Source organism: Pseudomonadota bacterium (assembly GCA_039815145.1).
Lineage (GTDB): Bacteria > Pseudomonadota > Gammaproteobacteria > Steroidobacterales > JBCBZW01 > JBCBZW01.
This window is the reverse complement of record JBCBZW010000016.1, coordinates 1-57,671: the sequence shown is the minus strand read 5'-3', so window position 1 is coordinate 57,671 and position 57,671 is coordinate 1. Positions and strand designations below refer to the sequence as shown.

Annotated in this window: 41 protein-coding genes (1 of these 41 running past the window's edge); 31 read left to right on the top strand and 10 right to left on the bottom strand. The window is 66.6% G+C overall.

The annotated features are described in order from the left end of the window. A protein-coding gene (locus tag AAF184_06875; protein MEO0422040.1) for an efflux RND transporter permease subunit crosses the window boundary here: on the top strand, positions 1-1,951 show its 3' portion. The gene continues 1,133 nt to the left of window position 1, outside the view; only the last 1,951 of its 3,084 coding nucleotides appear in the window; its start codon lies off the left edge, out of view; its stop codon occupies positions 1,949-1,951. A 6-nt stretch (positions 1,952-1,957) separates the two neighbouring features. Here AAF184_06875 and AAF184_06870 read toward each other — a convergent pair whose 3' ends face one another. After that, entirely contained in the window at positions 1,958-2,614 is a 657-nt protein-coding gene (locus AAF184_06870) for a hypothetical protein (GenBank protein ID MEO0422039.1), read from the bottom strand. A 218-nt stretch (positions 2,615-2,832) separates the two neighbouring features. On the opposite strand from AAF184_06870, the gene AAF184_06865 reads away from it, so the two are divergent. After that, positions 2,833-4,863, top strand: coding sequence for an EAL domain-containing protein (locus AAF184_06865; protein ID MEO0422038.1), 2,031 nt, complete (start codon positions 2,833-2,835; stop codon positions 4,861-4,863). A 27-nt stretch (positions 4,864-4,890) separates the two neighbouring features. Here the strand turns inward: AAF184_06865 and AAF184_06860 are convergent, their stop codons facing one another. Beyond that, positions 4,891-6,636 (bottom strand): diguanylate cyclase, encoded by a 1,746-nt coding sequence (locus AAF184_06860; protein MEO0422037.1) that lies wholly within the window; start codon positions 6,634-6,636, stop codon positions 4,891-4,893. Between the two features lie 223 nt (positions 6,637-6,859). On the opposite strand from AAF184_06860, the gene AAF184_06855 reads away from it, so the two are divergent. Both AAF184_06855 and AAF184_06850 read left to right on the top strand, forming a co-directional pair. After that, entirely contained in the window at positions 6,860-7,141 is a 282-nt protein-coding gene (locus AAF184_06855) for a helix-turn-helix transcriptional regulator (protein ID MEO0422036.1), read from the top strand. Next, entirely contained in the window at positions 7,134-7,652 is a 519-nt protein-coding gene (locus tag AAF184_06850) for a hypothetical protein (protein MEO0422035.1), read from the top strand. The genes AAF184_06855 and AAF184_06850 overlap by 8 nt, the downstream gene beginning before the upstream one ends. 23 nt (positions 7,653-7,675) lie before the next feature. Here AAF184_06850 and AAF184_06845 read toward each other — a convergent pair whose 3' ends face one another. Then, complete coding sequence (locus AAF184_06845) at positions 7,676-8,491, bottom strand: AraC family transcriptional regulator (protein MEO0422034.1); 816 nt, start codon at positions 8,489-8,491, stop codon at positions 7,676-7,678. 215 nt (positions 8,492-8,706) lie between these two features. Here AAF184_06845 and AAF184_06840 point away from each other — a divergent pair, with 215 nt between their 5' ends. The 8 genes from AAF184_06840 (at position 8,707) to AAF184_06805 (ending at position 21,879) form a co-directional block, all read left to right on the top strand. Then, a complete protein-coding gene (locus AAF184_06840; protein MEO0422033.1) occupies positions 8,707-10,890 on the top strand; it encodes an alpha-galactosidase in 2,184 nt (727 codons plus the stop codon). A gap of 125 nt (positions 10,891-11,015) precedes the next feature. Beyond that, entirely contained in the window at positions 11,016-12,512 is a 1,497-nt protein-coding gene (gene glpD / locus AAF184_06835; protein ID MEO0422032.1) for a glycerol-3-phosphate dehydrogenase, read from the top strand. A gap of 18 nt (positions 12,513-12,530) precedes the next feature. Next, a complete protein-coding gene (locus AAF184_06830) occupies positions 12,531-13,622 on the top strand; it encodes a galactose-1-phosphate uridylyltransferase (GenBank protein MEO0422031.1) in 1,092 nt (363 codons plus the stop codon). Further along, entirely contained in the window at positions 13,619-14,701 is a 1,083-nt protein-coding gene (gene galK / locus AAF184_06825; GenBank protein MEO0422030.1) for a galactokinase, read from the top strand. The genes AAF184_06830 and galK overlap by 4 nt, the downstream gene beginning before the upstream one ends. 193 nt (positions 14,702-14,894) lie before the next feature. Continuing rightward, the gene (gene glpK, locus AAF184_06820; GenBank protein ID MEO0422029.1) at positions 14,895-16,382 is read left to right on the top strand and encodes a glycerol kinase GlpK; all 1,488 of its coding nucleotides are present in this window, start codon (positions 14,895-14,897) and stop codon (positions 16,380-16,382) included. Positions 16,383-16,558: 176 nt separating this feature from the next. Next, the gene (locus AAF184_06815; protein ID MEO0422028.1) at positions 16,559-19,369 is read left to right on the top strand and encodes a TonB-dependent receptor; all 2,811 of its coding nucleotides are present in this window, start codon (positions 16,559-16,561) and stop codon (positions 19,367-19,369) included. An 84-nt stretch (positions 19,370-19,453) separates the two neighbouring features. Continuing rightward, positions 19,454-21,067 carry a solute:sodium symporter family transporter gene (locus AAF184_06810; protein ID MEO0422027.1) on the top strand — a complete coding sequence of 538 codons (1,614 nt, stop codon included), beginning with the start codon at positions 19,454-19,456 and terminating at the stop codon, positions 21,065-21,067. Beyond that, entirely contained in the window at positions 21,049-21,879 is an 831-nt protein-coding gene (locus AAF184_06805) for a phytanoyl-CoA dioxygenase family protein (GenBank protein MEO0422026.1), read from the top strand. Before AAF184_06810 ends, AAF184_06805 begins: the two co-directional genes overlap by 19 nt. 5 nt (positions 21,880-21,884) lie before the next feature. Here the strand turns inward: AAF184_06805 and AAF184_06800 are convergent, their stop codons facing one another. The 3 genes from AAF184_06800 to AAF184_06790 all read right to left on the bottom strand — a co-directional run bounded on the left by AAF184_06800 (position 21,885) and on the right by AAF184_06790 (position 24,676). Then, the gene (locus AAF184_06800; GenBank protein MEO0422025.1) at positions 21,885-22,385 is read right to left on the bottom strand and encodes a response regulator; all 501 of its coding nucleotides are present in this window, start codon (positions 22,383-22,385) and stop codon (positions 21,885-21,887) included. A gap of 141 nt (positions 22,386-22,526) precedes the next feature. Next, entirely contained in the window at positions 22,527-23,405 is an 879-nt protein-coding gene (locus AAF184_06795; protein MEO0422024.1) for a sulfurtransferase, read from the bottom strand. Beyond that, entirely contained in the window at positions 23,402-24,676 is a 1,275-nt protein-coding gene (locus tag AAF184_06790; protein ID MEO0422023.1) for an OmpA family protein, read from the bottom strand. The genes AAF184_06795 and AAF184_06790 overlap by 4 nt, the downstream gene beginning before the upstream one ends. 253 nt (positions 24,677-24,929) lie before the next feature. On the opposite strand from AAF184_06790, the gene dacB reads away from it, so the two are divergent. The 8 genes from dacB to AAF184_06750 all read left to right on the top strand — a co-directional run bounded on the left by dacB (position 24,930) and on the right by AAF184_06750 (position 32,549). Continuing rightward, positions 24,930-26,498 carry a D-alanyl-D-alanine carboxypeptidase/D-alanyl-D-alanine-endopeptidase gene (gene dacB / locus AAF184_06785; GenBank protein MEO0422022.1) on the top strand — a complete coding sequence of 523 codons (1,569 nt, stop codon included), beginning with the start codon at positions 24,930-24,932 and terminating at the stop codon, positions 26,496-26,498. A gap of 375 nt (positions 26,499-26,873) precedes the next feature. Beyond that, positions 26,874-27,659 carry a DUF3450 domain-containing protein gene (locus tag AAF184_06780; protein MEO0422021.1) on the top strand — a complete coding sequence of 262 codons (786 nt, stop codon included), beginning with the start codon at positions 26,874-26,876 and terminating at the stop codon, positions 27,657-27,659. Next, complete coding sequence (locus AAF184_06775) at positions 27,656-29,020, top strand: MotA/TolQ/ExbB proton channel family protein (protein ID MEO0422020.1); 1,365 nt, start codon at positions 27,656-27,658, stop codon at positions 29,018-29,020. The genes AAF184_06780 and AAF184_06775 overlap by 4 nt, the downstream gene beginning before the upstream one ends. 33 nt (positions 29,021-29,053) lie before the next feature. Next, positions 29,054-29,584 carry a MotA/TolQ/ExbB proton channel family protein gene (locus AAF184_06770; GenBank protein ID MEO0422019.1) on the top strand — a complete coding sequence of 177 codons (531 nt, stop codon included), beginning with the start codon at positions 29,054-29,056 and terminating at the stop codon, positions 29,582-29,584. Positions 29,585-29,597: 13 nt separating this feature from the next. Further along, positions 29,598-30,002, top strand: coding sequence for a biopolymer transporter ExbD (locus AAF184_06765; protein ID MEO0422018.1), 405 nt, complete (start codon positions 29,598-29,600; stop codon positions 30,000-30,002). A 3-nt stretch (positions 30,003-30,005) separates the two neighbouring features. Further along, entirely contained in the window at positions 30,006-30,410 is a 405-nt protein-coding gene (locus AAF184_06760) for a biopolymer transporter ExbD (protein MEO0422017.1), read from the top strand. Positions 30,411-30,557: 147 nt separating this feature from the next. After that, positions 30,558-31,157 carry an energy transducer TonB gene (locus AAF184_06755; GenBank protein MEO0422016.1) on the top strand — a complete coding sequence of 200 codons (600 nt, stop codon included), beginning with the start codon at positions 30,558-30,560 and terminating at the stop codon, positions 31,155-31,157. A 93-nt stretch (positions 31,158-31,250) separates the two neighbouring features. After that, positions 31,251-32,549 carry a tetratricopeptide repeat protein gene (locus AAF184_06750; GenBank protein ID MEO0422015.1) on the top strand — a complete coding sequence of 433 codons (1,299 nt, stop codon included), beginning with the start codon at positions 31,251-31,253 and terminating at the stop codon, positions 32,547-32,549. Between the two features lie 67 nt (positions 32,550-32,616). Here the strand turns inward: AAF184_06750 and AAF184_06745 are convergent, their stop codons facing one another. Next, complete coding sequence (locus AAF184_06745) at positions 32,617-33,096, bottom strand: FHA domain-containing protein (GenBank protein ID MEO0422014.1); 480 nt, start codon at positions 33,094-33,096, stop codon at positions 32,617-32,619. A 278-nt stretch (positions 33,097-33,374) separates the two neighbouring features. Between AAF184_06745 and AAF184_06740 the strand changes: the two genes are divergently transcribed. After that, the gene (locus AAF184_06740) at positions 33,375-33,749 is read left to right on the top strand and encodes a VOC family protein (GenBank protein MEO0422013.1); all 375 of its coding nucleotides are present in this window, start codon (positions 33,375-33,377) and stop codon (positions 33,747-33,749) included. A 12-nt stretch (positions 33,750-33,761) separates the two neighbouring features. Here AAF184_06740 and AAF184_06735 read toward each other — a convergent pair whose 3' ends face one another. The 3 genes from AAF184_06735 to AAF184_06725 all read right to left on the bottom strand — a co-directional run bounded on the left by AAF184_06735 (position 33,762) and on the right by AAF184_06725 (position 37,495). After that, positions 33,762-34,478: a histidine phosphatase family protein gene (locus AAF184_06735; GenBank protein MEO0422012.1), complete on the bottom strand. Its 717-nt coding sequence runs from the start codon at positions 34,476-34,478 to the stop codon at positions 33,762-33,764. A gap of 105 nt (positions 34,479-34,583) precedes the next feature. Next, entirely contained in the window at positions 34,584-35,264 is a 681-nt protein-coding gene (locus tag AAF184_06730) for a glutathione S-transferase N-terminal domain-containing protein (protein MEO0422011.1), read from the bottom strand. 80 nt (positions 35,265-35,344) lie between these two features. Further along, a complete protein-coding gene (locus AAF184_06725) occupies positions 35,345-37,495 on the bottom strand; it encodes a 3-hydroxyacyl-CoA dehydrogenase NAD-binding domain-containing protein (protein MEO0422010.1) in 2,151 nt (716 codons plus the stop codon). A 148-nt stretch (positions 37,496-37,643) separates the two neighbouring features. Between AAF184_06725 and uvrA the strand changes: the two genes are divergently transcribed. From uvrA to AAF184_06675, 10 genes are all read left to right on the top strand, one after another. Then, a complete protein-coding gene (gene uvrA, locus AAF184_06720) occupies positions 37,644-43,298 on the top strand; it encodes an excinuclease ABC subunit UvrA (GenBank protein ID MEO0422009.1) in 5,655 nt (1,884 codons plus the stop codon). Then, the gene (locus tag AAF184_06715; protein ID MEO0422008.1) at positions 43,295-44,200 is read left to right on the top strand and encodes an EamA family transporter; all 906 of its coding nucleotides are present in this window, start codon (positions 43,295-43,297) and stop codon (positions 44,198-44,200) included. The genes uvrA and AAF184_06715 overlap by 4 nt, the downstream gene beginning before the upstream one ends. Continuing rightward, on the top strand, positions 44,197-45,384 hold the full coding sequence (locus tag AAF184_06710; GenBank protein ID MEO0422007.1) for an aminotransferase class V-fold PLP-dependent enzyme: 1,188 nt from the start codon (positions 44,197-44,199) through the stop codon (positions 45,382-45,384). The genes AAF184_06715 and AAF184_06710 overlap by 4 nt, the downstream gene beginning before the upstream one ends. A gap of 303 nt (positions 45,385-45,687) precedes the next feature. Beyond that, positions 45,688-47,739, top strand: coding sequence for a TonB-dependent receptor (locus AAF184_06705; GenBank protein ID MEO0422006.1), 2,052 nt, complete (start codon positions 45,688-45,690; stop codon positions 47,737-47,739). Positions 47,740-47,759: 20 nt separating this feature from the next. Continuing rightward, the gene (locus AAF184_06700) at positions 47,760-48,833 is read left to right on the top strand and encodes an ornithine cyclodeaminase family protein (protein ID MEO0422005.1); all 1,074 of its coding nucleotides are present in this window, start codon (positions 47,760-47,762) and stop codon (positions 48,831-48,833) included. Positions 48,834-48,872: 39 nt separating this feature from the next. Continuing rightward, positions 48,873-50,030, top strand: coding sequence for an acyl-CoA dehydrogenase family protein (locus AAF184_06695; protein ID MEO0422004.1), 1,158 nt, complete (start codon positions 48,873-48,875; stop codon positions 50,028-50,030). 16 nt (positions 50,031-50,046) lie between these two features. Beyond that, positions 50,047-51,642 (top strand): amino acid adenylation domain-containing protein, encoded by a 1,596-nt coding sequence (locus tag AAF184_06690; protein MEO0422003.1) that lies wholly within the window; start codon positions 50,047-50,049, stop codon positions 51,640-51,642. Positions 51,643-51,669: 27 nt separating this feature from the next. Next, a complete protein-coding gene (locus tag AAF184_06685; protein ID MEO0422002.1) occupies positions 51,670-51,921 on the top strand; it encodes an acyl carrier protein in 252 nt (83 codons plus the stop codon). Beyond that, complete coding sequence (locus tag AAF184_06680; protein MEO0422001.1) at positions 51,918-56,141, top strand: amino acid adenylation domain-containing protein; 4,224 nt, start codon at positions 51,918-51,920, stop codon at positions 56,139-56,141. The genes AAF184_06685 and AAF184_06680 overlap by 4 nt, the downstream gene beginning before the upstream one ends. Before the next feature lie 14 nt (positions 56,142-56,155). After that, positions 56,156-57,671: condensation domain-containing protein (locus AAF184_06675; GenBank protein ID MEO0422000.1), on the top strand; the 1,516-nt coding region annotated here is incomplete at its 3' end.

The following is a 57,671-nucleotide window of genomic DNA, read 5'->3' as shown; positions in this document are numbered from 1 at the left end:
GATCGGCGTGGGACTCGATCAGATGTCCCTGGCGGCCTTGATCATCGCCCTCGGCATGTTGGTCGACAATGCCATCGTCATGACCGAGTCGGTGATGGTGCGCATGGGGGCCGGGGAGTCGGCCTGGGACGCCAGCCTGAATGCGGCGGCCGAGTTGCGCCTGCCCTTGCTGATCTCCTCGCTGACCACATCGGCCGCCTTTCTGCCCATCTACCTCGCCGAGTCGTCCACGGGTGAGTACACCGCGCCTCTGTTCATCGTGGTGACCATCACCTTGCTCTGCTCTTGGGTGCTCGCGCTCACGATGGTGCCGCTGCTGTGTTCCCGCTTCCTGCGCATCGAGGCCCGCGAAGAGGGCAGCGATCCGTACGGCGGACGCTTCTACGGCATCTACCGCACCTTGCTCCTGCTCGCCCTGCGCCACCGTTTGATCGCCCTCGGGTTGGTGGCGGCCGTGTGGTGGGGGGCGATGCAGGGCTTTGCCTACGTACCCAACATTTTCTTCCCGGATAACGATCGACCCCAGTTCACGGCGGAGGTGGAGCTGCCGAACAGCGCGCCCATCGAGCGCATGGACGCCCTCATGCACGCCCTCGATGACTTCGTTCGCGACCGCTTGAGCGCTCGCGACGAGGAACCCGGTGTGACCCAATGGGGCACCTTCGTCGGCGCCGGTGCGCCGAAGTTCCTGCTGCCCTACAACCCGGAGCCTGCATCGCCGAACTACGCGATGGTGCTCGGCGAGGCGAGCAGCGTGGAGGAGATCTCGGCGCGCATCGTGCCGCAGATGCAGGCGTACCTGGAGAACGAATTCCCGGATGCGAACCCGACCATACGCCCGCTGCCCCTCGGTGCTCCGGCCTGGCCGCCGATCTCCGTGCGCCTCTCGGGGCGGGACACGGAGGAGCTGTTCCGAATCGCCGATGCCCTGAAGGTCCAGCTGGAGCAGGTGCCCGGCGCCCGCCAGGTAACGGACGACTGGGGCATGCGATCGAAGAAGCTGCAGGTGGTGGTGGACGAGACGCGGGCCCGCCTCGCCGGCGTGACCAACCAGGACGTGGCGCTCTCCCTGCAAACGGCCCTCGATGGCCTCGAGACCACCGAGTACCGCGAGGCCGATGAGCTGATCCCCGTGATCCTCCGCTCGCGCGGCGCCGTGGGCAGCCTGCCCAAGCGCGGCAGCGCGGTGCCGTCGGTGAACGTGTATGCCCAGTCCAGCGGCCTCAACGTGCCCTTGGACGATGTGGCGACGGTGCGCCTGGTGTGGGAGCCCGCGATCGTGCGCCATCGCGATCGTTTGCGCACGGTGGCGGTGGAGGCGCTGCTGGCGCCCGGGTACACGGCCACCGAAGTGAATGCAGCCATCAGGCCCTGGCTGGAGGAGCAGGCGAAGACCTGGCCCTTCGGCTACGCCTGGGAGTTCGGCGGTGAGGCGGAAACCTCGGGCACGGCCAACGCGTCTATCGCCGCTAAGCTGCCGATCGCAGGGCTGATCATCCTGCTTTTGCTGGTAGCGCAGTTCAACAGCTTGCGCCGGCCCCTGATCGTCCTGATCACGATTCCCTTAGGGCTCATCGGCGTGGTGGCGGGATTGCTTATCGCCCGCTCCTACGTGGGCTTTATGACCTTGCTAGGTATCATCTCCCTGGCGGGGATCGTGATCAACAACGCCATCGTGCTGCTCGATCGCATTCGCATCGAAATCGATGAGCAGGGCTTATCGCCGGCGGACGCGGTGCTGCGCTCGGCGCAGACGCGCCTGCGGCCCATCCTGTTGACCACGGTCACCACCGTGGGCGGGTTGCTGCCCCTGTGGCTGAGCGGCGGCCCTATGTGGGAGCCGATGGCGATCAGCATCATCTTCGGCCTGCTCTTCGCGACCGTGCTCACCTTGGGCGTGGTGCCCTTGCTCTACTCGCTGTTCTTTGGCGTGAGCTTCAAGGGCACCTGAGCCCGATCAAGGCGTTTCTTGTCTGTCCTGGCGCTCGGTCGATACCAGGACGCGTTCGATGCTCTCGTGCGGCACCACGTCGACGCGGCTGTGCTCCGCGTCGTAGAGAAACAGGAAGGCGTTGCTGGCGCCGAGCATGACGCGCTCGCGCGGCTCACCGCCCATCTCGATCTGGATCACCTTGCCCTCTCCGGCCCGAATCGCATCGGCTTTCCAGCCGCCGTACCAGGTCACGAACACCCAGGCGTAGAGCAGCAATAACACACCGTCCGTCCACGGATTGGCCCACGAGCGCTCGGCGATGCGCTTGTAAGCGCGCAGGGGCCAGCTGCGCGGCTCGTGCTTGGCGAACCAGCGCCATTCCCAATGCTGGGCGGCCCTTGCCAGCCAGGTCACCAGCGCCCCGCCCAAGGCCATGGCCAGGGTGATAGGTTCGCGCAGCACGGCCATCAAGAAATCTGTGAGCTGGTAGTAGTTGACGACGTTGACGTTGAACTCGCGGTAGAACTCGAGGCTGAACATCAGACCGATCACCGACGCGGCGAGGTAGGCGACGGTGACGACCAGCGCTGGATGGTCGGCGAAGATCCGTCGCGCCGGATGGGGGCGTAGGAACGGGTTCTCAGGTGGCGTGGCGTGTTGGTCGTCGCGGGCACGGGTCACAGGTGGATTCCTGGGGGCGAGGTTCGCGTGCAGCTTGCCAGCGGGCGCCGTAGGGATCCAGGAACGGGTGGTGCACCGGATGGGCACGTTATGCGCAACGTGACCATGTGTGCTCGATTCGCGAGATTGTGAGGCGCTTCTTAGTGCGGGGGCTTTGCTCTCAAGGGGGCTCTATCGTCGCCGATGGGGTCTCTATAGCACGCGTCTGGGAACACCCTATGCAGTTGCCTCGCTGGTTCCGCCTGCCGGAACGGTTTCGGGCTTTCGGGGTCGGCTTCGGTCGATTGTCGCCCCTCTATCTCCTATGGATCCCGCTCGCCGCGTTGTTGGTCGCCAGCGTGCTGGTGGGGTTGCTGAAGACCCACCACGGCGTCAGCCTGCTGCAGGTGAACGCCCGCCAGCTAGACGCAGCCCTCGAACTGGAAGCGATCCTGCGCGCTCCGAGCGAGGCCGCCCTGCCTGCCTCGGAGCTGCGCGAGCGACTGATCGAACTGCGCCGAGCGCCCGTGGAGTGCGTGCGCAGCGTCGACGCCTCCAGCCGCTTCATCCTGCGCCTGGCCGGTAGCAAGGCGCTCACCGCCCACTGCCAGGACAACGCCCTGCGCGTCGAGCAGGCCCTGGCGACCCTGGATGCGCTGAGCGCTGAACGCCTCACCGAGGCCCAGGCGCGCGCCGCCCTGGTCGACACCACCGGTGAACTGGTGCCCACCGCCATGGCCTTCGACGCCATGATGACGCGTACGCTCTCGCTGCTGACCCGCACCACCAGCCTGGTGTTGCTGCTAGGCGCCGGCATCGTCGGTGCGTGCCTGGCGCTGCTCAGCACCTCGATCACCCGCTCCATGCGCGACATGGAGGAGACGGCCCAGGCCCTTGCGCGCAGCGAACAGCTGAGCAAGCAGCTGGCCCACATCGATTCGGTGACGGCCCTTCCCAACCGTACGCTCTATACGGAACGGCTCGATGCCGTCATCAAGCAGGCGACGTCGAGCGAGGGCGTGGGCTTTGCGGTGATGTTCTTCGATCTCGACGGGTTCAAGAACGTCAACGATGACCTGGGTCACGCGGCGGGTGATATCGTCCTCATGACCACGGCGATGCGCCTGGCGGCGCGCGTGCGCGGTGAGGACACGGTGGCACGCTTCGGCGGCGATGAGTTCGCCGCGGTGCTGACCGGGCTCGATGACCCCGAGCGCATCGACGCCGTCTGCCAGGACATGATCGAGCGGGTGGCCGAGTCCATCACCATCGACGGCCATCAGGTGGGCGTCACCACGAGCATCGGCGTCGCCGTGTACCCCGAGCATGGTACGGACGCCAGCACGCTCATGAAGAACGCCGACATCGCCATGTACGACGCGAAGGGGGCGGGCAAGAACCGCGTGCGGGTGTTCGATTCCACCCTCCAGGACCGCCTCACCGATCGCGTGCGCATCCAGCGTGACCTGCGCCAGGCGATCGAACAGGAGCAGCTCCAGGTCTACTTCCAGCCGGTGGTGAAGCTGCGCACGCAGCGGATCGAGAGCGCCGAGGCCCTCCTGCGTTGGACCCATCCCGAGCGCGGGCCGATTTCGCCGGTCGAGTTCATCCCCATCGCCGAGGAGACCGGGATGATCCTCGAGCTGGGCGAATGGGTGCTGCGCCAGGCCTGCCTGCAGTGCTTGGAATGGCAGCGCCGCGCCCGCAACGACAAGCTGCGCATCGCGGTGAACGTCTCCCCGCGTCAACTCGCCGAGCCCGACTTCTCGCAGCGAGTCGCGCGGGTGCTGGAGGAGACGGGCATGGCGGCGAGCGAGCTCGACCTCGAGATGACCGAAACCACCTTCATCGGCGAAGACGAGGCGTGCATCACCAACTTGAACGCCCTGGCGGAGCTCGGCGTGCGCCTACTGCTCGATGACTTCGGCACCGGCTACTCGTCCTTCAGCTACCTCTACGCCCTGCCCTTCAAGGTGCTGAAGATCGACCGATCGTTGATCCGCAACATCGAAGAAGAAGCGCGGCCCCTGGCGATCATCGCCTCCATCCTGTCCATGTCGCGGGCCCTTGGCATGAGCGTCATCGCCGAAGGGGTGGAGACCGAGGGTGCGCTCAACACCTTGCGCGGGCTCGGCTGCCAGGCGGCCCAGGGCTACCTGTTCCAGGCGCCGGTGAGTGCTGAGGCCTTCGACCCGCAGGCCAAGTTCGAGCGCGACGCCGACGGTGGGGCGGAACCTGACGCCGGCATCACCGCGACCGCGGCAGGCTGACGTAGTCCCTCTGAGCGAGCGATTCCCTTAGCTCGCACCCCCGACGGAGCGTAGGTGCTTCACGCTCGGTGCACCCGTGGCGCGGTCACGGCCTTGGCGCTTGGCGAGGTACAGGGCGTTGTCCGCCGATTCGAGCAGTCGTTCGCCGGAGTTGGGGGTGCACTGATCTGCCGTGGCGTAGCCGATGCTCACGGTGACGGTCCCCAGCGGTGACTCCTCGTGAGGCATGCGTTGGCGCGCGAGGGCGGCGCGGATTCGTTCGGCCACCTGGGCCGCCCCGTCGTAGGGCGTCTGCGGCAGGATCACCGCGAACTCCTCACCCCCGTAGCGGGCGACGATGTCCAGAGGCCGGGCGCAGCTTTCCTTGAGGATGGCGGCGATGCGGCGCAGGGCATCATCTCCGTCCAGGTGACCGTAGTGATCGTTGTAGCGCTTGAAGTAGTCCACATCGATCAGCAGCACGGAGAGAGGCGTCCGCTCCCGGCTGGCGACGGCCGTGGCTTGTGCGAGTCCCTCATCCATCGCCCGTCGATTGAGCACGCCGGTCAGACCGTCCTGGCGGCTCAGGGCCTCCAGGCGCGTGTTGGCCGCGACGAGGTCCGCCGTGCGCTCAGCGATCTGTGTCTCGCGCTCGCGAACCGTGTCCGCGAGTTGCAGCTGCAGCGTCTCGCCCCGTTCCACGGCTTCTCGCAGGGCCGTGTAGGAGCCGCGCAGGCGGGTGGTGACTTCCTTCAGGTGCAGGGCGATGCGCCGGATTTCGGGTGGGGCGACGCGTGGGGGATCGGGCACGTCGTCTCCGCGCTGCGGATCCAGACCCGATACCTCGTCGTCTAGCCAGGCCAGGGGGTGGGAGATGAACGCCGCAAGACCGATCGCGACGGCGATGGTCAGCAACAACGCTAGCCCCGCCCATAGCAGGGCGTAGCGGAACTCACCCCAGCGCTGGCTGGCGATGCGATCGCGCGGCAGGCGCATGAGCACGCGCCAGCCGTTGCCGGCCGGTGCGGCGGCGGTGATGTAGCCGCCGGGCCTCTCCAGGCCGTGCACATCGTTCACGGCCCAGCTGCCGTCGGAGATCTCCGTGAGCGGGCCGAAGCGCAGTCCCGACGATTGGTGAATCATCCGGTTGCGCTGATCGACCAGCATCGCTTCCAGGCCCGGGGGAAGCTCTTCGGCGGCGAAGAGGCCTTCGAACTCATCGAGGATGAGTGATCCCTCGACGATGCCGCCGAATCGCCCATCGCTGAGCAGGATCGGCGCACTCACCGCCACGATCAATGCTTGCACGTCGGTGCCACGGCCCAGAAACACCTCGGACACGAAGGACTGCCCCGTCGCCCTGGCCACTTGGAAGTAGTTCCGGTCGCTGACGTTGTCTGCTGCCGTGATCTTCCATTCCACGGGCGTGCCAGCGTCGCGGATCGTAGAGGCCAGGATGTTGGCCTGCGGGTCCGTCGTGAGCGTGGTGTTGAAGTCCGCGTAGGTGCGGTGGAAAACGAGCAGGTCCCGCAGGCGGTCGTCGTCACCGGTTTCGACGGCGCGGGCCACGCTGTGCGCCAGCTGCGTGATCGCCAGTCGATGCTCCGCGATGAAGGTATCCACGGAGCGGCCGAGGAACGACCCGAGCCTCACCATTCGCTCCGATGATCGTTCGGCTCGTTGTTCCGCCCCGCGGTCGGCGAGGAGGTAGGAGAGGGTGATCGCTGGGATCACCGCCACCATACACATGGCGGTGATCAGCCACGTGCGTAAGGAAGTCTTCGATAGCAGCATCGTTCGATGACAAATCCACCCCGGTCAGCTCTAGGCTAAACACCGTGGGGGGGGCCTTACCGAGGTCGGGTTCACCCGTTCCAGTCTCCGTCCCCAGTGCTAGGTCTCAGTGCGGCAATCGCCTGACGCTCGCCGCCACGCTCTTCAACTTCCGTCCGCAGGTAATTCAGATTAAGTTCAAAATTAATTGACAAGAAAATAGCACTAATAGTACAAATAATGCATGGCAAGAACACGAAAGAGTGATGAACCGCCGGTGTACAACCGCCTCCCTGCGTTGCGCGCCGAGCGTGGACTCAGCCGGCAGCAGGTGGCGGATGCGGTGGGCGTCCACTACCAGACGATCGGTTACCTCGAGCGTGGCGAGTACAAGCCCAGCCTGGTGCTGGCCCTGCGCATTGCGGCGCTGTTCTCCCTGCCGGTGGAGGCGATCTTCTCCTTAGAGCCCCTCGCCCCGATGAGCGAGCAGCTCTATTCGTCGAACAGGAAGGCAACTCATGACTAAACAACAACCCACGGCGCAGGAACTGCGCCGAGAGATGCTGCAGCGGGTGGAACAGATGGCCGAGCGCGAGTTCGCCGACACGCGTTTCGACTGGTTGCGCAGCCTGCCTCGCCGCCGCGCCCTGGTGGTGGTCTGCTACACGACGCTCGTGCTCTACGGTATCGGCGTGTTCGGCGGGTTTGCGGTGCTGACCCTGGTCTCGCTGATCGCCTATATGGCGACCCTCTGGCTGCTGCGCTTGGCGGTCCGCTCCGCGGTCGACCTGCCGGAGGAGGTGGTGGACGAACGCATGCGCGCGGTGCGCGGCGTGACCTATCGTGAGGCCTTTATCGGCACCATGGTACTGATGAGTGCGTACCTAATGGTCTATATCGGTAATGCGCTGCTTGCAAAGCAGGGCGTCTTCGCGCCGATCACCGCCGATCAACTCCACGAGCTGGCCTTCGTGATGTTCTTCGCCGCGTTGGCTCTGCCGGGCGCCCTGTACGCCTGGCGGGAGCGCCATGTCTGATCGGCACCGTCGGTGGTCGGGGCTCAGTTGCGCAGGGAGATGCGGGCCCGGTACTCCCGTGGGGACCAGCCGATCGTTTTGCTGAATTGCTTGCTGAAGTGGTACTCGTCGCAGAAGCCGAGTTCCGCCGCGATATGGCTCAAGGTCTTGCTGCGATCGGACAGCATGCGACACGCGGACTCCATCAGCATGGCCGTGCGATAGCGCCCGGGGGAGAGGCCTGAGAGCTTCTTGAACTTTTTGCGGAACACCTCGTAGTGCACGTTCATCGCGGCCGCGGCCACCTTGGGGTCCGAGTACTCCTCGATGTTGCGCTTCGCTTCGGCCAGCCACATGAGCCGACCCTCGGCATCCTCACGGGTGGCGCGCTGGATCTCCGCCAGTAACTCCTGCAGGCGAATGGCCTCGCGCATCATCTCATCGGCATCGTCGCCATGGGCCTCGCCGATCGCTTGCTTGATGCGTCCCAGCCAGTAGTCGGTCGGCGCGAGGTGGATCACCGGTCGGGAGCGATCGAAGCAGCCCTGCTCGAGCCATAGATCGAAGGCGGGGCCCTCGAAGACGAGGTAGAGCTCATCCCAGGTCTCCCCGCGCGGCGGGCCGTACCAGTGTTCGAGGCCCGGCAGCACCACGATCGCGTTGCCCGCCTCCACCTCGGCGCGGTTGCCGAGGGCGTCGCGGTAGGCGCCGCGACCGCGCACCACGTACACCAAGGTGAAGTGGGGCAGGGTGCGTTTGGGCGTGAGCACGCCGGCCCCCTGCTTGACGAAGCAGGCGATGCGGATGCCGCCGAGGGGCGACACGGCGATGCTGCGTTTGAAAAAAGTGCTCTCTTCCAAGGGTGAGGCCCTCCCATCCTCACGAAGCACACCAAAAAACACATCTTCCGTCCAAATCCAACCTTCCCCTCGCCGATCCCAGCGATGATGCTGGTGGATAAGACATTGGATTACTGCGTCTGGGCCGGCCAAGCTCGCGGCGGTAACCTGGCGCTGGTCAAGAATAGAAACGCATGGCGGAAGAATGCTCGACACCGAGCCCTGGTGAGGCCGATATGACCTTGCATCGGGCAGCGCCCGCGCCCGTGGAAGATGCTGCGGGCGATCGCTTCACGCGCTTGCGCAGTGACGCCGTGGAGCTGATCCTGGACACCAGCCCCGGCGGGCGGCCCTACATCGTCTACTGGGGCCAGGCCCTTCAGCACAGCACGCCCGAGGAGCTGGCGCTCCTGTCCGTGCGCCAATGGACCGTGGGCGGACCTGCCGTCGATGTGCAGTCCTCCCTGTCCAACGAGCTCGGCACCGGCCTCTCCGGACCGGCCGGTTTCGTGGCCCATCGGGCCAGCGAGGACTGGGCAGCGATCCTGCGCATCGTGCGCGTGATTCAGCCCACGCCCCATGAAGCGCAGATCTACTGCGAAGACGCCAACACGCAGCTCGGCGCCGTCTACTCCTTGAGTCTCGATCCCGAGAGCCACGTACTGAGCGCAAGCACGCGCATCATCAACCGCGGCGAGAAGCCGCTCACGATCGATTGGTGCGCCTCCATCTGCATGCCCCTCGATCGGCGACTCATCCGCCTGCTCGCCTTCACCGGGCGCTGGGCGCAGGAGTTTCAGAGCCAGGAGGTGGCGGCCTTCCGCGGCAGCTACGTACGCGAGAATCGCAGCGGGCGCACCAGCCACGACAACTTCCCGGGCCTGATTGCCATGGCTGAGTTCACCAGCGAGAAGGCGGGTCCCGCGGCGGGGTTCCACCTGGGCTGGAGCGGCAACAACCGGGTGCGCGTCGATCGCCACGGCGACGGTCGGGCCTTCGCGCAGATGGGGGAGCTGTTCTACCCCGGTGAGATGGAGTTGCGTCAGGGCGAGGAGTACGAGACGCCGCCGGTCTACGCCGCCTGGAGCCACGATGGCCTGAACGCCCTGTCCCAACGCTTCCACCGTCACCTGGTGCACCAGGTGATGGACGGTCGCGCGCGTCGCAAGCCCCGGCCGGTGCACTTCAATACCTGGGAGGCGATCTACTTCGATCACTCGCCGGCGCGCCTGCTGAGCCTGGCGGCGCGGGCCGCGAGTCTCGGCGCGGAACGCTTCGTGCTGGACGACGGCTGGTTCGGCGGCCGTCGCGACGAGCGCTCGGGCCTCGGTGACTGGTGGGTCTCGCGCGAGGTGTATCCGGATGGCCTAGGACCGCTGGTCAAGCGCGTGCGCGAGCTCGGCATGGAGTTCGGCATCTGGTTCGAGCCCGAGATGGTCAATCCGGACAGCGATCTTTACCGTGCCCATCCGGACTGGATCCTGGAGGCCAACGGGGTGGAGCAAGTGCCGTTCCGCGACCAGTACACCCTGGACCTCACCAAACCGGCGGTCTTCGACTACCTCTTCGGCTGCATCTCCCGCGTGGTGCAGGAGTACGGCGTGTCCTACGTGAAGTGGGACATGAACCGGGACATCCATCACCCGGGCAGCGCCGGGCGCGGGGCGATCCACCGCCAGACCCACGCGGTGTATTCGCTCATCGCCAAGTTGCGCGCCGCGCATCCGTCGCTGGAGATCGAGAGTTGCTCCTCGGGCGGTGGGCGAGCCGACTACGGGGTACTGCGTTGCGCCGATCGCCTCTGGCCGTCGGACAGCAACGACGCTGGCGATCGCCAGCAGATCCAGCGCGGCGCCAGCTACTTCTTCCCGACCAGCGTGATCGGCACCCACGTGGGGCCCCGTACCTGTCACATCACCCGCCGCGTCTACAGCATGGAGTACCGCGCAGGCACGGCGCTCTTCGGCCACATGGGCATCGAGCTCGATCCGGACCAGGAGAGCGAGGAAGACCTCGAGACCCTGCGCAAGGCCGTGGCCCTCTACAAGCAGCACCGTCAGTTGATCCACGAGGGGGATTTCGCCCGCCTGGATTCATCCGACTACCTCAACGTGATCGGCGTGGTCGCCCGCGACAAATCGGCGGCCCTGTTCTCTTGCGCCAAGACCGACGGGCACAGCACCACGCTGCCCGGGCGCTTCCGCTTCGCCGGCCTCGATCCCGCCCGTCGCTACCGCATGCGCGTGGTCTGGCCGACGGCTAACGTGTCGGTGACGTCCCCCTCCATCGTGGATGCGGCCAGGCTGCTCGAGGAGGGCGCCGTGTTCTCCGGCGAGTCGCTGCTGGTGCACGGCGTGCAATTGCCACTGATGCACCCGGATACCTGTCTTGTGTATCACTTCGAAGCCGAGGGCGGCTGAGCGCGACCTACGCCCTGGTGCCTTGGCCCAGAAAGCACAAGTCTGTGCCAAAGGGCTAATTGGATTGTCCGCTGCAAGCGCTAGCCTGCTTGCTTCTACAGCGACTCGAGAGGGTTGACGAGGGGATGCACACTACAGACCTGCTGGTGATCGGCGGCGGCATCAACGGCGCGGGCATCGCCCGCGACGCGGCCGGGCGTGGCCTAGGCGTCCTGTTATGTGAGAAGGACGACCTCGCCAATCACACCTCCTCGGCCAGCACCAAGCTCATCCACGGCGGCCTTCGCTACCTGGAGCAGTACGAGTTCCGCCTGGTGCGCGAAGCCCTGCGCGAGCGCGAAGTGTTGCTTGCGAGCGCGCCCCACATCATCTGGCCCCTGCGCTTCGTGCTGCCGCATGAGAAGAGCATGCGCCCTGCCTGGCTGCTGCGCTTGGGCCTGTTTCTCTACGATCACCTCGGTGGCCGTCGCGAGCTGCCGGGCACGGGTCGGGTCGATCTGACGGCCGCGCCCTATGGGGGCGTGCTCAAGCCCGAGTTCACCTTCGGTTTCGAGTACTCGGACTGCTGGGTCGACGATGCCCGCCTGGTCGTGCTCAATGCCCAGGCCGCCGCCGAACTCGGCGCCGACGTGCGCACGCGCACGGCCTGCGTTGGCCTCGCGCGCGAGGGCGATGGCTGGCTGGCCACGCTCAAGCAGGAAAACGGCGCCACCTTCCAGGTGCGGGCGCGTGCTGTGGTCAACGCCGCCGGCCCGTGGGTGGCAGACGTGCTCGCCCTGTCGGCGCCGACAGCGCAACGCCATGCGGTGCGTCTGGTGAAGGGCAGTCACGTGGTGGTGCCCAAGCTCTTCGACGGCGATCACTGCTACATTTTCCAAAACGGCGACGGCCGGGTGGTGTTCGCCATTCCCTACGAGGAGACGTTCACCCTGGTGGGCACGACGGACCTCACCTACGAGGGCGAGCGCAACCACATCGCGATCGCACCCGAGGAGGTCGACTACATCTGTCGCGCCGCCAGTGAGTACTTCGCCAAACCCCTGTCAGCGGACGACGTGGTGTGGAGCTACTCGGGCGTTAGGCCCTTGTACGACGACAACGCCGAGAGCGATTCCGAGGTCACCCGTGAGTACGTGTTCGATCTGCAGGGCAAGGGCGCCGAGGCGCCGCTACTGTCGATTTTCGGTGGCAAGATCACCACCTATAGGCGTCTGGCGGAGCAGGCCATCGCCAAGCTCGCGCCCTGGTTCCCCGACGCGCGCGAACCCTGGACCGAGCAGGCGCCCCTGCCCGGTGGCGAGGGCCTCGCCATCGATATGGGCGTCTTCTACGAGGAGCAGCGTGCGGCGCGCCCCTGGATTCCGCCGGCGCTCCTGCGGCGTTGGGTTCGCCTGTACGGATCTTGCCTAGGGAAAATGCTCGGTGGCGCGGCACGCCTGGACGATCTCGGTGTGCACTTCGGCGAGGGGTTGTACGAGCGCGAGGTCTCCTACCTCATCGAAACCGAGTTCGCGCGCAGCGCCGAGGACGTGCTCTGGCGTCGGACGAAGTTGGGCCTTCGCCTCGACTCACAGGCGGTGCAGCATCTGGAGCATTGGCTACGCCAGCGGCAGGCAGCGTAACGCCGCAGGAAGGGAAGCTTGAGTAACGCAGACACGCGCAGCACCCTCGCGCAGACGATCGGTGGCGCGCCGGTGCATCGACGCACTCACCGCCGCGTGGATGGGCGCAACGTGCATCTATACGGCTACGCGCCTCACGTGGGCGTGCCAGCGCCGCAGCCGCCAGAAGAGCTCGCGCGCGGCGCGGAGTTGCGCCTCCATCCCCTGCGTGGGGAATGGAACGTGTACGCCGCGCACCGCCAGCACCGCACCTTCAAGCCCTCCACGGCGGACAACCCTCTCGCGCCTACCGCCCCTGGTGGACCGGTCACGGAGATCCCCTTCGAGACCTTCGAGCTGGCCGTGTTCGAGAATCGTTTCACGAGCTTTCACCCCGAGGCGCCGATGCCGCCGGAGCGCCCCGCGGTGCGCGCTGTGCCCGCGCATGGCCTGTGCGAAGTGGTGGTGTACGGCACCGAGCCCACGGGCAATCTGCACGCGATAGGGCAGGCGCGACGACGCCTGCTGCTGGCGGCGTGGATCGATCGCTACGAGGCCCTGTTCGCCACGGGCTGCGAGTTCGTGTTGCCCTTCGAAAACCGTGGCGATGCGGTGGGCGTGACCCTGCCCCATCCCCACGGTCAGGTGTACGGCTTCGCGCAGACGCCGCGCATGAGCCAGCTCGCCGCAAGTGCCTTCGCGGAAGGCTACGACCTCGCGTCCGCGCGGGCCCAGACCGCGGCCACCTATGAAGTGTACTCGCTGGATGGCGTGAGTGCCTGGTGCCCGCCCTACGCGCGCTTCCCCTATGAAACATGGGTGTTGCCGCAACGGCGGGTCGCAGGCCCCTGGGAGTTGAACGAGCAGGAGCTGGATGCCTTTGCGGCACTGCTCGGCGACATGACGGCTCGCTACGACGCCCTGTTCGGCGAGCCCACGCCGTACATGATGGCCCTGCACGCCGCGCCCAAGGGGCAGGAGGCGACCTACCATTTCACCGCCCAGTTCTATCCCATTTTGCGCGCGCCCGGCAGGCTGAAGTACCTCGCCTCGGTGGAGCAACACACGGGGGTGTTCACCGTGGACGTGATGCCGGAGCAGGCGGCGGCGGCCTTGAGGGCCCTGGCATGAGTGCTCGCGATGTGGAGCAGGGCTTCGTCGAGCTCTTTGAGACGCCGTCAGTGGTCATCGGGCAGGCGCCGGGTCGGGTCAACCTGATCGGTGAACACACGGACTACAACGGCGGCATGGTGCTACCGGCCGCCTTGCCCCTGAGCTTGCAGGTGGCGTTGGCGCCGCGCTCGGACGATGCCCTCTACATCGCTAGCGAACAGCACGCGGGCATCACCGTGCGCGCCTTTGGCGAGGCGCCCACCGGGCATTGGTCTGATCATCTGATCGGCGCCCTGCAGGCGGCCCGCGAGGCAGGCTTGGTGAGCGGTGGCTTGCACGTGCGGGTGACCTCCAGCTTGCCCCAGGGCAGTGGCCTGTCCTCGTCTGCGGCGTTGATCGTGGCCACGCTGCGCGCCGCCCGCCAGCTGGCCGGGAAGCCCACGGCAATGAGCGATCTCGCTCTCGCCCAGTTGGCGCGTAAGGTGGAGAACGACTACCTCGCCATCCCCTGCGGCATCATGGATCAGATGGCCGTGGCACTCGGCGAGGTCGGCAAAGCGATGCTCCTGGATACGGATACCCTCGACTACGAGCTACTCCCGCTGCCGCAGGAGGTCGCCGTGTGCGTGGTGCACTCGGGGGTCACGCGCCGGCTCGGGGACGGTCGCTACGGGGAGCGCAAGCGCGAGTGTGACCGCGCGGGCCTGGAGTTCGGTACCGCGAGTCTATGCGCGCTGGATCCGCGCGAGGTGGAAGCTGCCCGGGGGATCAACGCCATCAGCCGACGGCGAGCCCGCCACTGTGCGACCGAGCATCGTCGCGTGATTGCGGCGGGACACGCGCTGCGTCGCGCCGACATGGACGCCTTGGGTGAGCTCATGCGCTACTCTCACCTGTCCATGCGCGATGACTTCGAGATGTCCCTGCCCATCATCGATGCCCTGGTGGAAGATGCCGAAGCCCTGGGCGCCATCGGCGCGCGCTTGACCGGTGGTGGCTTCGGCGGTTGCATCGTCGCCCTGCTGCCCCGGGTGGAACGAGATCGTTGGTACAGCCAACTACTCGAGCGGCACCCGCAGGCCTACGCGGTCATCTAGTGTCCTGTCATGTTGGTTCGTTGAAGAATACGCACGGGGCGTTTTGTTCCTGAGTGCGGCGCGACGACGAGCGTGGCAGGCCCCACGGGAGGAGGAGCAACGTGCTCAGGGGCAAAAAGCACCCGCGTATTGTTCAACGAACTAACATGACAGGACACTAGGCGCCACCCACAACGGCTAGGAGAGCACCCCGATGAGCGAGCTGATCGTCGCGATCGACCAAGGCACCACCAGTTCGCGTACCACCGTGTACGGCCTCGACGGCGAGGTGATCGCCCTCGCGCAGCAGGAGTTTCCCCAGCACTACCCAGCGTCCGGTTGGGTCGAGCACGATCCTGAGGAGCTGTGGGCGAGCGTCGTCACCACCTTGCGCGACGCCGTGGCCAAGGCGCAGGCGAAGCGCCGACCGGGCCATGTCGCAGCCGTCGGCATCACCAACCAGCGCGAGACCGTCGTGCTCTGGGACCGGGCCACCGGCGCGCCCTTGCACCGGGCCATCGTGTGGCAGGATCGGCGCACGGCGCAGCGCTGCGATGCGTTGCGGGCGCAGGGCCTAGCGCCCTTGATCACTGATCGCACGGGCTTGCAGCTCGATCCCTATTTCTCCGCGACCAAGATCGCCTGGATCCTCGATCAGGTGCCGGGCGCCCGCGAGCGTGCTGCGCGCGGGGAGTTGGCGGCAGGCACGATCGACTGTTACCTGATCTGGCGCCTGACCGGCGGCAAGTCCCACGCCACGGACGTGACCAACGCCTCGCGCACGAGCCTCTACGACATCGACGGAGGCTGCTGGGACGAGGAGCTGGCGCAGGCCTTCGACGTGCCCCTCTCCGTGCTGCCCGATGTGCACGAGAGCGTCGCCCAGTTCGGACGTATCGACGCGCAGGTGCTCGCCGGCGATATCCCCATCCTCGGCGTGGCTGGCGATCAGCAGGCCGCCTCGATCGGCCAGGGTTGCGTCGCGCCGGGCCCCGTCAAGAGCACCTACGGCACCGGCTGCTTCATGTTGGCCAACACCGGCGAGACGCGCTTGCGTGCGGACAACGGACTGCTCGCCACCATCGCCTACGCCGTTCAGGGACGCACCACCTACGCCCTCGAAGGTTCGATCTTCAGTGCAGGGTCGGTGGTGCAATGGCTACGCGATGCGCTCGGCATCATCGCCCACGCGGGTGAGACCGAGGCGTTGGCCGCCTCGTTGGAGAGTAACGACGGCGTGATCCTGGTGCCCGCCTTCAACGGCCTTGGCGCGCCCTATTGGGATCCGCACGCCCGCGCCGCCGTGCACGGCTTGAGTCGCGGCGCGGGGCGCGCCCACTTCGCGCGGGCGGCCCTCGAGTCCATCGCCTACCAGACCGATGATCTGCTGCAGGCCTTCCGCGGCGCTGGTGTGGAACCCTCGGCACTGAACGTCGACGGTGGCCTCACCGCCAACGCATGGTGCATGCAGTTCACCGCGGACGTCACGGACGTGGCCGTGCGGCGGCCGGTGAACACGGAGACCACGTCCCTCGGCGCCGCCTGCTTGGCGATGATCGGTCACGGCGCCCTGGACGACGTCACGCAGGTGAGTCGCTTGTGGCAGCTCGATCGCGTGTTCGACCCGTCCTTCGATGCACCGCGACGGGACCAACTGCTCGACGCTTGGCGCGCGGCCGTCGCACGCACGCGTTCCGCCTAGGGCGGGCTCCGCCCCGGTCCCTAGCCCAAATAACACATGACCGAACCATCGAGCCCATGGCCAGGGTTATCGAATCGATGACATTTTTCCCTGGACAAGAACCCGTGCACCGCGTTGGGGCGTCTGCGCTTAGGCGTGTGACGAGCGAGTGCACGCTGGCTCCGAGGAGGGAATAGATGAGCAAGCTCAATGCATGGCTGACCGGCGGTGTAAGCGCAGCCGTAGCGCTGTGGGGTAGTGGCGCTGCAGCACAGATCGAGGAAGTGGTGGCCACGGGTATCCGCGGGTCATTGGAACGCGCCGTCGATGTGAAGGAGAACGCAGGCAGCATCGTCGATGCGATCTCCGCCGAAGACATCGCGGACTTCCCCGATACCAACGTAGCGGAATCATTAGCGCGCATCACCGGTGTGGCAATCACCCGAACCCGCGGCGGTGAGGGCCAGTTCGTCACCGTGCGTGGCTTGGGCGAAGAGTTCAACGCGGTCACCTACAACGGCCGCTTGCTGGCGACCGAGAACAACGGTCGTGAGTTCTCCTTCGACGTGATCGCCTCGGAGCTGATCTCCGGCGCCGAAGTCTACAAGAGCTCCGAAGCCCGCCTCGGCGACGGCAGCCTCGGCGGCCGGGTCAACATCCGCTCCGCCAAGCCTCTCTCGCGCCCGGGCTTCCATGCTACGGGATCGGTCAGTGGCCAGTACGAAGGCCTCGACGAGTCCACGGGCCTGCGCGCCACGGGCGTCGTGTCCAACACCTGGGCCGACGATACCTTCGGCGTGATCGCGTCGATTTCCTACCAGCAGCGCGACGCGCGCACGGACATCGCCGAGAGCACGTTCCTGATCCCGGACGTGTTGGTCGACGCTAACGGCCTGGTCAACGGCGGCCTCGACCCCGATGGCGACGGCTTCAACGACGACACGGGCGCCGCCATCACCAACCGAGATGCGCGCTTCAACGGTTTCGCGCCCTCCGTGGCCTTGACCGATCGTCGCCGCATCGGCGGTACCGTGGCCTTCCAGTGGACGCCGTCGGACCAGACGGAAGTCGTGGTCGACGCCCTCTACACCAACTTCGAGAGCCCCGGTCAGCTGTTCGGCTACTCCTACTTCCCGAGCGCCTTCGACGGCTCCTTCACCGGCACCAACGCGGTGGTGAACGAGTTCAACCAGGTGGTGGCGCACGAGATCCAGGCCTTCGCCCTCGACCTGGTGTCTCGTGAGACCGAAGGTGAGGCCGAGACCATCGCGGTGGGCGCGAACATCGAGCACTACTTCAACGATCGTTGGAGCATCAACCTCGATGCGGCCTACTCGAACGCGGAAGGCAACCGCGACAACTTCGGCTCGGCCAGCGGCTCCGGCACCTTCTTCGTGCTCGGCTACCCGAACAACGCCCAGTTCACCTTCGACGCCAACGGCCGGCTCACGCCGAACGCCACCTTCACGGCGCAGAACCTGCCCACCGACACCACCAACACGTCGATCGAGAACCTGACCGCCGACGACATCCGCCTGCACTTCGCCCGTCGCGATACGGTCGAGGTGGAGGATGAGATCATCTCCCTGCGCGCGGACTCGAAGCTCGAGTTCGGCGATGCCGACGTGCTGCGCTTCGGCGTCGACTTCGTCGGCCGCGAGAAATCCAACACGGCCTTCAACAACCTCGCGAACCAGTGTCGCCTGTGCGGCTACGCCACGCCGGTGGCGCAGAACTCGCCGCAACTCGTGCCGACCCTGCTGCAGACCTTCGACGACAGCTTCCTGAGCACGGCGGACGGCAACTTCCCGCGCGTCTTCCCGTTCTTCACCACCGGAGACCTGGAGCAGGCCTACGCCGACTCGGGCAACGCGGACGCGCTCATCGCCACCTTCGACCCCTCGGCCTCGAGCGTGGTGGAGGAGAACGTGTGGGGCACCTACTTCCAGTTCGACTTCGACGGGGAGCTCGGTCGCATTCCGTTCATGGCTAACTTCGGCACACGTTTCGCGTACACCTCGCTCACCTCGACCGGTTCCGCCGGTAGCCTCGGCTCCATCGTGAGCTCCACCCTGGTGCGTGACCCGAACGGCATGACCACCTCGAACCAGGAGTTCGAGTTCGCCGCCGGCGGTGATGTGTCGATCGACAACGACTACTTCGACGTCTTGCCGTCCTTTAACATCAACTTCGATGTGACCGACAACTACAAGTTGCGCTTGGCGGCGTCGCGTTCCCTGTCGCGCCCTACGCTGACGGACCTGTCCACCTTCTTCTCCGTCACCAGCTTCAACCCTGGCGGTGAGCAGGTGCAGTCCGCCAACCCGGAGCTGGAGGCGATCCGGGCCAACAACTTCGATCTGTCCATCGAGCGCTATGGCGACGGCGGCACCTACTTCGCCGTGGCCGCGTTCTACAAGGACATCTCGGACTTCGTCACCAACCGCGTGGTGGAGCAGACCATCACCGTGCCCCAGGTGATCCGCGAGAACGATGGCTCGATCACCGACAACGGCATCCAGGACATCAACTTCTTGGTGTTCGCCCCGCAGAACGGCGACTCCGCCGAGGTGTACGGCCTGGAGCTGGCCGCCCAGTACCTGTCGAACGCTGGCTTCGGTGTGTCCGGTAACGTGACCTTCGCCGACAGCACGGCGACCACCGACGGCGTCAGCTCGCAGCTGGAGAACATCTCGGACGTGTCGGCCAACGGCGCCGTGTTCTACGAGAACTACGGCTTCCAGGCGCGCCTGTCGGTGAACTACCGCAGCGACTACCTGATCGGTCAGACGGTGGAGGGCGGTCTGAACGAGTTCGCCGATGACTTCACCCAGGTCGATCTGTCCATGTCCTACCAGTTCAACGACACGCTCACCGTGTTCCTCGAAGGCATCAACATCTTCAATGAAGAGGTGATCCGCATCTCCGAGTTCGCCAACTCCGGTTTCCTCGAGTCCTTCGAGGAGAACGGTGCCCGTTGGGTGCTTGGCGTACGCGGCGGATTCTGATTAGGCTCCCACATCCCGTTTGTCTTCGTCGTTGTGGGCGGGATCGGGTCAGCCGGTCCCGCCCCTTTTTTGGGTAGCTGAGCGATGAACCTGGTCTCTGCCATCACCTTCCTGGCGTTTACGGCGCTGGTCGCCTTCGCCTCCTGGTGGCTCACGCGCGATGAGAAGCTCGATACCACCGAGGGCTATTTCCTCGGCGGTCGGCACCTGGGCTGGTTCCTCGTCGGCGGCTCCCTGTTCCTCTCCAACATCTCGGCCATCGCCATCATCGGCGAGACCGAGAGCGCCTACCTGATCAACATGTCCATCATGATGTTCGGGTTTGCGTCGATCTTCGCCATGGTGCTGGTGGCGGAGTTCATGCTGCCGATCTACCTGCGCTTCGGCGTGACTACAACGCCCGAGTTCCTCGGCCTGCGTTTCGGGCCCGACCTTCGCCGCTGGATCGCCACCCTGCTGATCATCTCCTACGTGATCAACCTGATGCCGCCCGTGCTCTACACCGGCGCCGTCGTCTTCAACGGCATGTTCAACGTGGATGGCTTGCTCGGCATCTCCGAGTGGGCTGCGATCTGGGTGTTGGTGTGGGCCATCGGACTGGTGGGCAGCGCCTACGCGATCTTCGGCGGCTTGAAGGCCGTTGCCGCGTCCGACGCACTGAACGGCGTGGGGCTCGTGTTCGGGGGGCTGCTGGTGCCGTACTTCGGCCTCACCTTCATCGGCGATGGCAGCCTGGCGGCGGGCTGGGAACGCATCATCACCGAGCGACCCGACCACCTGAACTCCCTCGGCAAGGCGACCGATCCGGTGCCCTGGCCCACCCTGTTCACGGGCATGATCCTGGTCAACCTCAACTACTGGGGCGCGGAGCAGTACATCCTCCAGCGCACCCTCGGGTCGCGTAACCTCGCGTCCGGGCAGAAGGGCATGATGTTCGGCGCGCTGCTCAAGTTCATCGCGCCGGCCATCACCGTATTCCCCGGGGTGATCGCGGTGGTGGCCTTGCCCGCGATCAGCAACTCCGCGGAGGCCTACCCGCAGCTCGTGGCACAGGTGATGCCGCCATACCTGATCGGTTTCATCGCTGCCATCATGTTCGGTGCGTCGCTCACCACCTTCAACTCGGGCCTCAACAGCACGAGTACGATCGCCGTGCTCAACGTGTACAAGCCCTATGCGGAGAATCGCGGCAAGGAGGTGTCGGAGCAGCGCCTGATTCACCTCGGCAAGGGTACGCAGGTGGTGCTGGCCATGATTGCGATGACCATCGCGCCCTTCATTGCGCTCGCCAGCGACGGCTTCTACGAGTACTTCCAGCGCGTCGCAGGCTTCTTCAGCATCCCCATCTTCACGATCGTCTTCGTAGGGCTCGTGACCAAGCGAGTGCCGGCCCTGGGTGCCAAAGTGGCGCTCGTGTTCTACCTCGTGTGCTACGGCTACACGCAGCTGGTGAACAACTTCGGCCTGCATTTCCTGCACATCGCCGCCATCCTCTTCGTCCTGTCGAGCAGCATCATGTTGCTCTTCGGCCGCTTCGCCCCGATGGATGAGGCCTTCGAGCGCCCGACGACGCCCGCCGTGGACCTGACCCCCTGGCGCCAGCGTTGGCCTGCGTACGCGCTCAGTATCATCGCCATGCTCGCGGTGATCTTCTGGCTGTCGCCCTTCGGGGTGGCCGAATGGGGCACAGCGAAGTGAACGTCGGCGCCGGCGAGATCAGCGCTGCTGAGATCGCCACCTTCGAAGGCCAGGGTTACCTCGTGGTGCGCGAGTTCCTGACCCGCGATATCGCCGAGCGCATGCGTGCACTGCTGGCCGCCGATCGGGCCGTCTCGGCAAACGCTTACGAGCGCCTGGATAGCAGCGGCCGACGCAGCCGTGTGACCCTCTGGTACACCCCCGGGAACGATGTATTCGGCCGCTTGTCCTGCTCGTCACGGATGCTGGCCACGCTAGCGACACTGCTCGGCGGTCCGGTGAGCTTCTTCCACGCCAAGCTGATGCAGAAGGAGGCCAGGCAGGGCGGCGCCTGGGAATGGCATCAGGACTACGGCTACTGGTACGACGACGGCTTTCTTACCGACGCCATGGCCAGCTGCTACGTGGCCTTGGACGCGGCGACGCGCGACAACGGCGCGCTAGAGGTGATTCCCGCCTCCCATCGCTTCGGACGCTTGCGCCACCGCACGGTGGGCGAGCAGCGCGGGGCGGACATAGGGCGCGTGCAGGCGCTACGCGATCGCCTGGGCGTGCGGTGCTGCGAACTCGCGCCGGGCGACGCCCTGTTCTTCCACGCGAGCCTGTTGCACAGCTCGCCGCCTAACCTGTCGGATCGCTCGCGCTGGGGGTTGATTTCCAGCTTCTTCCGCACGGACAACGTCTCCATCCTCGAGGATCCACGCTTCCATCCCAAGCAGACCGCCGTGGTGCCGCACGACGCGATCATGGCGGGCGGGACGTCGCTGAGCCTCGAGGGTGGTGATTTTCTCGCGCAGCCGGACGGCCCGTAGGGCCGCTAGTGATGCTCGTTGGCGCTGGTGCGCGGCAGGCACGCCTCGCGCAGCCAGAACTCCTCGAGGCGCGTGGTGAAGCGGGCCAACTCCTCGGGTGAGTTCGGCTTCACGGCATAGGCGTTAGCGAGCAGGTCGTAGCAGGCGTTGACGTCCGCCGCCTCGCCCGAGGTGGAGAGCACGATGGCGGGAATTCCCCGCAGGGTGCGGTCGGCCTTCAGGGCGCGTAGCAGTTCCTTACCGTCCATGCGCGGCATATTGAGATCGAGCACGATCAGGCTCGGCTGGGGATGGGAGCGCAGGTACGACAGGGCTTCCTCCCCATCGCCGGCGCAGTCGATCTGGCAGTCCTGGCGGTCGGCGAAGCCGCGCCGAAACAGCTCACGGTCGAACTTGTCGTCCTCCACTAGGAGGATGACGTGCTTCTCCTCGCCCAGCATCACCGGGTGCCCGTCCGTGCGCGGCCGATGACGGTCGATAAGCGCGTCCGCGGGTTGACGACACACGGGCGCGAGCCGACGGCCGCGGCGCACCGGGTCGGTGGGAATAGATTCTGCATCGGGCCAGTCTACGTCGTGGTGTTGCGGGGGCCAGCACGCAGGTCTCGATTCGCAGGAGCCGATACCGGTGGGCGGTAGCTTCGAGAACTAGGTCGCCCCCGTGGCGACGGGACGTGCCGGATCGCGGATCCACTCGCTCCAAGAGCCAGCGTAGAGCCGGCCGGGGGGCAGGCCGGCCGCCGCCATGGCGAGGAGCAGGTGGCAGGCGGTTACGCCTGAGCCGCACATGGCCACGAATTGCGTCGGTGCGCGGTCGCCGAGCAAGCCCAGATAGCGTTGACGAAGCTCGTCGGCGGCGAGAAAGCGCCCATCCGCGGCCAGGTTTTGGTCGAAGGGATGGTTGATCGCCCCGGGCACATGGCCGGCAACCGGGTCGATCGGTTCCACCTCGCCGGCGAAGCGCGGCGCAGCGCGGGCGTCCGTGAGCAGCACCTCGCCTTCGGTAAGGGCTTGCTGGAGCGCGTCCACCTCTACGTGCATCGTGTCATCGGCGTTCGGTTCGAAGCGCGCCTGTGCGGTGCGCGTCGCTGGGGGGCCGTGCTCCAGGGGCAGGGCCTGGGCCTGCCAATGAGCCAGTCCACCATCCAGCACGGCCACGGCATCGTGCCCGAGCCAACGCAGCAACCACCAGCAGCGGGCCGCGAAGGCACCGCTCCCGCTGTCGTAGACCACCACCTGGGTGCCCGGATCGCCGCTCGCCACACCCCAGGTGCCTAGCGTTTTCGCAAGCGCTTGCGGGTCGGGCAGGGGATGGCGCCCGCTGTCTGCGCGGATGCTGCTGGCGAGGTGGCGATCCAAGTCGGCGTAGTCGGCGCCGGGCAGGTGTGCCTCGAGGTAGGCCTCATGGCCGGCTGCCGGATTGGTCAGGTCGAAGCGTGCGTCCAGCACCACCGGCGGTGCGTCGCTGGCGATGGCCTGCGCCAGGGAGGTTGCGTCCACCAGGGCGGTCCACGGGGGTGTGGTCATCGGCTCTGCTCCCGCGGGTCGATGCGCACTTCGATGCGCCGGTTGCGCGCTCGACCGCTCGCCGACTCATTGCTGGCCACCGGGCGCGCCTCGCCCTCGCCCCGGGACGTCATGCGACTGGGGGCCATCCCCGTGCGCGCGAGCAGTGCCTCGCGCACGCTGGCGGCACGTTCCTGAGAGACGCGGAGGTTGGTGGCGGCATCCCCCGAGCTGTCCGTATGGCCCTCCACCACCACGGTGCTGGCGGGAAACAGGCGAATGGCCTGCGCCACCTTGTCCAGCAGCGGCGCCGCATCGCTGCCGACCTCCGTGCCGCCCACGGCGAAGGCGAAGCCGGTCAGGCGCAGGACGAAGACCTCGCCTTCGCGCAGCAGCTCGGCTTCCTGCGCGGTGAACAGGTCGCGTAAGGACTGCAGGCGTTCTCGGGCGCGCTCCTGGCGAGCGAGCGCTCGCGCCATGTCGTTGCGATCGCGGGCGATGTCGTCCAGCTCGCTGTCGGTTTGCGCCAGGCGCGTCTGCAGCTCCCGGATGACGGCGTTTCGTGTGTCCAACTCCGCATCCAGCTCGGCCAGGCGCCGTCCGCGTCGCTGCACGCTGGCGATGAGCTGCTCGGTCAACGCCGCGGGATCCCCAGCGAGGGCAGGGGGCAGCGGCTGCGCCCCGTCACCGAGCGCTTCTCTTAGGGGCGTCAGGGCTTCGGCCCACGCCAGGAGCACCGCTTCGGCGGAGGACTCGCCGGCCGTGGAGAGCGAGCGCAGCGTGGTTGCCAGCACCTGCGCGCGGGCCAGATCGGTCATGGCGAGATCGGCGAGCGCCTGCGCGCGCTGGGGTTGGTCAGGGGCCTCATCGAGGGCCACTTCGGCCTCGCGCAGGGTGCGCTGGACGCGGCCCAGCAGGAGTGGTGTGCGCCGTGCCAGGTCGCTGCGCTCCGCCTCGCGCAGGGCGTTGCGTGCCTCCGCCAACAGCACCGACTTCAGGGCTGCCGCGTGCGCCACGCGGTACTCCGAGACGGCTGTCGCCGCGCGTTCTTCCACGCTTCCCTTGCGCCCGCGTTCGAGATCGCCGAGCAGGCGATCCAGCGTGCGCTCGGCGCGTCGCCACTGGCTGTCCGCGTAGAGTGCCGCGTCCGCATCCATCGCGCCCTGGCGAGCGGTGGCCACGGGTGACAGGAGCTGCGCGTGTTCCGGTACGCTCAGGAGGGTGCCGAGGCGAAGGTCCTCCTGGGCCAGGCTGGCGGCGCTGCACGCTAGCAGCAACAGCAACAGCAGCATCGGGTGCGGCGCAGGGCGACACGTTGCCGCGCGGAGGCTGGCGGCAGGCGGTGATGTGGGCATGATCGGGCCGTTACTCTCGGCGTTTGGGGGAGCAGAGGCTCACCTTAGGCAGGCGTTCCAGGCCGTGCAAGTGAAGTGTTATCGCGTCTCCCGAGGCGCCGACGACGGCGCTTGCAGTCGCCTGCGGGCAGCGTGTCGTCGATGCGCGTAAGGGTGGCTAAATCATTTTTATTTCAGTGGGTTGCATGAATTGAAAGTCTCTTGGAAGCGGGCGACGATCGGGCCGTTGTTGGGTGCCTTGGGGATGGCGGGGCTAGCCATCGACGCGGCGGCCGAGTTGCCGCCGCAGGCGCGTCGTGTGCTGTCCCATCACGGGGTGCCGGCGGAGCACGTGAGCGTGTACGTGCACGAGGTGGGCGTTGCAGAGCCAGCCTTCGTGCACCTGGCCGATACCGCGCGCAACCCCGCCTCGACGATGAAGCTGCTCACCACCTACGCCGCTTTGGATGCCCTCGGCCCCGGCTACACCTGGCACACCGACGTGTTCGTCGAAGGTGAGCTGCAGGACGGCCGCTTGGACGGCGATTTGGTGCTCCAGGGAGGCGGGGATCCCTACCTGGTGGCCGAGCGGCTGTGGTTGCTGCAGCGACGTTTGCGTCTGCTCGGCGTCGAGCACATCGCCGGCGATCTGGTCTTCGAGGGCGGTCCCTTTGCGCGCGAGGCGAGCGAGCCCGGCGCCTTCGACGGGCAGCCCTTCCGCACCTACAACGTGCAGCCCTCCGCGTTGCTGATGAATTTCCAGTCGCTGGTCTTTCGCTTCGAGCCGGATCCGGCCAGCGGCCGTGTGAATATTCGTAGCGATCCGCCTGTTGCAGGCCTGCAAATTGACAACCGCTTGCGCCTTGGCGGCGGTGCTTGCGGAGGCTATCAGCGCGGCATCTCCTTCGATGCCAGGGATCGTGGGGAGGAGTTCCGAGCGATCTTCAGCGGGACCTTCCCGGCGGCGTGCGAGCGCTACGCCATGCGCCGCGCCCTGCGCGCCACGGACGCCTACAACTTCGGCATATTCAAGGGCATGTGGGAGGAGTCCGGTGGCAGCCTCAACGGCGGTTGGCGCCTGCGGGAGGCGAGCCCAGTCGAGGGCGAGCGTGAGCCCTTGCTGAGGTTTTCTTCCCCGTCACTTAGCGAAGTCATTCGCTATGTTAATAAATACAGTAACAACGTGATGGCTCGCCACCTGATGTTGACGATGGCCAGCGAACGCTACCAGCAGCCAGCGACGCGGGCCATGGGCGTTCGGGCGGTGCGCGAATGGCTATCCTCGCAGGGGTTAGCGCGAGAGGGGCTTGCGCTCGAAAACGGTGCGGGCTTGTCGCGCGATGCGCGAATGACGGCTCGCCACATGGGCGAGCTGCTCTTGCACGCGCGGGACAGCTTGTTCGTAAGCGAGTACATCGCGTCTTTGCCGCTCTCGGCGATCGACGGCACCCTGCGGCGACGCTTCGAGCGGGGCGGTCTGGAGGGGCGGCTGCACATGAAGACAGGCAGCCTGGATCACGTGTCCGCGATCGCCGGCTACGCGATGTCGGCGGCGGGTCGCGAGTACGTGGTCGCGGTCATGATGAACAGCGAGAACGCCCATCGGGGGCCGGGCGAGGAGTTCCAGGAGGCGGTGATCGGCTGGGTGCTGGCGAATGAGCCGGGCCCGGGTCCTGCGACCTGCGCGCCGCCGATGGTGACCGATGCAAGCGGTGCAGAGGGTTGTTGCGTAGACGTCGCAAGGGCGCCACGGGTGGTTGAGACCGCAACGCATCAATAGGCTTTTTTGCTGCGGTGCAGCGTGCTTGGGCGTTGCCCGTCTATTACCTTCCGGGGCTCCCAAATTGCCGTGCGTTCATGGTAGTAATGGGTTGCTGGCCGGGTAGAACGACGATCACCGAAGGTTAGCGTGCCGCTCGCGGTGGACACGGGGTAGTGTGTCCATGCGGGTGCATCAGTGTGTTGGTCTGATGCACCAAGGCGCGTTTGCCGTGTCCCGACCAGCTTACATATTGATTATCGCGCTCGACGGGCCACTACGCCGGTCCGCAGCCTAAGCTCTGATGGCGTAGGCTGCGAAACGGTCGCCCGATGACCGCGGCAAACTGACACTCCTCACAAATTGCCACTCAATAACCTCGAAATGAGACAGCCGATGAGAAACATTCAACTGTCGGGACTGACGGCCGGCATGGGGGCTGCTGTGCTGCTGGGGGCTTCGCTCGCCGCGCACGGTCAAGCCAGCCTGAACTCGGTCCTGCGTGCGGACGAGGAAGTCGTACGTTTGGCCCAGGCCTCGCAAGAGCGCGTCGATGCCATCGTTGAGGACACGCGCAGTGCCCTCGACAAGTACCGCTCGGTCACCAAGGAAATCGACGGCCTGAACGTCTACAACACGTTGCTGCAGCGTCAGGTAGATGATCAGGTGACCCAGATCAACGAAATCACCAACTCCATCGAGCGCGTGACGGAGATCGAACGTCAGATCACGCCGCTCATGTTGGACATGGTGGAGTCCCTGGCCCAGTTCGTGGAGCTCGACGTGCCCTTCCTGGCCGATGAGCGCGCCGAGCGTATCGGCCGCCTGCGCGAGACCCTCGAGCGCTCCGACGTGAGTGTGGCGGAGAAATTCCGCGTGGTCCTCGAGGCCTACGAGATCGAGGTGGACTACGGCCGCAACATCGAGACCTACCCCAACCTGCTGCAGATCGACGGCACGGAGCGCCCCGTGGACATCCTCCGCGTTGGCCGCACCTCGCTCTACTATCAGACGCAGGATCAGCAGTTCACCGGCGTGTGGGATCAGAAGGCTCGCCAGTGGCAACCGCTCACGGACAGCCAGGCACGTAACGAGATTCGCAAGGGCATCCGTATGGCAGGCGGTCAGCTCGCACCTGACCTGTTGATGCTGCCGACTGCTGCACCGGAGGCGGCCCGATGAAAGCACCCAAGATTCTTCTCGCCCTCGCGGCGCTCACCACCCTCGTCGCAGGTGCGCCGGCGATGGCCCAGGATGCTGCCTCCCTCGACGAGCTGCTGCAGATCATCCAGCGCGGTCGCGCCACGGAAACCCAGGAGGCTCGCCAGCGCGAGGCTCGGTTCCGCCAGGAGCAGTCCGAGCAGGAGAACCTCCTCGCTCAGGCGCGCCGCGACAAGGCGGCCGCTGAACAGCGCAGTGCCGAACTGGAGCAGTCCTTCCAGGACAACGAGACTCGCATCGCCGAAGTGGAAGCCCTGCTGACCAATCGCCTCGGCTCCCTGCGTGAGCTGTTCGGCGTGCTGCAGCAGGTGGCGAGCGACACCTCTGGCAGCTTCGAGGCGTCCCTGACCAACATCCAGTACCCCGAGCGCATCGAGTTTCTGAACAACCTCAACGAGAAGATGGGCAGCGCCTCCTCCCTCGCTGAGATCGAAGAAATCGAGCAGCTGCGCTTCGAGCTGATGCGCGAGGCCGTGGAATCCGGCCGCGTCGTCAAGTTCAACACCCCGGTGGTCATCGACGGTGAGAAGCAGAACGTGGAAGTCACCCGCGTGGGTCTGTTCAACATCGTCACCGACGGCAAGTATCTCACCTACGACCCGGCGATCGACACGGTGAGCGAGCTCACCCGTCAGCCGCAGCAGGCGCGCTTCACCAACAGCACCTCGGCGATCGCCAACGCCCAGAGCGGCTTCGCCACCTTCGGCCTCGACCCCACCAAGGGTCAGATCCTCGGCCTCCTGGTGGACAGCCCGACCACGCTCGAGCGCGTCAAGCAGGGCGGTAACGTGGGTTACGTGATCCTCGGCCTCGGTGCCTTCGCCGTGCTGCTCGCCGTGTGGCGCTTCTTCGCCCTGTTCTTCACCGGCATGGGCGTGAACTCCCAGCTGAAGAGCAAGGAAGTGAAGACCAACAACCCGCTGGGCCGCGTGCTCAAGGTGGCCCAGGAAAATCCGGATGCGGATCAGGAGACCCTCGAGCTGAAGCTCTCCGAGGCCATCATGCACGAGACGCCGAAGATCAACTTCGGACTGCTCCTGCTGAAAGTGATCTCGGTGGTGGCCCCGTTGCTGGGTCTGCTCGGTACCGTGGTGGGTATGATCGTGACCTTCCAGGCGATCACCCTGTTCGGTACGGGTGATCCGAAGCTGATGGCCGGTGGTATCTCCCAGGCCCTCGTGACCACGGTACTCGGTCTGGTCGTCGCTATCCCGACGGTGCTCCTGCACACGTTCGTGAGTGGCTACGCCAAGAACATCCTGCACGTGTTGCAGGAGCAGAGTGCCGGCGTCCTCGCCGAGCGTTCCGAGCAGCACCTGTAAGGGGGCTGCTCGCTTCGGCGAGTAGGAAGCACGATGAACGACACTCTATTTCACGCTTACGAGGCCATTCGCAACTTCCTGGAGTTGGGCGGCAATGTGCTCGTGATCATCGCCTTCACGCTATTTGTGATGTGGGTGCTGATCTTCGAGCGGTTCCTCTACTTCTCCTTCAACCACAGCACCTACGTGAAGTCGGTGCTGGATCAGTGGGAAGCCCGCGAGGAACGTAAGTCTTGGAATGCACACCAGATCCGCGACGCCATGGTGTCGCGGGTCTACCTCCAAGCAAACGCCTGGCTGCCGATCATCAAATCGCTGGTCGCGCTATGTCCTCTCCTGGGTCTTCTGGGAACGGTGACTGGCATGATCTCCGTATTCGATGTGATGGCGGTGTCCGGTACCGGTAACGCACGCTCGATGGCGGCAGGTGTGGCCCAGGCCACGGTGCCGACCATGGCGGGCATGGTGGCCGCCCTCTCGGGCGTGTTCGCCTCGACAGTGTTGGACGGCCTCGCCGACAGCTCCGTCGAACGTGTGCGCGAAAGCCTGACCTTCGACCACTGAGGCAAGCGGTTCCATGCAACAACGTTTTCAAAACCTGCAGGAGGAGGACGAGCAGGAGATCAACATCACGCCGATGCTCGACGTGGTGTTCATCATGCTCATCTTCTTCATCGTGACCGCATCCTTTGTGAAGGAAGACGGCATCGACCTCAACAAGCCGGACTCGAACACGCCCCCGGACAACGTTGAGAAGAAGAACATCATCGTCAAGATCGACGGCAGTGATCGCATCTTCATCGACTTCCGCCGCGTGGATAAGCGTCAGGTGCGCGCCAACATCGAGCGCCTGCACGCCCAAAACCCGGAAGGCATCGTGGTGATTCAGGCGGACAAGGCGACCAGCAACGAGTTGGTGGTGGCCGTGATGGACGCTTCCCGAGCAGCAGGCGTGGGCAACCCCGCGCTGGCGGAGAACTAAGTCATGCGTAGAGCGATGCAGAGCATGCAGAAGGAGGAGGAGCAGGAGATCAACATCACGCCGATGCTCGACGTGGTGTTCATCATGCTCATCTTCTTCATCGTGACCGCCTCCTTCGTGAAGGAGTCGGGTACGGAGATCACCAAGCCGGAAGCGTTTACGGCCGAGAAGAAGCCGAAGGCGAACATCCTGATCGCCATCGACACCAACAATCAGGTGTGGATCGATCGCAAGCGCACGGACCCTCGTGACTTGCGGCCGAACATCGAGCGCCTGCATGCCCAGAACCCGCAGGGCACGGTGGTGGTCCAGGCCGACCGCAAGAGCAACTACGAGACCTTGCTCAAGGTGCTCGATGCGGCACGCGCGGCTAACGTCACCAACGTGGCGATCGCTGCGGAAAAGTAGAAGCGGCTCGCGAAAAGCGGTCCAGCGGCAGAAAAATACGTGCGGGAGGGCTGTCGCGGTACTTGTCCAGCCTTCCCTCCGGTGGCCTACTGAAGGACCACCGCGTGGTAACGACCTAGTGGAGGCTTGAGCACCATGGTCCAGGTTATGAGATTGATCCCGTCGGCCGCCTTGGCCTTCGCGGTCACCTTTGGGCTCGTCTACATCATGCAGTTCCTGATCGCGACCGGTCAGGCCGCCATGACGGAAGACAAATCACTGAATTTCCTGGAATTCGTTCGCGTCAAGCAGGAAGAAGTGGTCGAGGCTAAGCAGCGCAAGCCGGAGAAGCCGCCCGAGCCCGAGGCGCCGCCGCCGGAGGCGCCGCGTCCCCAGCTCGATCCCACGGACGCATCGATCAGCATCACCAACAGCGCTGCGTCGCTCAGCGGCGTGGACGTCGGCGGGATCGGCGGCCTGGGTCTGGGCGCCGCGGACGGCGAATACCTGCCGATCGTGAAGGTGGCACCCATCTACCCGCGTCGCGCGCTCCAGCGTGGCCTCGAGGGCTACGTGATCGTGGAGTTCACCGTGTCCCGCCAGGGCACTGTGAAGGACGTGATCGTGATCGAATCCACCAGCTCGCTCTTCGATCGCGCCGCCGTCGAAGCGGCGCAGAAGTTCAAGTACAAGCCCCGGGTGGTGAACGGCGAGCCCATCGAGGTGCCCGGCGTTCGCAACCAGATCACCTTCAAGCTCGAGGGTTGATGCCAGGTTGACCTGGTGGAACCTCGCGCCAGCCGCGAGGTTCCAAGGGCTAGACAGTTTTTTCACGTCCACGGACGTATCGAGGCTTACGGAATGACTCTTCGCACCCTACTCATCACATTGCTTCTGGCACTGACGACCGCGGCCTTCGCTCAGGATGATGGCGAGCGAGAGACCAAGAAGACCCCTGCGATGCGGGAGAAGGTCTACACCCTGCTCTCCGAAGCCCAGGCATTGCTGGAGGAGGAGGAAAACTCCGCCGGTGCCCTGGCCAAGCTCGCGCAGCTCGAGAAGATGAAGGATCTGAACACCTACGAGCTGGCCCAGATGTGGACCTTCTACGGCTACGTCTACTTCCAGCAGGAGAACTACTCGGGCGCCCGCCGCGCGTACGAGAACGTGCTCAAGCAGGATCCGCCCGAGGCCCTGCAGGTATCCACGATCTACACCCTGGCCCAGCTGAGTTTCGTCACCGAGGACTACGACGGGGCCGTCAAATACCTGAAGGACTGGTTCAAGGTGGCCCTCAACCCCGGTCCGGATCCCTACATCCTGCTCTGCCAGGGCATGTACCAGCAGGCGGCCAATCTGGACGGCGAGGCGGCAAAAAAGCGCTATCGCGAGGCCATCGTGCCCTGTCAGGACGGCATCGCCCTGGCCCAGGAGCGCGGCACGGAGGTCAAGGAAAACTGGTACCTCCTGCTGCGCACCTTCTACTACGAGCTGGGTGATTTCCCGAACATGCTCGCCGTGCTCGAGACCCTGATCACTACCTGGCCGAAGAAGGAATACTGGATTCAGCTCTCCGGCGTGTACGGCGAGCTCGGTCAGGAGAAGAACCAGCTGGCGGCTTACGAGATCGCCTTCAAGCAGGGTTTCCTGAGCCGCGGCAGCGAAGTGGTGACCCTCGCTCAGCTGTTCATGCAGGCTGGCGTCCCCTACAAGGCAGCCAAGATTCTCGACGACGGCATCAACAACACGAAGATGGTCGAGAGCGACGAGCGCAACAACCGTCTGCTCGCCCAGGCCTGGATGCTCGCGGCGGAAGACGAGAAGGCCATCACGCCCCTGCAGCGTGCTGCCAGCCTGACCAGCGGCGGTGAGATGGATTACCGCCTCGCTCAGACCTACTTCAACCTGGATCAGTACGACAACGCTATCGATGCGGCGAATGAGGCTCTGCGCAAGGGTTCGCTGAAGCGTCGGGACGCGGTTAACGTGCTGCTTGGGATGGCGCACTTCAACGAGAAGAACTATCAGGAATCGCTGAAGTCCTTCCGCGAGGCGACCAAGGATGATCGCTCGGCCCAGCTGGCTCGCCAGTGGGTCAATCACGTGCAGTCCGAGATTGATCGCGAGGCGCAGCTGCGCGCGGCCCTGCGCGGACGTTAAATCTCCGCTTAAGTCATCGCCTCGAGCGGGGCGGGTGCCGGGTGACTGGTGCCCGCCCCGTTTCGTTTCAGGCGCTGCGGGTGGCGCCGCAGGTGGAGCACACGGTGGGAATGGCGCGGCTGCGGGCTGAGGCCAGGCCCCAGCGTCGAAGGAGCTGGTCCACGTCGAACCCGGCATCGGGTTCGCAACGCATGAAGCGTAGGCGGAACTTGGCCACCACGATTTCATCGCCACTGCGCAGCTGGCGCACACGCATCCAGGCGTTGTTGACGTAGGTGCCGTTGCGGCTGCCGAGGTCCTCCACCAGGCTCTCGCCCTGCACCGTGATGATCTGCAGATGGTGACGGCTGACGCCGTCGGCATCGAGCACGATGTCGTTGTCCGGATGTCGGCCGATGGTCACGATGCGCTTGTCCAGGGCGACGCGCTGCAGTTCCTCGCCCCCCAGGGTGATTCGCAAACCGGGGCGGCCGTGGATCGGGCCGTCGCTGCCGTCGCTGCCTACGTCGGCCGACGAGCCGGGCACGCCGAGGGGAACCGCACTCATCTGTCGCACCTCTTGGTGAGCTGTGTGTAGTTGCTGTTCGGGATTGCCCGAAGCCACGCGCGGGGCGGGACGCCCGCCAACGCATGGTCGCGTACTGCTGGCCCGCAGAACCGTTAATTCGTTCGCACTCTCGTCACGCGGAGCAACGGCCCTCGCCGCCCTGCTTGTGACCTGGTTATCAACTAAGCGCCGTTTGCCTAAAGCTTCTGTCAAACGCACCGACAGAGGGGATTGGAACGCGAGGTGCGTTCTCGCCTCTTTGTGGCAGGAGTACACGTATGCAGCTGGGTCCCTTCTCCTTAAGTCTCTCCGTTCGAGACCTCGGAGACTCGCTGGCGTTCTATCGCAGCTTGGGCTTTGAGGTGGTGGACGATCACCGCGACGACAACTGGGTCGTGCTGTCAAACGGCTCGGCGCGTATCGGCCTCTTCCAGGGCATGTTCCCGCGCAACGTACTCACTTTCCGCCCCACCAGCCTCGACCGGGTGATCGACGGCCTGCGTGGCAACGGCGTAGAGGTGCCCGACGACACCTTCGGCTCCCACTTCTTCCTGACCGATCCCGATGGCAACCCAATCCTGGTCGATCAGGTGGGTGCGGAGCTCGCGGCACAGCCCGTGGGACGCCGCCGCCGTGAGCGAGAGCTCGCCTAGGAACAGGACGCCCTAGCGCAGGGTCTGCAGCGCATCCTCCAGGTGATCCACCGCGGCACGCTCCGTGAGATGGAGGCCACCGGTGTCCGGAGTGTTGCAAAACGCCGTGCGCGAGGCGTTCGGGATGTCCCAGTTGCGCGCGATTGCCTCTTCCAGTGATTCGCCGCTGACCAACTGCATCGCCACGCTGATCACCCCGCCGGACGTCACGGCAAGCACCCGACGGCCTTCGGTCGCGCGCTGGCGCAGGGCGCGCAGCACGTCTTCCACCTGCTGGCGGAACTGCGGCCAACTTGGGGATACCGGGGTGGCGACCTTGCCCCGTGCCCAGTACTCGCACACGCGCATCACCAAGCCCATCAACGCCTCGTCCGCGTCATCGCCACCGCGCGCGTAGCGACGGTAGAGTCGGCGCACCTGGCGATCGCGCAGGCAGAGCTCGGGCGTGAGCTTGCGCACCACCTTCTCCGCAGGAAACTCGTCGAGACCCTGCAACTGCGAGGGGGTGGGCCAAGTCATGCCCGCCTCTTCGTACACGCGGGCAAAGGCTCGCTCCGTCTGCTGCTGGCGGGCGAGGGTACCGGTGAGCACCTCGTCGAAGGCCATCTCCTGCGACAGCCAGAAGCGGGCCAGGGCCTGCGCCTGCTGCGTGCCGAGGGGCGAGAGGCGATCGTAGTCGGCCGTGTTGAAGCTCGCCTGTCCGTGGCGAACGAGGATCAGATCAGGCATAGGGGCATCGTGCCGTCGTCGTCGAAACGACTATTCTACAACGCGTAGCGACCGCCTCGATCGGGCTTCTGGTCTGATCCTAGTAACGTCGTTCGCTCCCGCGCGCTAACGCTGGCCGAAGAGCTGCCTTTTCGCCTCATCGTCCATCAGCGGCTGATCGCTCACCTGCTTGCCGATCTCATAGGCGCGCTGCACGGCCGGCCGCGTCTCGATGCGCGTCTTCCATGCGGCGAGCGCCGGGTGGTCCGAGATCTGCTGTTGCTGCTTCTTCCAGGAGCGCACCCAGGGGTAGGCGGCCATGTCCGCCACGCTGTAGTCGCCGGCCAGGAACTCGCGCCCCTCGAGGCGCGTGTTGAGCACCCGGTAGAGGCGGGCGGTCTCGTTGACGTACCGCTCGACGGCGTAGGGGATCGTCTCCGGCGCGTAGGCGGAGAAGTGGTGGTTCTGACCGGCCATGGGACCCAAGCCACCCACCTGCCAGAACAGCCACTCCTGTACCTGAATGCGCTGCCGAGGGTGATCGCCCGCGAAGGCGTCGGCCTTCTCCGCCAGGTAGTTGAGGATCGCGCCGCTCTCGAACACGGAGATAGGCGCACCGCCATCCGCCGGCGCATTGTCCACGATGGCGGGCATCTTGTTGTTCGGCGAGATGGCGAGAAACTCGGGCGCGAACTGCTCGCCGCGGCCGATGTGTACGGGCTTGAGCTCATAGTCGAGCCCGCTCTCCTCGAGGAAGATCAGAATCTTGAAGCCGTTGGGGGTCGGCCAGAAGTGGAGGTCGATCATGTGAGGACATCCTGTTTCGAAGTTTCCAGATGTCCTCACGTTGCCGGCCGCGCGCCGGGCGTTACGCGAGCGGCCGTGTCCTACTTCAGCCCCGGTGCCTTGATCGACTGGAACTGCTCTCCAGACTCGGCCAGCCGTTCGACCAGGGGGGCCACGTCGTAGTAGCCGTGCTCGTTGCCCAGCCGTTCGCCCAGGGCGCGCAGGCGCTCGGCCACGTGCTTCGGTCCCAGCGTATCGCCGTGGAACATCGGCCCGCCGCGCCAGGCGGGGAAGCCGTAGCCGTTCACGTACACGATGTCGATATCCACCGAACGCAGGGCGATGCCGTCGTCGAGCACGCGGGCGCCCTCGTTGATCAGGGCGAGCATGCAGCGTTCGATGATCTCCTCAGCATCGATCGACCGGCGCGCGATACCGAGGTCGGCGGCGGTCTCCTCGATGAGCGCATCCACCTGCGGGTCCGGCACGGCCTTGTAGGGCGCGTCGGGTTCGTAGCGGTAGAAGCCTGCGCCTGACTTCTGTCCCAAGCGCTCTCGCGAGACGAGGGCGCCCTCCAGCACGAAGAAGCCTGGGTCCGCCGGCTTCTCCGGCAGATGCTGATGAATTCGATAGCCGACGTCGATACCGGCCAGATCACTCACTTTGCAGGGGCCGAGGGCCCAGCCGAAACCCTCCATCGCCGCGTCGATCTCGCTCGGGGACGCGCCTTCGAGCAGCAGCTGGTTCATCTCGCGCAGGTAGGGGTCGACCATGCGGTTGCCGATGAAGCCGCGGCATACGCCGGCGACCACGCTCACCTTGCGCAGGCGCTTGCCGAGCTTCAGCGACGTGGCCAGCACCTCCTCGCTGGTCTTGGCACCGCGCACGATCTCCAGCAGGCGCATCACGTTGGCGGGGCTGAAGAAGTGCAGGCCCACCACGTCGCCGGGGCGTGAGGTCACGGCGGCGATCTCGTCCACGTCCAGGGTCGAGGTGTTGGTCGCGAGGATCGCGCCGTCGCGGCATACGCCATCGAGGCGGCGGAAGATGTCCTGCTTGAGGGACATGTCTTCGAAGACGGCCTCGATCACGAGGTCCACCTCGCCCAGGGCGGCGAGATCGCGTTCACCGCGTAGCTGACGGATCCGTTGGCCGGCCACGGCCTCGGGGAGCCGGCCCTTTGCCACAGCGCGTTCGTACTGAGCCTGGATGGTGTTGATTGCCTTGGTCAAGAGCGGCCAATCCTGCTCCACCAGGCAGACCTCGATGCCAGCGTCGAGCAGGCACATGGCGATGCCCGTGCCCATGGTGCCACCACCTATCACCGCCGCTTGGCGAATCTCGCGCACGGGGGTGTCGCGGCTGACGCCGGGGACGCGGGCGACCTCGCGTTCGCCGAAGAAGATGTGGCGCAGGGCCGCGGATTGGGGCGAGGCGAGGGCCTGCTGAAACAGGTCGCGCTCCACGGCGACGCCGGCGTCGAAGGCGGCTCGCGTGCCGTCGGTCCCGTGGCCCACCACCGCCTCGACCGCTTGCACGGCGAAGGCGGGTGCCGTCTGCCCGGGTGCCTCACGCTCGAGCCGTGAGCGAACGGCGCCCAGCACCGCTGGGGCCTGCGCAATATCCGGCACGGGCACCTCCCTCAGGCGACGGGCGGCCTGATCCTGGCGCGCCTCGGCGAACGCCATCGCGGCCGCGATGGGGGCGTCCTCGCCGTCCTCCAGGGCCACCACGGCGTCGATCAGGCCCAACTCGGCCGCGCGCTCGGCGCGGATCGGCTTGCCCGTGACGATCATGGTGAGGGCTTCGCTGACCCCCATCAGGCGCGGCGCTCGCTGCGTGCCCTGGGCGCCCGGGATCAGGCCGAGGTTGACCTCGGGGAAGCCGAGGCGCGCGCCGGCGGCGGCCACGCGGTAGTGGCAGCCGAGCGCAATCTCCAGGCCGCCACCGAGGGCATTGCCATGAATCGCCGCCACGATCGGCAGCGTGGAGGCCTCGAGGGCGTCCACCACCTCGGGCAATCCGGGCGGCTCCCAGGGCTTGCCGAACTCGCGGATGTCGGCGCCGGCCATGAAGGTGCGGCCGTCGCAGGCGAGCACCAACATCTTGGCGTGGCCGTGCTTGGCGGCCTCTTCCACCGCGGCCACCAACCCCAGGCGCACGGCGTGGGAGATAGCGTTCACGGGCGGGTTGGCAACGCGAATCAGGCCGATCTGTGGGCTCGGCCACTCCAAGCGTACGACGTCGTTCACGGGTCCGAACTCCTGCTTTGCTGACTGCGCTGAGAAAGGCGGGATTATCGCGGAAAACGCGGCGCCTGACCGCCCCGTGTCAAGCCTTGACCGGCTGCGGACCGCCCCCCTATCGTCGCCTGTCCTCCGTGCGGCCCTCGCGAGCGCCATGACCCAAGACGCCATCCTCGTTCGCGGCGCCCGTCAGAACAATCTGAAGGGTGTCGACATCGATCTGCCCCTGGGCCAGCTCATCGTCGTCACCGGCGTGAGCGGCTCGGGCAAGTCTTCGCTCGCCTTCGATACGGTGTACTCCGAAGGGCAACGGCGCTACGTCGAGACCTTCTCGCCCTACGCGCGCCAGTTCCTCGATCGCATGGACAAGCCGCGCGCCGAGCGCATCGAGGGCATCCCGCCGGCGATCGCCATCGATCAGACCAACCCCGTGCGGACCTCGCGCTCCACCGTGGGCACGATGACCGAGCTCAACGATCATCTGAAGCTCCTGTTCGCGCGCATGGCGAAGCTCTACTGCGAGGGCTGCGCCCGGCCCGTGCGCAAGGACGATCCCGTGCAGGCGGCGGGCGAGTTGATCGAGACCTATGCCGACGCGCGGGCGATCGTCGGATTCCACGTGCGTGTGCCGGAGAACTTCACCCAGGAAGAGGTGGAGGCCCTGCTCAAGGCCCAGGGCTACACGCGCTACGCGGCCGTCGGCGACGACCGTCTGGAGGTGATCCAGGATCGCCTTCGCCTGCGGGCCGACAACCGCGGTCGCCTGGTGGAGGCCCTGGAAGCGGCCCTGCGTCGGGGCAGCCGCCGCGCCTTCGTGCGCCTCCTGGACGACGACGGCGAGGCGGCGGACACCGCGCACTACTCGGACCAGTTCCACTGCGCCCACTGCGATCTCGACTACGAGACGCCCATCCCCAACACCTTCTCCTTCAACTCGCCGATCGGCGCCTGCGACAGCTGCCGCGGCTTCGGCCGCACGATGGGCATCGACTACACGCTGGTGATTCCCAACGAGTCGCTCTCCCTGGCCGAGGGCGCGATCAAGCCCTGGACCAGCAAGAGCTACCGCGAGTGCCAACGCGACCTCGCGAAGCACGCCAAGCGCGTGGGCCTCAACATGCGCACCCCCTGGCGCGATCTTACGGATGCCGAGCGCGAGTGGGTGATCGAGGGCGACGGCGACTGGGACGGCGGTCACTGGTACGGCGTGCGCCGCTTCTTCGATTGGCTCGAGGGCCGCGCCTACCGCATGCACGTGCGCGTGATGCTCTCGCGCTACCGCAGCTACGACACCTGCCAGAGCTGCGGCGGCGCGCGCCTCAAGCGCACGGCCCTGGCCTGGCGCCTGGGGACGCGCGAGCAGGCCGATGCGGTGCTGCCGCCCGCCGAGCGCTTCCAACCCGTCGATAGCGACGAGCTCGATCTGCCTCTCCTGCCGCGCGAGCAGCGCGAGCAGCTGCCGGGGCTCTGCGTGCACGACCTCATGCAGCTCAGCCTCGACGACCTCGGCGCCTTCTTCGAGGCCATGGCGGGCGAGGCCGACGACGCCATGGAGCTGCTCTACGAGGAGATCCGCTCGCGCCTGAAGTTCTTAGGCGACGTGGGGCTCGGCTACCTCAGCCTCGATCGCCAGTCGCGCACCCTGAGCGGCGGCGAAGTGCAGCGGATCAACCTGACGACGGCATTAGGTACGTCTCTGGTCAACGCTTTGTTCGTGCTCGACGAGCCGAGCATCGGCCTGCACGCGCGCGACGTCGATCGCCTGGTCCAGGTGCTGCACCGCCTGCGCGATGCCGGCAACACCTTGCTCGTGGTGGAGCACGATCCCGACGTAATCCGGGCTGCCGATCGCATCATCGACATCGGTCCCGGCCCTGGGGAGCGCGGTGGCACCGTCGTCTTCGAGGGCACGCCGACCCAGCTCCTGCGCTCGACCCGCAGCGCCACGGCCCCGCACCTGCGCGGCGAGCCACCGGACACCACGCCCTACGCGCCAGGGCTGCGTCGCGAGGATCTCGAGGACCTGCGCATCGTGGGCGCGGGCGAGCACAACCTGCGCGGCGTCGACGTGAGCCTGCCGCTCGGCCGCTTGGTGTGCGTGACGGGTGTGAGTGGGTCGGGCAAGTCGACCCTCATCCACGACGTGCTGTACCGCGCGCTGTCCAAGCACTTCGGTCGCGCCACGGAGCTGCCCGGCGCGCACGAGGCGATCGAGGGCGCGCAGCAGCTGCGTGATGTGGTGCTGGTGGACCAGTCGCCCATCGGCAAGACCACCCGCTCCAACCCGGCCAGCTACGTCGGCGCCCTCGACGGCATCCGCAAGCTCTTCGCCGCCACGCCCCTGGCCCAGGCCCGGGAGTACACGGCAGGTACCTTCAGCTTCAACGCTGGCGACGGTCGTTGCCCCGAGTGCGGCGGCAACGGCTTCGAGCACGTGGAGATGCAGTTCCTGAGCGACGTCTACCTGCGCTGCGCCACCTGCGACGGCAAGCGCTACCGCGAGGATGTGCTCGAGGTACGCTGGTCACGGGAGGACGACGACGACGATGCCTCCTGGAACATCGCTGACGTGCTCGAGCTCACCGCCGAAGACGCGCTCACCGTGTTCGCCGCCCAACCCGACGTGCAGCGCGCCCTGGCGCCGCTGGTCGACGTCGGTCTCGGCTACGTGCGCCTGGGCCAACCGGTACCCACCTTGAGCGGCGGTGAAGCGCAACGGCTCAAGTTGGCGGGCCACCTCGCCGAGGCGGCCAAGCGCCGCCGCTCACGCAAGCGAGTGGGTGATGGCCTCACCACCCTGTATCTCTTCGATGAGCCCACCACGGGCCTGCACTTCGAAGACGTGAGCGTGCTGTTGCGCGCCTTCGCTGCCCTCGTGGAGGACGGCGGGTCGCTGGTCGTGATCGAACACAATCTCGATGTGATCAACGCGGCCGATTGGTTGGTCGACCTGGGGCCCGAGGGCGGCAGCGCTGGCGGCGAGGTCGTGTTCGCCGGTACCCCGGCGGCCGTACGCAAGGCGCGTGACTCACACACAGGCACGTCTCTGCGCAACGCGGACGCGGCCCTGCGCGCCGCCGCCAAAGCCAAGCGCTCACCTGCCGCCGCCAGGAAAGCACCGGCGCGTGCCAAGCGCGCCCAGGCGATCGGTATCCGCAACGCCCGTGAGCACAATCTCAAGGGTGTGAACGTGGAAGTGCCGCGCGATCGATTCACAGTGATCACCGGCGTCAGCGGCAGCGGCAAGAGCACGGTCGCCTTCGATATCCTGTTCGGCGAGGGGCAGCGTCGCTACCTCGAGTCCTTGAACGCCTACGCACGCCAATTCGTGCAGCCCTCCACGCGGCCGGACGTGGACGCTATCCACGGCATCCCGCCCACCGTGGCGATCGAGCAGCGCACGAGCCGCGGCGGCTTCAAGAGCACGGTCGCCACCATGACCGAGCTCTACCACTTCCTGCGCCTGCTGTTCGTGAAGCTCGGCACCGCCCACTGCCCGGATTGTGGCCTTGCGATCGAGCCGCAAACCCTCGACGCGGTGCTCGGCCAGGTGCTGTCGCGCTACCGCAGCCAGGAGGTGAGCGTGCTTGCCCCGCTGGTGGTGGCGCGCAAGGGCTACTACACGGACCTGGCCAAGTGGGCGTCGGGTAAGGGTTACGAGCAGCTGCGCGTCGACGGCGTGCTGACGCCCACCGACGATTGGCCGCGCCTGAAGCGCTTCCAGGAGCACGACATCGATCTGCCCGTGCGCCAGCTCAAGGTGCAGGCCGGTAATCGTGAGACCCTGCGCGACGCCTTGCGCGAGGCGATGGAGCACGGCGGCGGTCTCGCCCGCATCGCGCCCGTGGCTGATGCCGCGCCCAAAAAAGGCAGAAAAAAGGCCACGGCTGCGACCCGAGCCGACGAGGCACTCTACTCCACCCGGCGCGCATGCCCCGGCTGCGGCACGAGCTTCCCGGAACTCGACCCGCGCCTGTTCTCCTACAACTCGCGCCATGGCTGGTGCGAGGGCTGCTTCGGCACCGGTCAGGTGCTGCGCGACTTCGACGAGGAGGCCAGCGGTGAAGAGGTCAGTTGGGTGGCGGAAGCGGCGGCCGACGACGGGGAACCCGACGTGTGCCCCAGCTGCGATGGTCAACGCCTGCGCCGCGAAGCGCTCAGTGTGCGCTTCCGCGACCATTCGATCGCCGACCTCGCGGGGCTCTCGGTCGGTGCGGCGAGCACCTTCTTCAATCGCCTGAAGCTGAGCGGCCGCGACGAGGATATCGCCCGCGACGTGCTCACCGAGCTGCGTGCGCGCCTCGACTTCATGCAGCAGGTGGGCCTCGGCTACCTGGCCCTCGATCGCCCCGCGCCCACCTTGAGCGGTGGCGAGGCGCAGCGCCTGCGCCTGGCGTCCCAGCTCGGCTCGAACCTGCGCGGCGTGTGCTACATCCTGGACGAACCCACCATCGGCCTGCACGCGCGCGACAACGCCATGCTCCTCGACACGCTCCAGCAACTCCAGCGCAAGGGCAACACGGTGGTGGTGGTGGAGCACGATGAGGACACGATCCGCGCTGCCGACCATGTGATCGACTTAGGGCCCGGCGCTGGCTCCCGGGGCGGTGAGCTCGTGGCCCAGGGCACGCCGAAGCAGGTGGCGAAGGCCAAGCGCTCGGTCACCGGGCAGCTGCTTGCCAACCCCCTGGTGCATCCGCTCATGGCGCGGCGACCCAAGGCGGAGCAGTTCCTCAGCATCGCCGGCGCGCACACGAACAACCTGCGCGATGTGAGCGTGGACCTGCCGCTCCAGCGCCTGGTGTGCGTGAGCGGCGTGAGCGGCAGCGGCAAGAGCAGCCTCGTCCGTGGCGTGCTCTACCGTAACCTGACGAATCTCATCGCTGCGGCGGGGCGTCGCAAGCGTAAGGCGCCGACGCTTTTCGGTTGCGAGTCTCTGGACGGGACGGAGCACGTCGATCGCGTGCTGGAGGTGGATCAGACACCGATCGGCAAGACCCCACGGTCCTGCCCGGCCACCTACGTCGGCATCTTCGACTACATCCGTCGCCTCTATGCGGACACGGCCGAGGCACGCATCCGCGGCTATCAGCCGAGCCGCTTCTCCTTCAACACGCGCGGCGGGCGCTGCGAGGCCTGTGAAGGGCAGGGCGTGCGCAAGGTGGAGATGAACTTCCTGCCGGACGTGGAAGTGCGCTGTGAGCGCTGCGAAGGCGCGCGCTTCAACAGCGAGACCCTCGCCGTGCGCTACCGTGAGCGCAGTATCGCCGACGTGTTGGCGATGAGCATCGATGAGGCGGCGCCCTTCTTCGAGTCCCATCCGAAGCTGTTCAAGACCCTGACCCTGCTGCAGGACGTGGGCTTGGGTTACCTCACCCTCGGCCAACGCAGCCCCACCCTGAGCGGCGGCGAAGCACAGCGGATCAAGCTGGTGACGGAGCTGGCGAAGGCGCCGAGCATCGAGCAGCTCGAGCTCGCCCGCGCCGCGCCGGGCGGGCGCTCACGTCGCACCCTGCCGCGCACGCTCTACGTGCTCGACGAGCCTACCGTGGGCCTGCACATGGCCGATGTGGAGAAGCTGATCCGCGTGCTCCACCGCCTGGTGGATGCGGGCAACACGGTGATCGTGATCGAGCACAACCTGGACGTGATCGCCGAGGCGGACTGGGTGATCGACCTCGGCCCCGAGGGCGGGGAAGGGGGCGGGCGCATCGTGGCCCGGGGCACGCCGGAGGCGGTGGCGGCCCGTAAGCGGGCGTCGCTCACAGGGGTGGCCCTGCGTGAGTTCCTGAGCGAGCGAGGCGCGTGAGCGACCTCTTCCTCTACCTATCATCGGTATTGATCTGGGGGTCGACCTGGTTCGCCATCGAGTTTCAGCTCGGTGAGGTGAGTCCGGCGGTGTCGCTGGTCTACCGCTACGTGCTGGCCGCGGCCGTGCTCTTCGCCTGGTGCTGGTGGCGTGGCCTGCCGATGGCCTTCGGGTGGCGCGCCCATCGCGTGTTCCTGCTCCTCGGTCTGCTCCTGTTCGGTCTTAACTACGCAGCGGCCTACCAGGCGCAGTTCCATATCAGCTCCGCTCTGAATGCCATCCTGTTCTCCATGCTTCTGTGGATGAACATCATCAACGCACGCCTCATCTTCGGCACCCACATCGAGGCCAGGGTGTGGTGGGGTGCGGTCTTGGGGCTGGCGGGCGTCGTGGTGCTGTTCTGGCCGGAGCTGGCGACCACGGGTTTCAGCGGCAGCGTCATGCTCGGGGTCATGTACTCGCTGCTCGGGGCGACGATCGCCTCCTTCGGCAACATGGCGGCCCAGTGGGGATCTCGCCAGTCGCTGCCGGTCGTGCAGAGCAACGCCTGGGGTATGGCCTATGGCGCCCTGGGCCAACTCCTGTTCGCCCTCCTGCGCGGGGATGAATTCACCTTCGATACCTCCCCCGCCTACGTGATCTCATTGGTGTACCTGGCGGTGTTCGGCTCAGTCATCGCCTTCGGCACCTACCTCACCCTGCTCGGCCGCATCGGCGCCCATCGGGCCGGGTACGTGGTGGTCATGTTCCCGATCGTGGCCCTGATCTTGTCGGCGCTGTTCGAGGGCCTCGCGGTGACGCCTTGGCTGCTGGCGGGGGTGTCACTGGCCCTCCTCGGCAACGTGGTGATTCTGCGGCGTCCGGCGTCGCCACCCACCCCTTCGCAGGAGAAGACGGCGTGAGCGAATTCCCCCTGGCGCGCGTGCGCCGCGATACGCGCGGGCTGGAGCACAGCTGCCACTTCAACAACGCCGGTGCGTCGCTGATGCCCGCGCGAGTGGTGGATCGCCTTACGGATTGGCTGCGCGACGAAGAGCGGCGCGGTGGCTACGAGGTGGAGGCCACGCGGCGCCACGAGCTCGAAGACTTCTACCTGGCCGCCGCGGAGCTGCTGAACTGCCGGACGGAGGAGGTCGCCTACGTGGAAAACGCGACCCGCGGGTGGAACATGGCCTTCTACGGTCTGGCCTTAGGATCGGGCGATACGGTGCTGGCGCCGCTCAGCGAGTACGGCTCCAACGTGATCGCGCTCCAGCACCAGGCCGCGCGTCGAGGCTTTGCCGTCGAGTTCATGGCCGATGACGAGGCTGGGGTGGTGGATCTGGGTTGGTTGGAGCGTCGCCTGGGCGATCGCAGCCGACCGGTGAAGCTGATCGCCCTGAGTCACGTGCCCACGGGCAACGGCCTAGTGAACCCGGCGGCTGAGGTGGGCGCCCTGGCGCGTGCCCACGACGTGCCCTACCTCCTCGATGCCTGCCAGTCCCTCGGCCAGATGCCGGTGGATGTGCAAGCGCTCGGCTGCGACATGCTCTCCGGCACCGGGCGGAAGTACCTGCGCGGTCCGCGGGGCACGGGCCTGCTCTATGTACGGCGCGAGTTCCTGGATCGCCTGGACCCGCCCTTTCTCGACCAGCATGCCGCCGTTCTGACCTCGCCGGAGCGGTTCACGATGCGCGACGACGCGCGCCGCTTCGAATGCTGGGAGCGCTACTGCGCCGGCCAGGCCGGCCTCGCCGTGGCCATGCGCTACGCCTGTGACCTCGGCCTGCCCGCGATCTATTCGCGGGTGCAGGAACTCGCCGAGGCTCTGCGCAGCGCCTTGGGCACCGTCCCTGGGGTGGACGTGGTGGACGGTGGTCATGAGCGCTGCGGCATCGTCACCTTCACCGTCGCGGGGCGCGAGGCGGAGGCGATCAAGGCGGGCCTGGGCAAGTGCGGGGTCAACGTGTCCGTCGCGAGCGGGTCCGGCAACCTGGTGTGGTTCGAGCGCCGGGGTCTCACGGCGGTGGTGCGAGCGTCCGTGCATTATTTCAATACGCCCTCGGAAATCGAGCGTCTCATCGCGTCCCTGCATCCCCTCTGTTAACGCTCGCCTAGCGGCGTTGGTTGCCGAAACGCCCACCGATCGAACATAACCGCCGCAATAGCTGTCGCTACGGCAGGACTGCCGTCGTTGTTCGCGTATAAACGACCGTTCGTCGCCTTAATGCCACATCTTGGCCGTAGAGTGGGACTCACAAGGATCGGACGCGGCCTGGCGGACGAATAAGGACCAGGCACGAATCACACAGAGGACACGGACGTGCGTTTTGCCCAAGTATCCGGCGCCAGACCGGACGACGTTACTGCGAACTCGAGCTCTCCTATTGCGCTGCGGCACATCGCCAGCGTGATACTCACCGCTTCCCTGTTGAGCGCCGTCGGCGCCCACGCCCACGAAGAGGAAGTGGACGAAGAGGTGGTCGTCACCGGCCGCTCCACGAGCCTGATCGGCGTCGCCTCATCGGCGTCCCAGGGATTCATCGGCCAGGACGACCTCGCGGCGCGCCCCACCCTGCGCGTGGGTGAGCTGCTCGAAGCGATTCCCGGCGCCGCCGTGACCCAACACTCCGGGCCCGGCAAGGCAAACCAGTACTTCCTGCGCGGCTTCAACCTCGACCACGGCACGGACTTTGCGGGCTTCGTCGACGGTATTCCGCTCAACCTGCCCACCCATGGCCACGGTCAGGGTTACCTCGACCTCAACCCGATCATCCCCGAGCTGGTGCAGACGGTCGATTTCGGCAAGGGCCCTTACTACGCGGACATCGGCGACTTCTCGTCCGCCGGCTACGCGCGCTACAACCTGAAGGACTCCCTGGCGGCGCCTGTCATCGAAGCCACCGTGGGCGAGTTCGGCTTCTACCGCGCGGTGCTCGCCGGCTCGAAGCAGTTTGCTGGCGATGCCAACATCCTCGGCGCGCTGGAGCTGGAGCAGTACGACGGCCCCTGGGAGCTCGACAACGACGCCCAGAAGCTCAACGCCTTTGCGCGCATCTCCGGCCACGTCGGCGACACCTTCCTGTCCCTGTCCGGATCCGTCTACGCGGCCGACTGGAACTCCACGGATCAGGTGCCCGCGCGCGCCATCGAGCAGGGCCTGATCAGCCCCTTAGGTAACATCGATCCCACCCTCGGCGGTGAGAGCGAGCGCTACAGCCTCAACTTCGAGTTTGCCGGTGATCCGCCTAATGGAGGCGGCTTCCGCGGCAACGCCTACGCCGTCGCCTCGGACTTCGAGCTGTTCTCGAATTTCACCTACTTCCTCGACGATCCCGAGAACGGCGATCAGATCACCCAGCGCGATCGTCGCCTGATCGTGGGCGGTAACTTCGAGTACGAGTTCACCAACGAGCTGTTCGGCCGCCCGTGGACCACCCGCGTGGGCACGCAGCTGCGCCACGATGAGATCTACGACGTCGCGCTGCTGCGCAGCCAGGCCCGTAACCCGATCTCCACCGTGCGTGAGGACGAGGGCAGCCAGACCAACATCGGCGTCTACGCCGACACCACCATCGAGCTCACGCCCTGGATGCGCACGACCTTGGGTCTGCGCGCCAACCAGTACTGGTTCGACATCGACGAGAGCAACATCGCCGCCAACGTGGGCGATGAGAGCGACGGCCTCGTGCAGCCCAAGGCCACCCTCGTGTTCGGCCCCTTCCGTGAGACGGAGATCTACCTGAACGCCGGCGAGGCCTTCCACAGCAACGACGCCCGCGGCACGGTCACGCGCATCGATCCGGCCAGCGGCGAGCCCGCCGATCCGGTCACGCCGCTGGTGCAGTCGCGCGGCGCGGAGATCGGTGTGCGCACGGCGATCATCCCCGGCCTGCAATCCACCCTTGCCGTCTGGTGGCTGGAGCTCGATTCGGAGCTGTTGTTCGTCGGTGATGCCGGCACCACCGAGCCGAGCGGGTCCTCCCGTCGCGTCGGTGTGGAGTGGAGCAACTTCTACCGCATCAACGAGTTCCTCACCTTCGACGCGGACATCGCCTTCACGGACTCGGAGTTCGACAACGGCGATGAGATCCCGGGCTCGGTCGGTCGGGTGATCACCAGTGGCTTCAGCTTCGATCTGCCGAGCGGCCCCTTCGGCGGTATCTACTTCCGCCACTTCGGCGACAGCCCCCTGACCGAAGACGGCAGTGTGATGGCGGATTCCACCTCGGTGGTTAACCTGCGTGCCGGCTACCGTCGCCAGCGCTTCGAAGTGGCCGTCGATGCCTTCAACCTCTTCGACTCCAACGATCCGGACATCTCCTACTTCTTCGCCTCCTGCCTGCCCACGGACCCGCAAGCGGTCTGCGGCGTGGGCAGCAGTGGTGAGGGCGTGGAAGACGTGCACATTCACCAGGTGGAGCCGCGCCAGCTAAGGGCAACGTTCACCTTGCGGTTCTGAGGATGGAACCGGGACAGGTCATGAAGACGAGAATAATAAGAAGCCAGGACCTCGCGGCGCTGGTCGCCAAGGTCGGACTGGACGAGATCATGGACCGCATGATCGAACGCTTGGCCGAGACCTGTCGCGAGTTCGACCCGCAGCGCTTCGAGGTGCGCGTGCGCGATGGCTACACCTACGAGCAACCGCGGGTGGGCCTGATCGAGTGGATGCCGGTGATGGAGGCGGGGCGTCGGGTGACGGTGAAGATGGTGGGCTACCACCCCCGTAACCCGAGCGCCTTCCAGCTGCCGACGATCCTCTCCACGGTCGGTGCCTACGACACGGACACGGGCCATCTGATCGGCCTCAGCGATGCCACCTTCCTCACCGCCGTGCGCACGGCGGCGGCCTCGGCGGTGGCGAGCCAGATTCTGGCGCGGCCGGACAGTCGCGTCCTCGGCATCGTCGGTGTCGGCGCGCAAGCCGTGTGTCACGTGCACGCTTTGAGCCGCTGCTTCCCCCTGGAGCAGGTGCTGATCTACGACGTGGACCCGGCCGCCGTGGCCTCCTTCGCCCAGCGTGTCGCGGGCCTGTCGCCGCGACCGCTGGAGATCGCGCCGGCCACGGGCGCGCAGATCCTGGCGCGCTCGGACATGCTCGTCACCGCCACGTCCGTGGCCGCCGGCGCCGGCCCGGTGGTGGACGACGGCCACTGCCAGCCGGGCCTGCACGTGAACGCCGTGGGCGCGGACTTCCCCGGTAAGACCGAGCTACCCCTCACCCTGCTCCAGCGCGCCCTCGTGTGCCCCGACTACTCGCCCCAGGCGATGAAGGAAGGCGAGTGCCAGCGCTTGGAGGCGGACCAGATCGGCCCGGATCTGCTGCAGATCACCAAGCAGGCCGCTACCATGCAGGCCCACCAGGATCGCCTCACGGTCTTCGACTCCACCGGCTTCGCCCTCGAGGACCACGTGGCCCTAGAGCTGGCCCTGGAGTGGGCTGAGCAGTTCAACCTCGGCCTCGAGCTCGACCTCGAGTCGATCAGTGACGACCCCCTGAACCCGTATCAATTCGCCGAGGTAGACCGGGCGGTAGCCGCCGTGGTGAGCTGACGGCTTCGGTATCCAGGGAAGAGTTGAGAGCGAGAGACGATGGACTTCTCCGTAGACCCGCAGAGCCAGGAGCTCATCGACGCGGCACGTGACTTCGCCAGCAAAGAGCTCGGCGCGGACCTCGTGGCTCGCGACCACCGCGGCGCCAAGGACGAAAGCGATTGGCGCGGCGACTGGAACAAGTGCGCCGACTTCGGCGTCCTCGGCCTCAACGTGCCGACCGAGTACGGCGGCCGTGGCCTCAGCACCGTCGACACCATCATGGTGCTCGAGGCGATCGGCTACGGTTGCCCGGACAACGGCCTGACGCTTGGCCTCAACGGCCAGATCTGGGCCGTGCAGGAGCCGATCCAGACCTTCGGCACCGACGAGCAGAAGCGACGCTACCTGCCGGGCCTCTCCGGCGGCCAGCTCATCGGCGCCCACGGCATGACCGAGGAAGCCTCCGGCTCCAACGCCTTTGGCCTGCGCACCGTGGCTGAGCGCGACGGCGACGACTACGTGCTCAACGGCCACAAGACCTACATCGGCCTGGGCCCCACCTGCGACCTAGCGCTGGTGTTCGCCACCACGGACCCATCCCTTGGCCAGTGGGGGCTGTCGGCCTTCCTGGTGGAAGCGACCACGCCAGGCTTCGTCCGCGGCGAACCGCAACAGAAGATGGGCCTGCGCACGGCGCCCATGGGTGAGCTCACCTTGGAGAACTGCCGTGTGCCCGCGGACGCCATGCTCGGCCCCATCGGCGCGGGTCAGAGCATCTTCCAGCACTCGATGGAGTGGGAGCGGAGTTTCATCTTCGCCAGCCACGTGGGCTCCATGGCGCGCCAGCTCGACGAGTGCGTGACCTTCGCCCGCAAGCGCGAGGTGTTCGGCCAACCCATCGCCAACTACCAGAGCATCTCCAACCGCCTGGCGGAGATGAAGCTGCGCCTGGAAACCTCCCGCCTGCTGCTCTACCGCGCCGCCTGGGCGATGGACAACGGCGGCGCGTCGGCGGCGGAGGCGGCGCTCGCCAAGCTGCACATCTCTGAAGCCTTCGTCGCCTCCAGCCTCGATGCGATGCGTATCCACGGCGGCAGGGGCTATCTCTCCGAGGCGGGCGTCGAGCGGGATCTGCGCGATGCGGCCGGTGGCGTGATCTACTCCGGCACCTCGGACATTCAGCGCCAGGTCATCGCTCGCCTGCTCGGCGTGTAGGCGGGGCGGGGTCGAGGTGCGCTACCTGCTCCATCGCCTGGTGGATGACGCGGCGGCTCGCGAGCCGTCGCGCGACGCCGTGCGCTGTCGCGGCGAGGCGCTCACCTACGAGGCCCTGGTGCGTCAGGCCAACGGCCTCGCCCACGAGCTGGTCGCGCGCGGCGTGCGTCGCGGCGATCGGGTTGGCGTGCTGCTCGGCAAGGGCGTCGCGTGCGCCGTGGCCATCCACGCCATCATGAAGGCCGGGGCTGCCTACGTGCCCCTCGATCCCGGCGCGCCGGCCCTGCGCCACGCGTTCATCGTCGAAGACGGTGGCCTAAGAGTCCTGATTACCGAGCCACGTCGCCGGCGCCAGCTCGCGCAGCTCGCCGAGGCGACGCAGGCGATCGAGCACGTGATCGGCGTGGAGGGCGAGGCTGGCGATGGCCTCACCTGGGCGCAGATCGCTGCGGGCGGGCGCGACCAGGCGCCGCCGGTGGCCGTGACCGAGCAGGATCCCTGCTACATCCTCTACTCCTCCGGCTCGACGGGCACGCCGAAGGGCATCATGCATTCCCACCGCAGTGCCATGGCCTGGGCGGAGGTGTCGGCGGCCGAGCACCAGCTGGTGCCCGACGATCGCATCAGCAACTACGCTCCCTTGCACTTCGATCTCTCCACCCTCGACTACTTCGCCGGCGCCCTAGCGGCCTGCACCATGGTGATGGTGCCCGAAGAGCATGCGCGCATGCCGGCGAGCCTTGCGCAGCTGCTGGAGGAGGAGGCCATGAGCCTCTTCTACACGGTACCCTTCGCCCTGATCCAGCTGGTGACGAGCAAGGCCCTCGAGGAGCGCCCCCTGCCGGCGTTGACGCGCGTGCTCTTCGGCGGCGAGCCGATGACCATCAAGCACCTGCGCCGCCTGCAGCAACTCCTGCCCCACGTCTCCTTCTGCAACGTATACGGCCCGACCGAGGTGAACGGTTGCACGCGCTACTACGTGCCGCCGATCGCCGCGGACGATGCGCCGTCCCTGCCCATCGGCACGCCCTACGACAACGTCGAGGCGCTGGTGATCGATGCTGACGGCCAGGGCGTCACACCCGGTGAGACCGGCGAATTGGCGATCCGCGCACCCACCATGATGCGCGGCTACTGGAATCGTGAGGATCTGATGGCGAAGGCGTACCACGACGTGGCGCGCTACCCTGCGTGTTCGCCGGATCGCTTCTACCGCACCGGTGACATCGTCATCCAACGCGACGACGGCAACTTCGACTTCCTGGGCCGGGCGGACCGCCTGATCAAGACTCGCGGTTGCCGCGTCGACCTCGACGAGATCGAGGCCACCCTCGCCGCGTGCGAGGGCGTGGAGGAGGCTGCCGTGTTCCCGGTGACCGACGGCACGGGCACGCTCGCCGTGCACGCCTCGGCGCGCCAGGCGCCCGACGGCGAGCTCGAGGCGGCGCCCCTGCAGCGCGCGCTCAAGGCACGCCTGCCCGCCTACGCGGTGCCCGTGGCCCTGACCGTCGTCGACGAGTTTCCCCGCACCACCTCGGGTAAGGTGGACCGACGTGCGCTACGGCTAGCGGCCGAAGCCCACCACGACAACAACAACGCGCAGCCTGCTTGAGGGTCAAGCGCGAGCACAGTGAATGCCATGCGACAGCAAGTAATCGACTTCATCAACGACGATCTCCTGGCGGACCAGGACGACGTGACCATCGGCGGCGACGACGAACTGCTCGTCGACGGCTACCTCGATTCCCTCGGCGTCATGCGCCTGGTGACCTTCATCGACAGCGAACTCGGCCTCGCCGTGCCGCCGCAGGACATCACGATCGAGAACTTCCGCTCCGTCGATGTGCTCGTGGCCTACCTCGAAGCCCGCCAAGGGGTCGCGACGCAATGACCGCCGACACGTCGACCGGTGATGCCCTCACCGGTCGATGGATCGACGACATCGAGGCGGCCAGCAACCTCACGCGCAGCCAGTTCCTGATCTGGATGGGGCAGCAGGTGGAGCCCACCTCGCCGCTCTACAACATGGTGTTCGCCTTCCGCCTGCAGGGCGTCCTCGACGCTGAGCGTTTCGCGGGGGCGTTCGAGGCCCTGGTAGCCGAGTGCGACGCCTTGCGCACGGTGCTGCGCGAAGCGGACAGCGTGCCGCAGCAGCAGGTGCTGGCGGCGAGCGAATTCCCGCCCCTCGACCAGGTGAACTTCGCCTCCCGCGACGACGCCGAGGCGGCCTGCGAACGCTGGGTGCACGAGCGTGCCCGCGTGCCCGTCACCCTGTCGCATTGCCTCTACGAGAGCGCGCTCCTGCGCATCGGTCCGACGCACCACGTGTGGTTCTTGAAGCTGCACCACGTGGTGAGCGACGCCTGGGCGTCCGCCTTGTTGTGCGAGCGCTTGTTCGCCCACTACGAGGGTGCTGCGTCGAGCGAGACGGAGGTGCCTGCCTACGCGGACTATGTCGCCCGCGAGCGCAGTGCGCGCGATCGCAAGTCTTACGCCAGCGCACGGGCCTACTGGGAGGCGTTGCTCGCCAAGCCCGCCGATCGGCAGCCCTTCTACGGCACCACGGGCGGCATCGGCCGCAACTCGCGCACGCGCCGCCTGCGCCTCCCCCTAGGCGCCGATCGCTCGGCCGCCCTGCGCGATCTCGCCATGGCGCCGGGCATGCAGCTGCTGAACGAAGAGCTGAGTCTCTTTCGTCTGACCGCCACCGCGGTCCTGGCTCTGCTGCAGCGGATCAGCGGGGCGAAGCGCCTGGGGCTCGGCGTGCCGATGCACAACCGCCTCTCGGCGCGCGACAAGCTCACGCCGGGCCTCTACATGGAGGTCTTTCCGCTGAAGGTGGACGTCGAGACCGACGAGACCTTCTCGTCCCTCGCGGCGAAGGTGGGCCAAGCCGTGGTGGATACGCTGCGCCACGGGCTCCCCGGCACCAGCACGGCGGCGAGCAACACGGCCTACGACGTCCTGCTGAATTTCGTCACCGCGCGCATGCAGGCGCCACCCGGGCTCGACATGGACACCGATTGGGTGCACGCGGGCGCTGGCGATGCTGCCCACAAGCTGCGCATTCAAGTCCACGATTTCGATGGCCAGGGCGAGCTCTGCGTCGACCTGGATGCGAACGAAGGCGTGTTCTCCCCGGCGGCCCAAGATCTGCTCGCGCAGCACTTCTTCGCCATCATCGACGCGCTGATCCGCGAGTCGGAGCAGCCGATCCGGCGCTGTAACCTGTCCACGGCGAACGAGCGCCAGCAGCAGCTGATTGCCTTCAACGACACGCGGCATCCCGAGCTAGTGCAGGCCGGCGACGTAGACGAGGCGTTCCGGGCGCAGGTGGCCCGCACGCCAACCGCGCCGGCCCTTCGTTGCGATGAGCTCACCTGGAGCTACGCCGAGCTCGATCAGCGAGTGAACGATCTCGCTAGCTACCTGCTGGCGCAAGGTCACGGTCCGGGGGCTGTACTGGCGCTGGCCCTGCCGCGCTCGCCCCAGGCGCTGGTGGCGATGCTGGCAAGCCTGCGAGTGGGGGGTGCGTACCTACCCCTAGACATCCGCCATCCACCGGCACGCCTCGCCGCGATTCTAGACGATCTGTCGCACTCACCCCTGCGCCTCACCGGGGTGCTGGCGGCGCCGTCGATGAGCGAACGTCTCCCGTCGCAGTACCCGGTCATCGACGCAGCGGCTGCCCCCGAGCACGCTGAGGCGGTGACGCCCGCCGGCGCGCCCCAAGATCTCGCCTACCTGATCTACACCTCCGGCTCCACCGGCACGCCGAAGGGGGTGCAGATCTCCCGCGCGGCTCTCAGCAACTACCTGCTGTGGGCGCGCGGCCAGTACTGTGAAGGCGGTGCGAAGGACTTCGCCCTGCACACGTCCCTCGCCGTCGACCTCACGGTCACCAGCCTCTACACGCCGCTCCTGTGCGGCGGTGCCGTGGTGGTGTATCTGGATGAGGGAGACAACGATCTGCCCGTCCTGCGCGTCTTCGAGGACGATGCGGTGGACGTGGTCAAGCTCACACCGGCCCACTTGGAGCTGATTCGAGAGCTCGGCGGCAAGGCGCAGGGAATCCGTACGCTGATCCTTGGCGGTGAGGACCTGAAGACGGACCTCGCCCGCGCCGTGTCCGATCAGTTCCCCGACACGCTCGCGCTCTACAACGAGTACGGCCCGACGGAAGCCACCGTCGGGTGCATGATCCACCGCTTCGACGCGAAGCAGGACATCGCCGCGTCGGTGCCGATCGGGCGACCGATCGCCAACGCCCAGATCTTCCTGCTCGATGAGTACGGCGATCCCGTGCCGACGGGACTGCTCGGTGAGATCTGCATCGGCGGTGTCGGCGTCGCCGACGGTTACGTGAATCGGGCCGAACTCACGGCGCAACGCTTCATCGAGGCGACTGCTCTCGACGGCGCGCGCGTGTATCGCACGGGCGATCTCGGCCGCTGGACCGTGGATGGGCGTCTCGAGTATCTGGGTCGCGGCGACGCTCAGGTAAAGGTGCGCGGGGCGCGTATCGAGCTCGCCGAGGTGGAAGCGGCTGCCGTGGCGCACCCGCAGGTGGGGCAGGCGGTGGCGGTGGTGGTCGACCGCGCGGCGCAAGATCCCGTGCGCTTCTGTCAGCGCTGCGGCATGCCCTCGAACTACCCCGGGATCGTCTTCAACGACGCGGACGTGTGCAGCATGTGCGTGACCTTCGAACGTCACGCGGTGGAGGCCCAGGCCTACTTCCAGCCGCGCGAGGCGCTGGAGGAGATCGCAGGCCTGATGCGCGCCCAACGTCAAGGGGATTACGATTGCATCGTGCTCCTCTCCGGGGGCAAGGACAGCACCTATATGATCTATCAGGTCGCCGCCATGGGCCTCAAGATCCTGGCGCTGACCCTCGACAACGGCTTCATCTCGGAAGGGGCGCTCGAGAACACCCGTCAGGTGGCCAAGGCCCTCGGCGTGGATCAGGTGATGGCGCGCACGCCGCACATGAACGCGATCTTCGCCGACAGCCTGCGTCGCCACAGCAACGTCTGCCACGGCTGCTTCAAGACCATCTACACCCTCGCCATCAACGAAGCGCGCCAACGCAACATCGGCTACATCGTCACCGGCCTGTCGCGCGGGCAGATCTTCGAGACACGCCTCGATGAGATGTTCCGCCATCGCCAGTTCGATGTGACCAAGGTGGAGCGGGCCATCATTGATGCGCGCAAGGTCTACCATCGCATCGACGACGCCGTCGCCCAGCACCTGGACGTCTCCGCCTTCGACGATGACAGGGTCTTCGAGCAGATCCAGTTCGTCGACTTCTACCGCTATTGGGACGTGCCCCTCGATGAGGTGTACGCGTACCTGGAGACGAACACGCCCTGGCAGCGACCGGTCGACACGGGGCGTTCCACCAACTGCCTGATCAACGAAGCGGGTATCTACGTGCACCGCAAGGAGCGCGGGTACCACAACTACGCGCTGCCCTACAGCTGGGACGTGCGCCTTCGCCACAAGACCCGCGAGGCAGCGTTGCACGAGCTCGACGATGAGATCGACACCCGTCGCGTGCGCGAGATCCTGAGCGAGGTGGGCTATCGCGAGCCGCCCGCGCGCGACGAGGCGCGTCTGGCGCTCTACGTCACGGCTGCGGATGGCGCGCTGTCGAACGAGGCCCTGCGCCAGCACCTCGCCACGACGCTACCCGACGAGATGATGCCGGCCTACCTCGTGCCCCTGGACGCCATGCCCCTGGCGGCCACCGGCAAGGTGGACCGCAAGGCCCTACCCAAGCCCTGGGAGCTGGCAGGTGCGGGGAGTGTAGGGCCCTTCGTGGCACCGGCCACGGAAGTGGAGCAGCAGCTGGCCGCCGTGTGGAGCGCGCTGCTCGGCGTGGAGCAGGTGGGCGTGCACGATGATTTCTTCGATCTCGGTGGTGCTTCTCTGACGGCGATCCAGGCCCTCGCGCGGATCCGCGATGCCTTCGATGTGGAGCTGCCCCTACAGAGTTTCTTCGCTGCTCCGACGCTGGGTGCGGTGGCGCAGGCGGTGGAGACGGCGCTGATCGCGCAAATCGAGTCGCTCTCAGACGAGGAGGTCGAACGCCTCCTCGACGAGTCCTAGGCGGGTCGCGGGAGATGGCCGACGCCACCGGTAACGATGATCGCCGCGAGCGCCTCGACGCGGCACGCCGCGAGCTCCTGAAGCGCCGCCTGCAGGGCAGCGCTGCGTCCGCCGCGCCGGCGAGCGCCGACGTGCCTGCCCTGGTGCCGCGCGAGGATCGCGCCGAGGCGCCCGCGTCCTACGCGCAGGCGCGCCTGTACTTCCTCGATCAACTGCACGGCGCCGGTGCCGCCTACCACATGGTGCTGGGCCTGCGTCTGCGCGGCGCGTTGGACCGCGACGCCCTGCAAAGGGCCTTGGACATCCTGGTCCACCGCCATGCGAGCCTGCGTACCACCTTCGAGGTGCGCGGCAGCGAACTCGTGCAGCGCGTGGCACCTCCTTCGCCGTTGGTGCTCGATACGCGCGATGTGTCCCAGGCCTCGGATGTCGATGGTGCCCAGCACGAGGCGATCCGCAGACTCGTGCAGCAACCGTTCTCCCTGGCCCAGGGGCCGCTGGTGCGGGCCGGGCTCATCGCCCTGGGCGCGCACGAGCACGTGTTGGTGCTGGTGCTACATCACATCATCGCGGACGAGTGGTCCCTAGGCGTACTGCGCCGGGAGTTGGCCACGGCCTACGCTCACGGCGGCGGCGACGAAGGCCTGCCGGCGGTCGTCGACGTGGACTACGGCGACTACGCCCTTTGGCAGCGCGAGCAAATCGAGCGCCATCGCGACGCGCAGCTCGCGTTCTGGCGGGACAAGCTGAGCGACCTGGACGATTCCTGCGCCGCCCTGCCTGGGGACTTTCGGCGCCCCACGCGGGCCAGCCTGCGCGGCGGTTGGCAGCAGCGCCGCCTGGATCCGGCCCTGGCGAGTGCCGTGGCGACCCTCGCCCGCCGCCACCAGGCGACGCCGTACATGGTGTTGCTGGCCGCCTTCCTCGCCGTGCTCTACCGCCTGAGCGGGCAATCGGACGTGCGGGTCGGCACACCGGTGGCCTCCCGTGCGCCGGCGCAGACCGACGCCATGGTGGGCCTGTTCCTGAACAGCGTCGTCATTCGCGAGCAGTTCGATGGCGCCGAGTCCTTCGAACAGCTCCTGGCGCGGGTACGCGCAACGGCCCTGGCGGCCGTCGATCACCAGGCCTTGCCCTTCGAAGTGCTGGTGGCCGAGCTGCAGCCCGGACGCGACCTCGGCGCCAACCCGCTGTTCCAGACCATGTTCGTGTTGGAGAGCGACGAGGGCGCGGACACCCGCTTCGGCGAGCTCACGCAGGAGCGCTTGGTCGTAGAGTCCGGCTTCGCCAAGCTCGACCTCACCTGCTTCGTAAACATCGACGACGGGCAGCTCACGGTGTCCGCCGAGTACGCCACCGACCTCTACGATGCATCCACCGCCACCATGTTGCTCGACGCTTACGGCGAGTTCCTGAGCGGCGTGGTAGCTACCCCGGGCGCGAGCATCGATAGCGTGCCGCTGGTGAGTCCGACCGAGGCCGATGCCCTGCGGGCGCGCTCGCGCGGCAAGGCGCTGCCTATCGGCGAGG

What these genes read in the sequence shown, in the direction of transcription:
- AAF184_06695 (MEO0422004.1), top strand. Translation starts at nt 48,873, where the DNA reads ATGGACTTCTCCGTAGACCCGCAGAGCCAGGAGCTCATCGACGCGGCA.
- AAF184_06815 (MEO0422028.1), top strand. Translation starts at nt 16,559, where the DNA reads ATGAGCAAGCTCAATGCATGGCTGACCGGCGGTGTAAGCGCAGCCGTA.
- AAF184_06810 (MEO0422027.1), top strand. Translation starts at nt 19,454, where the DNA reads ATGAACCTGGTCTCTGCCATCACCTTCCTGGCGTTTACGGCGCTGGTC.
- AAF184_06775 (MEO0422020.1), top strand. Translation starts at nt 27,656, where the DNA reads ATGAAAGCACCCAAGATTCTTCTCGCCCTCGCGGCGCTCACCACCCTC.
- AAF184_06745 (MEO0422014.1), bottom strand. Translation starts at nt 33,096, where the DNA reads ATGAGTGCGGTTCCCCTCGGCGTGCCCGGCTCGTCGGCCGACGTAGGC.
- AAF184_06860 (MEO0422037.1), bottom strand. Translation starts at nt 6,636, where the DNA reads ATGCTGCTATCGAAGACTTCCTTACGCACGTGGCTGATCACCGCCATG.
- AAF184_06795 (MEO0422024.1), bottom strand. Translation starts at nt 23,405, where the DNA reads ATGACCACACCCCCGTGGACCGCCCTGGTGGACGCAACCTCCCTGGCG.
- AAF184_06780 (MEO0422021.1), top strand. Translation starts at nt 26,874, where the DNA reads ATGAGAAACATTCAACTGTCGGGACTGACGGCCGGCATGGGGGCTGCT.
- AAF184_06770 (MEO0422019.1), top strand. Translation starts at nt 29,054, where the DNA reads ATGAACGACACTCTATTTCACGCTTACGAGGCCATTCGCAACTTCCTG.
- uvrA (MEO0422009.1), top strand. Translation starts at nt 37,644, where the DNA reads ATGACCCAAGACGCCATCCTCGTTCGCGGCGCCCGTCAGAACAATCTG.
- AAF184_06805 (MEO0422026.1), top strand. Translation starts at nt 21,049, where the DNA reads ATGGGGCACAGCGAAGTGAACGTCGGCGCCGGCGAGATCAGCGCTGCT.
- AAF184_06760 (MEO0422017.1), top strand. Translation starts at nt 30,006, where the DNA reads ATGCGTAGAGCGATGCAGAGCATGCAGAAGGAGGAGGAGCAGGAGATC.
- AAF184_06685 (MEO0422002.1), top strand. Translation starts at nt 51,670, where the DNA reads ATGCGACAGCAAGTAATCGACTTCATCAACGACGATCTCCTGGCGGAC.
- AAF184_06855 (MEO0422036.1), top strand. Translation starts at nt 6,860, where the DNA reads ATGGCAAGAACACGAAAGAGTGATGAACCGCCGGTGTACAACCGCCTC.
- galK (MEO0422030.1), top strand. Translation starts at nt 13,619, where the DNA reads ATGAGTGCTCGCGATGTGGAGCAGGGCTTCGTCGAGCTCTTTGAGACG.
- AAF184_06740 (MEO0422013.1), top strand. Translation starts at nt 33,375, where the DNA reads ATGCAGCTGGGTCCCTTCTCCTTAAGTCTCTCCGTTCGAGACCTCGGA.
- AAF184_06735 (MEO0422012.1), bottom strand. Translation starts at nt 34,478, where the DNA reads ATGCCTGATCTGATCCTCGTTCGCCACGGACAGGCGAGCTTCAACACG.
- glpK (MEO0422029.1), top strand. Translation starts at nt 14,895, where the DNA reads ATGAGCGAGCTGATCGTCGCGATCGACCAAGGCACCACCAGTTCGCGT.
- AAF184_06680 (MEO0422001.1), top strand. Translation starts at nt 51,918, where the DNA reads ATGACCGCCGACACGTCGACCGGTGATGCCCTCACCGGTCGATGGATC.
- AAF184_06840 (MEO0422033.1), top strand. Translation starts at nt 8,707, where the DNA reads ATGACCTTGCATCGGGCAGCGCCCGCGCCCGTGGAAGATGCTGCGGGC.
- AAF184_06750 (MEO0422015.1), top strand. Translation starts at nt 31,251, where the DNA reads ATGACTCTTCGCACCCTACTCATCACATTGCTTCTGGCACTGACGACC.
- glpD (MEO0422032.1), top strand. Translation starts at nt 11,016, where the DNA reads ATGCACACTACAGACCTGCTGGTGATCGGCGGCGGCATCAACGGCGCG.
- AAF184_06850 (MEO0422035.1), top strand. Translation starts at nt 7,134, where the DNA reads ATGACTAAACAACAACCCACGGCGCAGGAACTGCGCCGAGAGATGCTG.
- AAF184_06755 (MEO0422016.1), top strand. Translation starts at nt 30,558, where the DNA reads ATGAGATTGATCCCGTCGGCCGCCTTGGCCTTCGCGGTCACCTTTGGG.
- AAF184_06730 (MEO0422011.1), bottom strand. Translation starts at nt 35,264, where the DNA reads ATGATCGACCTCCACTTCTGGCCGACCCCCAACGGCTTCAAGATTCTG.
- AAF184_06700 (MEO0422005.1), top strand. Translation starts at nt 47,760, where the DNA reads ATGAAGACGAGAATAATAAGAAGCCAGGACCTCGCGGCGCTGGTCGCC.
- AAF184_06865 (MEO0422038.1), top strand. Translation starts at nt 2,833, where the DNA reads ATGCAGTTGCCTCGCTGGTTCCGCCTGCCGGAACGGTTTCGGGCTTTC.
- AAF184_06790 (MEO0422023.1), bottom strand. Translation starts at nt 24,676, where the DNA reads ATGCTGCTGTTGCTGTTGCTGCTAGCGTGCAGCGCCGCCAGCCTGGCC.
- AAF184_06765 (MEO0422018.1), top strand. Translation starts at nt 29,598, where the DNA reads ATGCAACAACGTTTTCAAAACCTGCAGGAGGAGGACGAGCAGGAGATC.